Annotated in this window: 38 protein-coding genes and 1 other RNA gene; 19 read left to right on the forward strand and 20 right to left on the reverse strand. The window is 32.0% G+C overall.

Going from position 1 to position 42,380, the window contains the following annotated elements; translation table 11 throughout:
* Positions 1-16 precede the first annotated feature (16 nt).
* Entirely contained in the window at positions 17-220 is a 204-nt protein-coding gene (locus tag Q0921_RS24250; protein ID WP_299261664.1) for a hypothetical protein, read from the reverse strand.
* Positions 221-516: 296 nt separating this feature from the next.
* Here Q0921_RS24250 and Q0921_RS24255 point away from each other — a divergent pair, with 296 nt between their 5' ends.
* Complete coding sequence (locus Q0921_RS24255; protein WP_299261666.1) at positions 517-1,089, forward strand: DUF1572 family protein; 573 nt, start codon at positions 517-519, stop codon at positions 1,087-1,089.
* An 84-nt stretch (positions 1,090-1,173) separates the two neighbouring features.
* Here Q0921_RS24255 and Q0921_RS24260 read toward each other — a convergent pair whose 3' ends face one another.
* On the reverse strand, positions 1,174-2,133 hold the full coding sequence (locus tag Q0921_RS24260; RefSeq protein WP_299261668.1) for a VPGUxxT family thioredoxin-like (seleno)protein, type 2: 960 nt from the start codon (positions 2,131-2,133) through the stop codon (positions 1,174-1,176).
* Between the two features lie 374 nt (positions 2,134-2,507).
* Between Q0921_RS24260 and dnaN the strand changes: the two genes are divergently transcribed.
* The 3 genes from dnaN (at position 2,508) to Q0921_RS24275 (ending at position 5,281) form a co-directional block, all read left to right on the forward strand.
* The gene (gene dnaN, locus Q0921_RS24265) at positions 2,508-3,626 is read left to right on the forward strand and encodes a DNA polymerase III subunit beta (RefSeq protein ID WP_299222945.1); all 1,119 of its coding nucleotides are present in this window, start codon (positions 2,508-2,510) and stop codon (positions 3,624-3,626) included.
* Positions 3,627-3,842: 216 nt separating this feature from the next.
* Positions 3,843-4,412: a Crp/Fnr family transcriptional regulator gene (locus tag Q0921_RS24270; RefSeq protein ID WP_299261670.1), complete on the forward strand. Its 570-nt coding sequence runs from the start codon at positions 3,843-3,845 to the stop codon at positions 4,410-4,412.
* Between the two features lie 92 nt (positions 4,413-4,504).
* Positions 4,505-5,281, forward strand: a complete 777-nt coding sequence (locus Q0921_RS24275) for a type 1 glutamine amidotransferase domain-containing protein (RefSeq protein WP_299261672.1) — start codon at positions 4,505-4,507, stop codon at positions 5,279-5,281.
* A gap of 798 nt (positions 5,282-6,079) precedes the next feature.
* On the opposite strand, the gene Q0921_RS24280 is transcribed toward Q0921_RS24275, so the two are convergent.
* Complete coding sequence (locus tag Q0921_RS24280) at positions 6,080-7,546, reverse strand: hypothetical protein (RefSeq protein WP_299261674.1); 1,467 nt, start codon at positions 7,544-7,546, stop codon at positions 6,080-6,082.
* Positions 7,547-8,535: 989 nt separating this feature from the next.
* A complete protein-coding gene (locus Q0921_RS24285; protein WP_299261676.1) occupies positions 8,536-10,746 on the reverse strand; it encodes an endonuclease in 2,211 nt (736 codons plus the stop codon).
* Between the two features lie 360 nt (positions 10,747-11,106).
* Here Q0921_RS24285 and Q0921_RS24290 point away from each other — a divergent pair, with 360 nt between their 5' ends.
* The 4 genes from Q0921_RS24290 to Q0921_RS24305 all read left to right on the forward strand — a co-directional run bounded on the left by Q0921_RS24290 (position 11,107) and on the right by Q0921_RS24305 (position 12,250).
* Entirely contained in the window at positions 11,107-11,301 is a 195-nt protein-coding gene (locus tag Q0921_RS24290) for a hypothetical protein (RefSeq protein WP_299261678.1), read from the forward strand.
* Positions 11,302-11,394: 93 nt separating this feature from the next.
* The gene (locus Q0921_RS24295) at positions 11,395-11,598 is read left to right on the forward strand and encodes a hypothetical protein (RefSeq protein WP_299261679.1); all 204 of its coding nucleotides are present in this window, start codon (positions 11,395-11,397) and stop codon (positions 11,596-11,598) included.
* A gap of 180 nt (positions 11,599-11,778) precedes the next feature.
* Positions 11,779-11,964 (forward strand): hypothetical protein, encoded by a 186-nt coding sequence (locus tag Q0921_RS24300; RefSeq protein ID WP_299261680.1) that lies wholly within the window; start codon positions 11,779-11,781, stop codon positions 11,962-11,964.
* A 97-nt stretch (positions 11,965-12,061) separates the two neighbouring features.
* A complete protein-coding gene (locus tag Q0921_RS24305) occupies positions 12,062-12,250 on the forward strand; it encodes a hypothetical protein (RefSeq protein ID WP_299261682.1) in 189 nt (62 codons plus the stop codon).
* A gap of 59 nt (positions 12,251-12,309) precedes the next feature.
* On the opposite strand, the gene Q0921_RS24310 is transcribed toward Q0921_RS24305, so the two are convergent.
* The 5 genes from Q0921_RS24310 to Q0921_RS24330 form a co-directional block, all read right to left on the reverse strand.
* Positions 12,310-13,494, reverse strand: a complete 1,185-nt coding sequence (locus tag Q0921_RS24310; protein ID WP_299261684.1) for an acetate/propionate family kinase — start codon at positions 13,492-13,494, stop codon at positions 12,310-12,312.
* 109 nt (positions 13,495-13,603) lie between these two features.
* Entirely contained in the window at positions 13,604-15,697 is a 2,094-nt protein-coding gene (gene pta / locus Q0921_RS24315; protein WP_299261686.1) for a phosphate acetyltransferase, read from the reverse strand.
* A gap of 178 nt (positions 15,698-15,875) precedes the next feature.
* A complete protein-coding gene (locus Q0921_RS24320; protein ID WP_299261688.1) occupies positions 15,876-16,976 on the reverse strand; it encodes a DUF2911 domain-containing protein in 1,101 nt (366 codons plus the stop codon).
* 233 nt (positions 16,977-17,209) lie between these two features.
* On the reverse strand, positions 17,210-18,412 hold the full coding sequence (locus Q0921_RS24325) for a peroxiredoxin (protein ID WP_299261690.1): 1,203 nt from the start codon (positions 18,410-18,412) through the stop codon (positions 17,210-17,212).
* A 124-nt stretch (positions 18,413-18,536) separates the two neighbouring features.
* Positions 18,537-18,857, reverse strand: a complete 321-nt coding sequence (locus Q0921_RS24330; protein ID WP_299261692.1) for a hypothetical protein — start codon at positions 18,855-18,857, stop codon at positions 18,537-18,539.
* Positions 18,858-19,055: 198 nt separating this feature from the next.
* Here Q0921_RS24330 and pheT point away from each other — a divergent pair, with 198 nt between their 5' ends.
* The 5 genes from pheT (at position 19,056) to Q0921_RS24355 (ending at position 24,720) form a co-directional block, all read left to right on the forward strand.
* Positions 19,056-21,482: a phenylalanine--tRNA ligase subunit beta gene (gene pheT, locus Q0921_RS24335; protein ID WP_299261694.1), complete on the forward strand. Its 2,427-nt coding sequence runs from the start codon at positions 19,056-19,058 to the stop codon at positions 21,480-21,482.
* Positions 21,483-21,670: 188 nt separating this feature from the next.
* Positions 21,671-23,428, forward strand: coding sequence for a serine hydrolase (locus Q0921_RS24340; RefSeq protein WP_299261696.1), 1,758 nt, complete (start codon positions 21,671-21,673; stop codon positions 23,426-23,428).
* 122 nt (positions 23,429-23,550) lie between these two features.
* Complete coding sequence (locus Q0921_RS24345; protein ID WP_299261698.1) at positions 23,551-24,270, forward strand: hypothetical protein; 720 nt, start codon at positions 23,551-23,553, stop codon at positions 24,268-24,270.
* Between the two features lie 9 nt (positions 24,271-24,279).
* Complete coding sequence (locus Q0921_RS24350; RefSeq protein ID WP_299261700.1) at positions 24,280-24,507, forward strand: DUF2007 domain-containing protein; 228 nt, start codon at positions 24,280-24,282, stop codon at positions 24,505-24,507.
* A 6-nt stretch (positions 24,508-24,513) separates the two neighbouring features.
* Positions 24,514-24,720: a hypothetical protein gene (locus Q0921_RS24355; RefSeq protein WP_299261702.1), complete on the forward strand. Its 207-nt coding sequence runs from the start codon at positions 24,514-24,516 to the stop codon at positions 24,718-24,720.
* On the opposite strand, the gene Q0921_RS24360 is transcribed toward Q0921_RS24355, so the two are convergent.
* The gene (locus tag Q0921_RS24360) at positions 24,717-26,276 is read right to left on the reverse strand and encodes a GMC oxidoreductase (protein ID WP_299261704.1); all 1,560 of its coding nucleotides are present in this window, start codon (positions 26,274-26,276) and stop codon (positions 24,717-24,719) included. The two genes, Q0921_RS24355 and Q0921_RS24360, sit on opposite strands and share 4 nt — an antisense overlap.
* A gap of 244 nt (positions 26,277-26,520) precedes the next feature.
* On the opposite strand from Q0921_RS24360, the gene Q0921_RS24365 reads away from it, so the two are divergent.
* Positions 26,521-27,123, forward strand: coding sequence for a TetR/AcrR family transcriptional regulator (locus Q0921_RS24365; protein ID WP_299261706.1), 603 nt, complete (start codon positions 26,521-26,523; stop codon positions 27,121-27,123).
* A gap of 65 nt (positions 27,124-27,188) precedes the next feature.
* Here the strand turns inward: Q0921_RS24365 and Q0921_RS24370 are convergent, their stop codons facing one another.
* Positions 27,189-28,817, reverse strand: coding sequence for an ABC-F family ATP-binding cassette domain-containing protein (locus Q0921_RS24370; protein ID WP_299261707.1), 1,629 nt, complete (start codon positions 28,815-28,817; stop codon positions 27,189-27,191).
* Between the two features lie 240 nt (positions 28,818-29,057).
* Between Q0921_RS24370 and Q0921_RS24375 the strand changes: the two genes are divergently transcribed.
* On the forward strand, positions 29,058-30,527 hold the full coding sequence (locus Q0921_RS24375) for a hypothetical protein (RefSeq protein WP_299261709.1): 1,470 nt from the start codon (positions 29,058-29,060) through the stop codon (positions 30,525-30,527).
* A 34-nt stretch (positions 30,528-30,561) separates the two neighbouring features.
* Here Q0921_RS24375 and fsa read toward each other — a convergent pair whose 3' ends face one another.
* The 3 genes from fsa to ffs form a co-directional block, all read right to left on the reverse strand.
* Complete coding sequence (gene fsa, locus Q0921_RS24380) at positions 30,562-31,215, reverse strand: fructose-6-phosphate aldolase (RefSeq protein WP_299261711.1); 654 nt, start codon at positions 31,213-31,215, stop codon at positions 30,562-30,564.
* A gap of 77 nt (positions 31,216-31,292) precedes the next feature.
* On the reverse strand, positions 31,293-32,114 hold the full coding sequence (locus tag Q0921_RS24385; protein ID WP_299261713.1) for an SDR family oxidoreductase: 822 nt from the start codon (positions 32,112-32,114) through the stop codon (positions 31,293-31,295).
* Between the two features lie 103 nt (positions 32,115-32,217).
* Positions 32,218-32,316, reverse strand: an RNA gene (gene ffs / locus Q0921_RS24390) — signal recognition particle sRNA small type.
* 87 nt (positions 32,317-32,403) lie between these two features.
* Here ffs and Q0921_RS24395 point away from each other — a divergent pair.
* The 3 genes from Q0921_RS24395 (at position 32,404) to Q0921_RS24405 (ending at position 36,218) form a co-directional block, all read left to right on the forward strand.
* Complete coding sequence (locus Q0921_RS24395; protein ID WP_299261715.1) at positions 32,404-33,453, forward strand: glutaminyl-peptide cyclotransferase; 1,050 nt, start codon at positions 32,404-32,406, stop codon at positions 33,451-33,453.
* Positions 33,454-33,569: 116 nt separating this feature from the next.
* Positions 33,570-35,339, forward strand: a complete 1,770-nt coding sequence (locus Q0921_RS24400) for a DEAD/DEAH box helicase (RefSeq protein WP_299261716.1) — start codon at positions 33,570-33,572, stop codon at positions 35,337-35,339.
* Between the two features lie 114 nt (positions 35,340-35,453).
* Positions 35,454-36,218 carry a carboxypeptidase-like regulatory domain-containing protein gene (locus tag Q0921_RS24405; RefSeq protein WP_299261717.1) on the forward strand — a complete coding sequence of 255 codons (765 nt, stop codon included), beginning with the start codon at positions 35,454-35,456 and terminating at the stop codon, positions 36,216-36,218.
* A 10-nt stretch (positions 36,219-36,228) separates the two neighbouring features.
* On the opposite strand, the gene Q0921_RS24410 is transcribed toward Q0921_RS24405, so the two are convergent.
* Positions 36,229-36,594, reverse strand: a complete 366-nt coding sequence (locus Q0921_RS24410) for a VOC family protein (RefSeq protein WP_299261718.1) — start codon at positions 36,592-36,594, stop codon at positions 36,229-36,231.
* Positions 36,595-36,718: 124 nt separating this feature from the next.
* On the opposite strand from Q0921_RS24410, the gene Q0921_RS24415 reads away from it, so the two are divergent.
* Positions 36,719-37,420 (forward strand): hypothetical protein, encoded by a 702-nt coding sequence (locus Q0921_RS24415; RefSeq protein WP_299261719.1) that lies wholly within the window; start codon positions 36,719-36,721, stop codon positions 37,418-37,420.
* Positions 37,421-37,517: 97 nt separating this feature from the next.
* On the opposite strand, the gene Q0921_RS24420 is transcribed toward Q0921_RS24415, so the two are convergent.
* From Q0921_RS24420 to Q0921_RS24440, 5 genes are all read right to left on the reverse strand, one after another.
* Positions 37,518-37,661, reverse strand: coding sequence for a hypothetical protein (locus tag Q0921_RS24420; protein WP_299261720.1), 144 nt, complete (start codon positions 37,659-37,661; stop codon positions 37,518-37,520).
* Positions 37,662-37,860: 199 nt separating this feature from the next.
* A complete protein-coding gene (locus Q0921_RS24425; RefSeq protein ID WP_299261722.1) occupies positions 37,861-38,520 on the reverse strand; it encodes an RNA methyltransferase in 660 nt (219 codons plus the stop codon).
* Between the two features lie 404 nt (positions 38,521-38,924).
* Positions 38,925-40,892 carry an OmpA family protein gene (locus Q0921_RS24430; protein ID WP_299261724.1) on the reverse strand — a complete coding sequence of 656 codons (1,968 nt, stop codon included), beginning with the start codon at positions 40,890-40,892 and terminating at the stop codon, positions 38,925-38,927.
* Positions 40,893-40,903: 11 nt separating this feature from the next.
* Positions 40,904-41,866 carry a type IX secretion system membrane protein PorP/SprF gene (locus Q0921_RS24435; RefSeq protein WP_299261726.1) on the reverse strand — a complete coding sequence of 321 codons (963 nt, stop codon included), beginning with the start codon at positions 41,864-41,866 and terminating at the stop codon, positions 40,904-40,906.
* Between the two features lie 70 nt (positions 41,867-41,936).
* On the reverse strand, positions 41,937-42,380 hold a 444-nt coding region (locus tag Q0921_RS24440), incomplete at its 5' end, for a gliding motility-associated C-terminal domain-containing protein (RefSeq protein ID WP_299261728.1).

A 42,380-nucleotide genomic window follows, 5' to 3' on the forward strand; every position in this document is an offset into this window, starting at 1 on the left:
AATTTATTTTCCTCAATTAAATACAGCACTTTTCATTTCGAATATTGCCAAAACAAACTGCTCCACTAGGAGAAGGAACTGCGCAAAATCTCCCTAAAACATCTGACAAATAAATATCATAGCACCCTCCCTCACAATCCGATAAGACTGGCATCCCACCTTTGATTTCTTTTTGAGAAGACTTTGATAATTTCTGAGCGCCTGGAATTGAATTAATCATTTTTTTTATAATAAAGGTTTTAAGAATTAAAATTCAATAAATTGATTGATACTTATTCGATAAGTATTAACAAAAATATTCCCTTTTAAAATTACAACCAAAATATTATTAAAATGTTATAATTCTGTTATTTAACTAAATAAAAAGATGGATTAATTTCATTTTTACCCTCTACAAATATGAAGTTTCATTCTCATCCTGAGACATCTTCTTTTGTAATTAAACAATATGTTTTCTCAACTAAAAGATCCAGAATCATTTCGAAATTGCTTATATTAAAGAACTAAACCGCAACAATGAATGCAACTACTTATTTAGAAGGAATAAAAAAGCAGTTTCTTTATTATAAATCTTTAGGAGAGAAAACAATTGATCAAGTCTCTAATGATGATCTCCTATTTTGGCAGTATAATGACGATAGTAATAGTATTGCGATAATCGTAAAACACCTTTGGGGTAATATGAAATCTCGTTGGAAAGATTTTCTTACATCAGACGGAGAAAAGGAATGGAGAGCACGCGATGCAGAATTCGAAAATGACATCAAAACCAAAGAAGAATTATTAGTCAAATGGAACGAAGGTTGGCAATGCCTATTTGAAGCTTTGGATAGCGTAAATGAAACTAATTTTAATCAACCAATTTACATCCGAAATATTGAACATAGTATTACTGAAGCAATCAATCGACAATTAGCACATTATTCCTATCATATTGGGCAAATTGTGTTTCTGGGAAAAATGATTTGTAATGAGCATTGGAAATCGTTATCCATTGCAAAAGGAAAATCCAGTTCCTATAATGAAAAACGTTTTGCACAACCAAAACACAAAGCACATTATACAGATAAATTGATAAAAGATGAATAAACATAGTGAGAGACGATTCTTATAAAAAAATATTATAAATGATTCGTTTATACTACTACAAGTATTGTGTTAGATTGCTTCTTGTTACTCATTTTTTTTAGTCCAAGCTTCGACAAAATTTGCATGTAACAATACTTCATTATTATTGTTTTTAATTTTCTTAAACCATTTTAACTGTTTAGGACTCAAGAAATGTGCTGTAGCTTTGCCCTCACCCAAAGCACTGTTAATTTTTGTTTGCTGAAGCTTTGTTAATGGTATGTATTTAAATTTTGTTTGCTGTAAATAATAATGTAAATCTTTTGGTGAAGATCGATACGGTTGTTCATTATCAACTAAAGTCATCCCATTAGATTTCGCATACGCATCTAATCCTTTTTTGGTCAACTCCTTAGCGTCATAGGTGACTTCTACTACTTCACTATGGTTTATAAAACCTGATTCTGTATTTAATACAGTTGGTAATTTACCCAACTGTTTTTCGCCAGACCAGAAACAGGACATTTTATAATAAGCTTTATCAGTTTTCTTTGCTGACAACTCTTGTTCTAATAAATTAATATATTCAGGAATTTTTCTTCCTTTTTCTGTTAGAGCTTGCTGCATACTCTTACATAAACGCAACGCAGAATAGTCATTTCCAATACGATTTATAACATCATTACCATTACTATTAACAATGCGTACCACAGGATTATTCCAACTAGGTTCTTTATATTTACTGAGTACTTGTGCATCTTTACCTCCTTTGTTATTGAATATAGCCAACGGTACAAATGAATTTTCTATAGCCTCAACCATAAGAGGATGACTTAAAACATTATGTCCATAATTTCTACAAGTACTGCACCCCGGGACTTCCTGAAATAAAATTAGCACATCTTTATTTTTTTTTCTGGCAAGTGCTACCGCATCATCATAATCCCGTAGCCATCGCACTTTTCCTAGTTCTTCATTTTGATTATAAGGATCAGTAGTTTTCTGAGCTAGAAGCAGGTTACCTGTAACCAGCATGAATATTATAAATTGAATTTTGAATGTCATAATTATCTTAGCAAAAATTTTACCACATCAGTCGATATTTCTAGCAAAAACTAACAAAAACTTCTCGCGAATAACATCTTATAATTTTATCCTCAATTGAAAAACATCATAAATTTATATACTTTTTTTTCTATTTTGAATACAAACACACTTCCGAAAGACCTCACATTAATAAATGATTTATTTTTAAGAATCTTCTTATTAGATTAAACCTAACAACTACATCTAATCAAACATAGTCAATAACTCCTAGCCGTTTGTTAATAACTAACGTTTTTAGCATAACGAAATCCTTGTAGATTACAATTATATTTGCGTAAGCTATTAAACGATAGCCACTGTAAAAACAGTACTAATCTAAAAAAATTAAACGGGTGAAATTTATAGTTTCCAGTTCGTATTTATTAAAACAACTTCAGGTATTGGGTGGAGTTATCAATAACAGTAATACTTTACCGATTTTAGATAACTTTTTATTCGAATTAGACAATAACTCCTTAACCGTTTCTGCCTCTGACTTAGAGACTACTATGTCGGCTAAATTAGAAGTAGAGTCTTCTGATGAAGGAATCATTGCTGTACCTGCAAAGTTATTATTAGAAACATTAAAAACGTTTCCTGAACAACCTCTTACGTTTGTAGCAGGAGATAATAATACTATAGAAATAAGTTCTAATCACGGTAAATATGCACTAGCATATGCAGATGGAGAAGAATTCCCTAAAGCGGTAGAACTAGAAGATCCAAGCTCAACAACACTATTAGGAGATATTTTAGCAACCGCGATTAGCAAAACTATTTTTGCTACAGGTAATGATGATCTTAGACCTGTAATGAGTGGTGTGTTTTTTCAGTTCTCTACAGAGAGCTTAACTTTTGTAGCTACTGATGCTCATAAATTAGTAAAGTATTCTCGTGAAGATGTGCAAGCTTCTCAAGCTGCAGAATTTATTATGCCAAAAAAGCCATTAAACCTTCTTAAAGGTATATTAGCTGGCAGCGATACAGAAGTATTGATTGAATACAATGAATCTAATGCTAAGTTCACCTTTGATGAAACACAATTGATTTGTAGATTGATTGATGGTAAATACCCTAATTACGAAGCAGTAATCCCTAAAGAGAATCCAAATAAATTAACTATTGCTCGTAATCAATTTCTTAACTCTGTTCGTAGGGTTTCTATTTTCTCTAATAAAACAACACACCAAATCCGATTAAAAATCGCTGGTGCAGAATTGAATATATCTGCAGAAGATATCGATTATTCTAATAAAGCAGAAGAACGTCTGACTTGCGATTATCAAGGTGATGATATGCAAATAGGGTTTAACTCTCGTTTCTTAAGTGAAATGCTAAACAATCTTAATGCAGATGATGTACAATTAGAAATGTCTCTACCAAATAGAGCAGGAATCCTTACACCTACGGATGGATTGGATGAAGGAGAAACCGTTACAATGCTGGTTATGCCGGTGATGTTAAATAACTAAACATATATATTACTTAATTGATAAGAATAATAGAATCCAATCGCATTACTGTGATTGGATTTTTTACTTATTAATAATCATTACGATAACGTACATTCTAAAAACGAATTTAGTAGGTAAAGGAATTTCTTTTATACTTTTACACAACAGAAAATCTATTCCTATCTAAGTAGCTCAAAGTTTTGCATAAAACTGTTGCTAAGTAATTACATTCATATGAACTTCGAAGAAATTTTTAAAGGTTTACTACTAAGCGAAGAAGATAAAAAAATAATTAGTGGCAAGCTGAAAAAAATAAAGGTTAAAAAAGGAGAAATTTTACTATACCCAAAAGACACAGCCTATTTTCAATACTATGTAGAACAAGGATGTTTACGTTCATTTTTTACAGATAAATCTGCAAAGGAGCATACTATACAATTTGCAATTACAGATTGGTGGATCGGTGATTACACCGCATTTTTCAAAAAGGAAAAAGCAATTCTTCAGATTGAATGTATTCAGGATGCATCTCTTTTTAGGCTTTCTAGAGATGATATGAATGAAATTTTTAATAAAATCCCCAGTATAGAACGCTATTTTAGAATCAAAACCGAATCTTACATTGGTTCTTTTCAGAAGAGAATTATAGGCGACCTATCTAAAACAGCAAAAGAGCAGTATATTGATTTTGTCAATACCTACTCAAATATAGAACAGCTGGTTAAAAACTACCATATTGCTTCTTACCTAGGAATTACATCAGAAAGTCTAAGTAGAGTACGAAAAGAGATTACCAGAAATTAATTTCTTTTCTTACCATAGATCATTTTTTTACGTTTTAAGTTGCCTTAATTTTGGTCCTATAAATAATATAAATATTAATTAGAGGATTATAAATGAAAAAAATCATAGGAATAGCAACAGCTATAATACTATTTGCTTCGTGTGGAAAAAACACAGAGACCAAAGAAACGACTAAAAAAACAGATCCCATGAAAAAAGTGTTATTCGTATTAACCAGTCATAGTGATTTAGGAAATACAGGAGAGAAAACAGGGTTTTGGATAGAAGAATTTGCATCACCTTATTATTTTTTAAAAGATAAAGGTATGGAGATAACTATTGCATCTCCGAAAGGAGGACAGCCGCCAATTGATCCAAAAAGTGAATTACCCGATTTCCAAACACCTGCAACTAAAAGATTTAATGCAGATCAAGAAACACAAACTATTCTTGCTAATACTGTCAAACTTGCTAACATCAATGCGAATGATTATGATGCAGTTTTTTACCCAGGAGGTCACGGTCCTTTATGGGATTTAGCCGAAGACAAAAACTCTATAGCATTAATTGAAGCTTTCTATAATCAAAACAAACCTGTAGCCGCTGTATGTCATGCTCCTGCCATTTTTAAGAATACTAAGGGAGCTAACGGAGCGCCTTTAGTAAAAGGTAAAAAAGTAACTGGATTTTCTAATACGGAAGAAGAAGCTGTTCAATTAACAGAAATAGTGCCTTTTCTTGTAGAAGACATGTTAACAGCTAATGGAGGTACGTATTCTAAAGAAGCTGATTGGAGTCCTTATGTTGTAGAAGATGGATTATTAATTACTGGTCAGAACCCTGCTTCATCAGAGCTTGTAGCTGAGAAATTGTTGCTACAACTGAAGTAATCCTATTCACAATTTTACTTTATAGTAAATTCAGAAGTATACTAGGTATTACACAAACTCATATCCATACACGACATCAAATACAAAAGCGCAAAACTAACTAGTTTGCGCTTTTGTAATATTTTTATACTCTTTTATCTAAGTTCAATCGATCCCAAATTAAAAGAATCTATAATAATGACAGAAGAAGAAAAACGAAGTTATTTTTGCCATACACACACCAACTTGTTTTCTCAAGGTAAATGTCATAATTGCTATAAAGGTATGTATCATACTTGTTTAAACAACAATTCTACTATTCGTCCAGATTGTATAAAAACACAGTTTTAACAGGAGATCACTATAAAAATCAAAAAAGAAATAAGCTATATTCTTTCTATAGATTTAGGAGTTACTCTATTATTCCACATATACCAATGCTATACAATTTCTGGGATATACACTAGTTTCATTTTTTTTAGAAAGTCTTTTATATGTCCCTCTTGCTACTTTGACCGCCATAAGTGCATATTATATGTATAGTGAAGTTACTATTATCAGAGATGTTAGTAAATCCCTTTTATTGGAGGAAAATTTACTCTTTTATTAATCATCATAAGTCTGGTTATAGGAATTCCACTATTATACTTACTTTATAAAATAGCAATATTTCTAAAGTATCGGTTATTTTCTTAAAAACGAATAGCTTTAAGTAGTTACTTATAAGCTTACAAATAAAAATGATCCTTCAAAATCAATACTATCGTTTAGCATTGAGAAAAAGGATCATCTTCCACTTATAGAACCTAATCAATTTTGTTAATTTCTGTAGTTCATTAAACATTGTACTTTGTTCTCTACATGAAACTTATTGCTCTGCCAAACAGGAATATTCACTTGTCCAGGTTTCACAACGGGTAATTTTTCCTTTACTTTTGAAATAGTATTTATCTTTTCTACAGCTTCAGCATATCTTTTATCTATAAATACTGAAGCACCTCTATAAACATCAATCATATTACGCTGCAGTTCGTCCTTTCTTTTTCGGATAATAGTAATATCCACATTACCATTATTAAGATCTATTAATAATGATTGCCACTCTTCTTTTATCAAAAATGTACGTAAAGCAGATTGCTTATGTTTTATTGAGATATCTCTTAAATTATATTTTTGAAAATATAAAGTAACCAGAAATATTACCGAGGACACCACAAATAAGACTAATCCAAGATCGAAATATTCTGTAAATCCAATAATTAAAACTCCCAAAACAATAAGTAATGCCATAAGAATCTGAAGTCCTTTAAAAGTCATTAACTTTTGGTTTAAAATTCGAATACATTCTTTTTGTTCCATGTGCAGAGATACTGTCTTTTCATGCAGTTTCTTTATTTGCGATTTTATTCTTACCGATTCCGGAAATTTATGACCAAAAACTTCTCTCCATTTTTGTCTTGAAACCCATTTTTTTCCAGATGCCTCAAGTTTTATAGCATTTTCAACCTTAAAATACGCAATAATGGCTTTACATTTTAAATTTTCAGTGTTATGCATTTTTTGTCCATTTTCTGCATCATTGCATATTACTTTTAGCGCCTGTTGACTCATTAGAAATTTAAAAAAGTCTAAACACATAACATCAAACTGCAAATATGATTCATAGTTCTTATTAGTAGATAATAAAAATTCATATGCCAATGTATCTATCAAAACATCTTTGATTTTTACTTTACAGTTTTGTTTCCAGGCTTTGGCCATTTTACATAATTTCCGGAGATTATAATTAACAGTTTTATCAACAACCTTCATAGCCTCTTGTAAAAATATGGGCTTATTAACATTCCAGCTACCATTTGCGTTCGCAAAAATATAACCTCCTCCATCCTTAATAAAACCAGGAAATACATTAAAACACATTCTATCAGAAAATCTAATGCTTATTGCTTGTTTTTCTTTATTAATACTAGTTTTAGGATATATAGTAGCTATTGACCTTCGCACATCTTCTAGGAATCTTGCTTGAAAATTTCCTCCACATTCTTCATACTCAATCAGCAAATTAGACGGCATTTCAAAGATCATATCGATCTCTTGGATGCCGTCATTTGCGGTTTCTCTTCCATAGCAACCTATATAAATACTACCATAATTAGTATCTATATTCCAAAAATCATTATTCAATTTTTTATTTATTGAATTGTAACGTAATGAAATAATTGATCTCTTTTTATCAGAAATCTTCAGTTCATCACAAAACATATTAAAATTAGCAGATATACTCATCCGTCCTAAATATTTTAAGATATCATTGGGCACACAACCCTATTGACTATTATATTAATAATTTATTTCCCCACATCAGGACTGAATGCTTGAAGTAGCTCAGTCTGGAAACGATTATCTATGCTGACAAACAATAGTTATCAGACGTATTCATATTAGTATCTAACTCAATATCCGTGTGGGGTAGTTATGAGTAGCTAATAATTCTTATCAAATAATCGTTGAGTGGTAAGTCTCCAAATTAATTCAAAACTATATCCGAATTAATCGGTTTTAAGAGCACATTTAATTAACAAAAGAAAACTTATAATGTGATAAAAAGTTAACTATTCAAAAGTATTTTTTTCATGTCATTTTTATTTTGGGATTATTAAAAAATTTAACAATGAGCGCTTTACAAATTTTCTTAACTCTAATGTACAAACAAAAATGAAAAACATATTGCGCTAAAACCATAATAATAATACGCCTAAAATTGCAAAAAGAACATGAAGTATTGAAAAACCTATAGACAAGACAAGGAATTACCCTACAAATGATTGTTAAAAAAATTTTATTTTAACATTTAAACCTTTAAAAAACTGTTTTTCATCGTAAAATACTAGTAATTAACTATTAATTTTGAAGGGAATTTGCACTTTTTAATGAATATTTTACAATGGAATTACTCAAAATCTACCTATAAACAATAAATCAAAAACAAAAAGACGGAAAATTCCCTCTTTTTTTGCATATAGAAAATAAAAACATCAGGTGCATATTTATGAAGCTTTATACCTTGAAATTATTATTGAATATATTTCACTGTACTTTTTTTCAAATCTCTTTAGGAATATTGTTTCTAGAATATTCTATTAGATTATATATAAGAAAGTATTAATTGGAAAATATTAATATATAAAATCATGTAGATACCTCATTCTAAAAAAATATCAAAAAAAATCCCCACTTATTAAAAAGTGGGGTTAGTTTATTAGAAATATTTTTAGTTATTTTTTTACAAACTTCTTACTAATGGTTCGGTTTCCATCATTAACAGATATAAAATACATTCCTGATGGCAATTCATTAAGTTTAATTGGTTCTTTTATAACTTTTCCTACTTTTATAACTTGACCTACTTGATTTATAATTTTATAATCTGCCTCACCTCTATTTTCCAATTTTATGCTCACTTCTCCTATAACTGGATTAGGATAAAAACTAAAATCAAATACAGTAGGTATATTCTCTTTTATAATCTCTCCAGAAAAATTTCTGGATGCAGAACCTACACAAAAACTTTTACTGTCTTGTGTTCCAAAAGAATCTCCAGAAGCTAATATAGCTCCATTAGAAGAATCTGTTAAAGCATAAGAACCATTACCATAACTACAACAGATACCATCACCATAAACATCCTTTACAATTAACGTATAACATCCGGTATCCAAAGTTCTTGATACATTAACAGTTGACCTATCTGCTTGAGCGCCATAAGTACCACCAGAATGTATCACTTGATTACTATCGTTTCTTATTTCCCAACTTGTTTCTTCTGGATAGTCGTCAAAAGTAATTCTTAAATTAACATCACTAGTTGTTGACCCACCGCCAGTATTTCCAGAAGCGGAAAAATTGATCGCATCAACGGCCATATCCCCTTGCCACGTAGTTCCTGTAATTCCATTAAAACGTAACTGTACTTTTTTACCTATATAGGAGGCTAAATCAACAGAGGCTGTCTGCCAAGAATTTCCCTGATTTCCTGATTTACTCCATACAGGTGTCCAACTAGTTCCATTAAGACTAGCCTCTAGGGCCAAACTTCCCATAGCCGAAGTACCGTACATATGATATTTAAACGAAAAAGTAGCTTGACTTTCATTCGTAATGTCGTAACAAGGCGAATACAATATTGCTCTTTTGTTAGAGTAATTAGGAGTGGAAGATTCCATAAAAATATAATAAGAACCAGTATTTGCCGAACTTGGACCAGTATTAGAAGATGGTGTACTACCGGAACTAGTAGCCCAGTTAAAATCATCTCCAGATGTAGCTTGTTTCCATGCGCCAAAAGTGTTTTCAAAACTTTCGGTATAAGGAAAAGAAGTGATGGTCGAACTACAGAGTGTATTTCCTCCTCCAGATGTGCTCTGAGTTGTAACGTTAATAGAATTACTGAATCCAGATATATTACCGGCGGCATCTTTTGCTTTTACAGAAAAACTATATGTTGTCGCTGCGGATAATCCTGTTACCAAATAATTTGTTACGGTAGTTGAATTCAAAAACGCCCCATTACTATACACATCATATCCTGTAACTCCAATATTATCTGTAGATGCGTTCCAAGATAACTGAGTAGATGTTGTATTTGTACTTGATGCGATTAAAGCTGAAGGAATACTTGGAGCTTGTGTATCACTTCCTGAAGTTCCAAAACGATCCTCTGCTTGTGGCCCTCCCCATATTTGAGTGGCAAATGCGGGATTATCGATAAAAGGATTTCGATTTCCTTGTAAATTCTCGATAATTGGATTTCGTTGTAATTCTAATTGAGAAACAGGATCTTCAGCGTTCCATTCTAGAAACAACTGAATCATATTAGTATCACCAGAGACAGACGAACCTATTCCAACATTAGAAGGTAAGCATCGATTACCATATCGTATATACATAAACATCATCATTCGGGCTACATCACCTTTAAATTCATCTCCCGGATACCAATGTCCTTGTGAAGTCGTTCCAGAGTTTCCAGAACCATCAGCAAACTTCCGGCTACCTCGACTAGAGTTTCTTTGTACATCAGAAGGTCTTAGATTGTGCGCATCTGCTCCTGCTCCTGTAGTTCCTAAATTAGGGTTAGCCAATGATTTTGGATACGTATGCTCTCTATTCCAGTCAGTAGAACCTCCTCCGTTATTATTTACTCCTCTGGTTCTATCCGTAATAGAATTTCCATCGGTATCACTAAATCCGTAGATAAGAACAACTCTAGAAGAGTTCGTCGGATCAAGGTCTGTTTGTTTTAAGGCGTCCCAAACTCCTGGAGTATAGGATAATGTATTCGTTTGGGTGTTTGTAACTTTAGTAGCTAATTCGCTTTTTAGAGATTGACCAGATAAAGAAAGATTAACATCATTATAATATGATGGTATCTGACCAAAACAAGTAAGAGTATAGCCCATTACTAGTAATAGCAATAATTTTTTCATTGTGTGTTGTGAGTTAGTTTAGTAAATTTTAACGCTTTCGAAGCTAAAACTATTTTGTTAAATTTACTAGAAGTCTTCGTTATCAAATCATTACCCAATATGTTGATAATGTAACAATTAGCTTATTTTAAGATATTAACCATTTGATCTTAAATGTTTTACATAAAAAAACCTTGTTAATAAGTTGTTTGCTACAAGATTATACTACCATACTATTATAGGAATAGAAAAGAAGCTGTAGGAACATAACATTCTTTTAGCAGGGTATACAACAAAACCTTATTTTTTTAGCGTTTTTAGCGTAATATAATTAGGGAATTTTCCATTATATTTAGGAGATTAACTTAAATATCTTACACAATGAAGAAAATCTTAGATTTACAAGGGATTCAAAAATTAAGTAAAGGAGAACAGAGATCTATTAAAGGAGCTTGGGGAAATGTATCTTGTTGTTCATCCGGACGAGGTTGTCAAATTAGTTTTCCCGGTGGTAGTTTCTGCGAACCTGGATACTGTGATCCTTACGGATGGGGAAATAGATGTATCTTATATTAACATCATAAATACGTAAAACGAAAAAGGCAATCTTAACAAACTTGCCTTTAGTTTTTAAAAAAAATATCTAGATTAACTTAAATACTTTACACCATGAAAAAAATCTTAGAATTAAAAGGAGTTCAAGAACTTAGTAAAGGAGAACAAAGATCCATAAAAGGAGCTAACACTTATATTTCTTGTTGTAACCCGAATCCAATTAACGGCAGTGGCAACAGATGCCGTATTAGTTATCCAGGTGGTAGTTTCTGCGAGCCAGGAAGATGCACTGGATGGAGTGGATGTATACTCTACTAAAACTATAAGAATTAAGATATAATAAAAAAGACTGTCTATATAGATGGTCTTTTTTATTATGGAACATCTCGATACTAAACATAAGTTGTTGAAATTTATAAATATCAAGTAAATGGATTTGCTTTTCAATTTGCTTTACTAGTATCTTGTAGAGATACATTAACTTTAAATATTTACACAATGAAAAAAATCTTAGAATTAAAAGGGGTTCAAGAATTAAGTAAAGGAGAACAAAGATCAATTAAAGGAGCTTGGGGACTTGTTGGTTGCTGTCCTAGTGGCAGAGGTTGTCTTATTAGTATACCTGGAGGAAGTTTTTGCGAACCTGGATATTGTAGACCATCTGGAGGATGCATCTTTTTTTAGTGTGGTAAAACTTAAAACCGTTAAAGACAATCCTAATTAGTTTGCTTTTTTTAATCCAGAGAAAAGAATATTTAATTTAACTTTAAATACTTACACAATGAAAAAAATCTTAAATCTTAAAGGAATTCAGAGATTAACAAAAGAAGATCAACAGCAAATTACTGGTGCATGGGGACGTCCTTTTGTATACTGTGGACCTCCAAGAAAATGTTGCCAAATGTTTAATGGAATGGAATTTTGTGATTTCGGATATTGCCAACCCAATGGGAGCTGTATCTGGGCATAATAAATCCTAAAACTATTTTAAATACAAAAAGGCTACCTAAAATTTTGGTAGTCTTTTTGTTACTCTAGCAATTTCATCGACTGCTGAGCAATCTCCAATTCTTCATTTGTAGGAATCACAAGTATCTTGACCTTAGAAGAAACTTGGTTAATTTCTCTAATTTCTTTAGATCTGACACTGTTTTTTTCTTCATCCAGTTCAATCCCTAAATACTCTAAATTAGAGCTAACCAATTTTCTCATCACATCAGAATTCTCTCCAATTCCAGCCGTAAATACAATGGCATCTAGACCATTCATCACAGCTATATATGACCCTATAAACTTTCTAATACGATACGCATTCATTTCTAAAGCTTTCTGGCAATTCACATCCCCATTTTCTGCATTAGATTCTATATCACGTAAATCACTGTAGCCAGTTAAGCCAAGCATACCACTTTCTTTTTGAAGTAATGAGTTGACTTCATCCAAGGAATATCCCAACGATTTTACCAAATAAAAGATGACAGCAGGATCAATATCACCCGATCGAGTACCCATAATCAATCCATTCATTGGGGCAAAACCTAAAGTATGGTCTATACTTTTACCATTTTCTATAGCGGTCATACTGCATCCATTACCTAAATGAATTGTTATAATCTTAGTGTTTTCTTTTCCCAAAAACTTAATTGCTTTTTCTGATACATATTTATGGCTGGTGCCATGAAAACCGTATACTCTAATATCATGTTCATCCAAAAAAATATTGGGAATAGCATATTTATAAGCTTCGAGAGGCATTGTTTGATGAAACGCGGTATCGAATACTGCAATCTGTTTTGCATCTTTAAAAATATCTTCTGAAACCAGAATTCCTTGTAAATTAGCAGGATTATGAAGTGGTGCTAACACAGAAAGCTTTTCTATTTTTTGCTTTACCTCATTATTGATTTCTACAGTTTTAGCAAAAGTACTTCCTCCGTGAACCACCCTATGCCCAACAACATGAATTTCTGAAGTTGAAGTAATCACTCCTATTTCTGAATCCAATACATAAGAGGCAATTAATTGTAATCCTATTTTATGATCCGGAATAGCAACCTCTTTTTCAATATCCTGAGTATCGGTTTTATAGTTTATTTTAGTATTCTCTAAACCAATACGCTCTAACAATCCTGAGCAAAGAACTTCAGCCGAAGGCATATTGAATAGTTGAAATTTAATTGATGAACTCCCTGAATTTAATACTAGTATTCGCATATATTTTATTTAAGAATATAGAAAAAAGATCATAGATTTATACAAACCAATTCATTTGAATTTTTATTCTCTTTTCTTTTACCTTCTTTCTTGATTCTGTTTTATCTTTTTAGAGACCTTGTGCTTGAATTGCAGTAATAATCACTGTATTGTAGACATCATCTACTGTACAACCTCTACTTAAATCATTTACCGGTTTATTTAGTCCTTGAAGCATTGGACCAATTGCTAGAGCTCCCGTTTCTCGTTGCACAGCTTTATACGTATTGTTCCCGGTATTAAGATCAGGAAATATCAAAACACTAGCTTGTCCCGCTACTTCAGAATCAGGAAGCTTACTCTGTCCAACCCTCATATCCACTGCAGCGTCATATTGTATTGGCCCTTCAATCTTAAGTTCTGGATGCTTTTCTTTTACTATTTTGGTAGCTTCTCTTACTGTTTCCACATCTTCTCCTTTTCCAGATGTCCCTGAGGAATATGATAACATTGCTACTTTTGGCTCAATACCAAATGCAGCAGCTGATTGTGCTGAAGAAATTGCAATTTCTGCTAGCTGTTCTGCATTTGGGTTCGGATTGATAGCGCAATCTCCAAACACAGAAACCCTATCATCTAAACACATAAAAAACACAGAAGATACTACTTTTACACCCGGTTTGGTCTTAATAAACTGTAGTGCTGGTCTAATCGTATGTTGGGTAGTATGAACCGCTCCAGAAACCATTCCATCCGCATGCCCCTTGTAAATCATCATCGTCCCAAAATAAGATACATCAGACATCATATCTTTGGCCATATCCATATTTACATTCTTATGTTTTCGCAATTCATAAAATGTTTTCACATAATCATCAAAATGCGGAGATTTCGTTGGAGATACAATACTTACTTTACTAAAATCAATAAGAATATCCAACTTAATAGCCTTACTTTTTATTTTCTTTTCTTCACCTATAAGTGTTATATCTACTACATTCGATGCTTGTAATCTAGATGTTGCTCTTAGAATTCTTTCATCAGATCCTTCGGGTAAAACAATATGTTTTTTATGTTTCAGTGCTCGTTTTAAGAGGTTATATTGAAACATACTTGGAGTCAAACTATCGGACTCAAATGTAATCAAAGGATCTACTAAACGATCTGCGTCTACATACTGTCCGAATGTACTAATCGAAGTATTTATTTTTTGTAGATTATCCGCGTATATTTTTGATCTAATAGCACCTATTTTATTAGTAATAGAAAAAGTTCCTTGTGTAACTGATACAATTGGTACTGAGAGCGATACACCTTCTATCAATTTAAGTATTGGTTCCTCTGGTATGATTCCTCCTGTAAGGATAATACCAGAAATTTTCGGATAGTTGTCTGATATATTAGCTTGTAAAACACCCAAAATAATATCAGCACGATCACCCGGAGTAATTACGAGACTATTATCCTTAAGATGTGTAAGGTAGTTACGTAATTGCATTGCCCCTACTCCAAAGCTTCCTGCTTGATTGTTCAAAAATTCTTTACCAAAAAGAACACTTCCATCTAATTCTCTTACAATCTCTCTAATGGTAGGATTAATTAAAGAACCTATTTTAGGTATAACAATTTGCATTACACCTTCTTCGAATTCCTCTTCTAGTTTTTTCTTTAATTCTTTTTCATAACCATTTACAACCTTATTAGCAACCACTGCGACTACCTCTGCATCTTTACTGGTAAAAGTATCGTATGCTAATTTTAGATTTCCGGCTATTTCTTCCTTTGTCTTATCTACACCGCTAGCTACAATAATAGATGGAATCCCTAAGTTTTTTGCAATGATTATATTAATATCAAATTCGATGATACTTCCTTCATCAGAAAAATCTGTTCCTTCTACCAGAATAAAATCAAACTTTTCTTCCAAATTTTTATATTTCTCAATGATACCATCTATAATTGCTCCGGGTCTACCTTGATTATATTTTTGAAGTACCTCACTCCTAGTAAAAGCGTAGGTGTTTTTGAAATTAATATCTAATTCAAAATGTGATATTACAGTATTAATATGATTATCTATTTCTCCTTCTTTAGGATCATCTATAATAGGTCTGAAGTACCCTACTCGAGCTACTTTCCCAAGTAACATTCTCATTAATCCTAAAACTACAATGGATTTACCACTATTAGGTTCAATAGTAGCAATATAAACAGCTTTACTCATGTATATAAATTTGGTGATGCAAAGATATGGTAATCGTATTAAAATATTACATCGTAATATAACAAGAAATAGTTATCCCATTATGCCTAAGAAAATGGTGCTAATTTTATTTTCAAATCAACAAAAAAGGGGTGAAAAATTTCTACCCCTTTTTAAAACTAATAAATATTTCAATTTCTTAATTGATGTCTTCTCCCTTTTTAAGTTTTTCAAGATCACCAGATAATCTCCCTTTGAATCTGTCCGGAGCATTACCCAGCGCTACATTAATAGATTTAATCGCATTTTTATAATCTCCCTTAGCGGAATATGCTCTTGCTAGACCGTAATTAGAGGGCCAGATACCTTTATTGTTTTTTACATTATTTTTTAGAACCTCTAACGCTTTATCTTTTTGCCCTTGCCCAATAAGACCATTCCCTAATTGAAACACCTCAGAAGCATTACCTAACGCAGCTGCTTTATCTACAATCGCCATCGCTTCTTGAGCTTTACCTTGTTTTCCTAGAATCTGAGATTTAAGAGAAAGATTACCAAAAGTTTCTTTACTAAAAAAATTACCGCTAATCGAGGCATTTATCCATTCTAAAGCTTGATCCGTATCTCCTGCATTAAAAGCATAATTTGCTGCATTATCCCAATTAGATTGCGTAAATCCAGCATTGCTTCTAAGGTCATCTTTGATTCCTTTCAGGACAATATCACTCACATTTACTTCTATTTTAAAAGGAATTTCTTTCTTTTCCCATCGCAATGCAGCAATTGTACTATTTGCTTCAAAAGAAGGAAACAAAAACAATAATGTTTCCGTATGTGCCGTCTCTTTCGTTTGGACATCTACGCGAAGAGCATCTTCCTTTTCTTCATAGAAATAGCTACCCCAAGAAGTTGAATTTTTAGAAAATATTACAGTTGCTCCTCCGTTTTCTTTTAGTGCGATATGAAGTCCATAAAGTCCTGCTTTAATATCCTTACCTTCTACTTTCACATCATGCGAAAACTCTATAGTAGAGTTTTGATTAGCACCAGCTCTCCAAGGTGCTGTAGTTGATGTTCCAAATCCAAGGTTATTATATCCATAAGGTACTAATTCACCCCATACTTTACGTTCCTTAACACTTGGTCTACCATAATCAATGATAATATCTGTTATCCCAACTCGCTGACTTACTTTAGCACGCTGGCTTGCCTCAGGCGTTTTAAGTTGTCCATTCATTTGGATCGTGAGTAACATCATCGCACTAGCAACAAACGTTGTGATTCGGTTAAATTGTTTCATCTGTTTTTCTTTTAACTTTTTAGAGGTCAGGTAGAATTCGTTAATAATGATTAAGTAATACATATACTTAATCATTAATGTTCATTTCATGACTGAATTGTTTGAAATTATTTATTACGCTTTTCTATGAAAGAAAAATCATACGCGTCAAACAATATTAAGATGATATTGTCAATCCTGATGTTACTGTAGTGTTAAAGTAAAAATGTAAGTCCTAATAAGTGTTAAATAAATTATTCTTTTAACAGCTGATTAACAAAGCTTTCGAATTCATTCTTGTAATCCACATATTTCTGACCTGTTGCAGGACCGTTAAAACCAGTATGGATTTTACGAACCTCTCCTTTTTTATCTATAAAAACTGTAGTTGGATAGGATAATACGTGATTAAGCATGGGTAATTTCTCTTGTGCCTTTTCTTTATCTGATGTTCCATATTGAGCCAAAAGAATAGGATATTCTACGTTTAACTTTGAGCGTAATCTCTCAATAGATTTAAACGCCTTTTCAGAAGTTTTAGCATATTCAAATGCCAACGCTACAAATTCAATATCTTTACTTTTATTTTTATTATAGTAATCTACATAGTATTTTGTTTCATCCATGCAGTTAGGACACCAAGTTCCCATAATCTGAACCATAGTTACCTTTCCTTTAAAGCGATCATCTTCAAGAGAAATTTGATTTCCTTGCGCATCCGGAAAACTAAATGCCAGTTTATCATACCCTTCTTTAATAAACGTAAGAGAATCCTCTGATGGTAATTCATACTGTTCGTTACGCTTTGCCGTAAAAGGTTCTTTCCAATGATTTCCTGAATAAAAGTGACCATTCATAGTACTGTCAGTAACCGTTCCTGTAAAAAGAAAAGCATGAGCTCCATCAAAAGTAGATAGTTCTAATTTATCATTATTGAGTACTCCTTCAAGATACCGATAATCACCAGTTGTCGTTCTAAAAGTACCGGTCACGATATTTCCTGTTTGTTTAAAGATCCCTTTAGCAATATAACGATCTTCTGGTGTATCTTGACTAAAAACAGATTCCCAATTACCTTCAATATTTGCAGTAGGCTTTGATACCACTTCAAATCTATCTTTTACTCCAAATACTCCTTTAAAGGGAACAATTCTTTCAAGGCTCTCTTTAATAAAACTTCCAGAAATTGTCATGGAGTCCTCAAATTTAGCAGCAATATACCCTTCGAAAACAGGAAATTTAATAAAAACGGAATCTCCTTCAATTTTAACCTCGTTAACATCTATGTTTTCTTCTGCATTAAAGATTTTCAAAGTTTGATCATCAAAAACTTCAAACAAAAAAGGTAATTTTTTATCATCTTGTAATTCTAATGAAGCTTTCCAAAGTCCGCTTTTAAGAAACATTTCGTTTGACTTAACTTCTTTTTTACAAGAGGTTAAGTTTATTAAAAACATAAAACAAAATAATTTGACTGTATTTTTAAGAAAATTAAATCCTATCATTGACTTTGATCATTAAAAATTTATTGTAAAGTTTTTAGGTAACTATTTAGGTGAAAACAAAACATAGGATATTTATCTATAAACCACTTGGATCCTTTTTATCATATACTTTGATATTTTCTTTTCTCCCTTTTTTAGATATAGCTTTCTGTTTCAACTCTTTATTCTTTTTCAAGCGTTTATCATGAAGTATTTGTAAGTCTTGCTGTTCTTTAGCACTTAACTTCGCTGACTTACTGATTCTCTTAGAGTTTAAACTCTTTTTCTCTTCTTTTCCAGTTTTTGAGAATGTATTCTGTTCTTTATCTATTTTTGGGCTTTGTTCGTCAACATGTTGAGCTACAAGAGAAAAACAGTTTACAAAAAATAAAATGATAAGTAGGTTTTTTAAATTCATAATAGTATTATTTTAATAAAACTAATAGTCAAAAATAAGAAATCTAAATCTAATATGGATTTGTCGTTATTACTAAAGTGTTACTACAAATAAACAATGATAGATAATATTTGTTTTTCTTCTAGATAACCTAAAGTTCTTGTTTGTCAACTTTACCCAAAGTAGTATCTTTACTGACTAATTTCAGAATCATCATTAATGAAAATTTCATATAACTGGCTTAAGCAATTTATTAAGCTTGATTGGGGGGTAGAAAAAGTCGGAGAATTACTTACTGATTTAGGGCTTGAAGTAGAGGGAATAGAAACCTATCAGAGTGTAAAAGGAGGATTAAAAGGTGTAGTTGTTGGACAAGTAATTAGCTGCGTTCAGCATTCCAATGCGGATAAATTAAAAGTTACAAAAGTTGATTTAGGTAATGGCGAACCCGTGCAAATAGTTTGTGGTGCTCCTAATGTAGCTGAGGGACAAAAAGTTCCTGTTGCAACTATTGGAACAAAATTGTATGATGAAAATGGTGAGGAATGGAAAATCAAAAAAGGTAAAATCCGTGGAGAAGAAAGTCATGGAATGATCTGTGCCGAAGATGAATTAGGACTTGGTAAAAGTCATGATGGGATTATGGTTCTTGATAACGACATTGCCGTTGGTACTTCTGCTGCAGATATTTTTGATATCGAAAATGATTACGTATTTGAAATAGGATTAACCCCTAATAGAGCAGACGCTATGAGTCATTGGGGTACTGCTCGCGATCTAAAAGCTGGTTTACAGCAAAAGGATCTTAATATGGAACTGATCACACCTTCTGTTAGTAATTTTAAAGTAGAAAACAGATTACATAAGTTCGATATTGATGTTAAGAATCCAGAATTAGCACCAAGATATTGTGGTGTTACAATTTCTGGATTGAAAGTAAAAGAATCTCCTTCTTGGTTACAGCATCGGTTAAAAGCCATAGGTATTGCTCCAAAAAACAATGTAGTAGATGCCACCAATTATGTCTTACATGAACTTGGACAACCTCTGCATGCATTTGATGCTCATTATATCGAAGGAAATAAAATTGAAGTAAAAACTCTAAAAGCTGGTACTAAATTCACCACATTAGACGAAGTAGAACGTGAATTACACGAAGAAGACTTAATGATTTGTGATGCTAAAAAGCCACTGTGTATTGCAGGAGTTTTTGGAGGAATTAATTCTGGAGTTACGGAAAATACTACTTCAGTTTTCTTAGAAAGTGCTTATTTTAATCCGGTAAGTGTTCGTAAAACAGCAAAACGTCACGGACTAAATACAGATGCATCATTTAGATTTGAGAGAGGTATTGACCCTACTGTTACTGAGTATGCCTTAAAAAGAGCAGCTTTGCTTATACAAGAATTAGCTGGCGGAGATATTACTAGTGACATTATAGATCTATATCCTAAAAAAACAGAAGATTTTCAGGTGTTTTTATCTTTTGATAACACCGCAAAACTAATCGGAGAAGAACTCCCTCAGGAAACAATCAAAAGTATTTTGAGTTCTTTAGAAATTAAGGTAAATAACATAACAGAAAGTGGTCTTGGATTAACTATTCCTGCGTATCGCAATGATGTTCAAAGAGAAGCGGATGTAATTGAAGAAATTCTTCGTGTGTATGGATATAACAATATTAAATTTACTCAAAAGTTAAACGCATCCATTTCTAACATCGATAAATTCTCTGACCATAACATACAAAACACAATTTCTAATCAGTTAGTTGGACAGGGGTTTAATGAAATATTAGGCAACTCCTTAACAACTCCTGATTATATTTCATTATCAGAGCAATTAAAAGAAGAAAACAATGTAGAAATGCTTAATCCATTGAGTAATGATTTGGCAGTTATGAGACAATCTTTATTGTTTTCTGGTTTAGAAGCTGTTTCATATAACACTAACAGAAAACGTTCTGATCTTACCTTTTTCGAATTTGGAAAAACATATCATAATTATGATAGTGGAAGAATAGAAAACAAACACTTAAGTCTACTTATTACTGGAAATAAAACTAAGGAGAGTTGGAAAGTTGCTCAAGAAAATGGTGATTTCTTTTTTTTGAAGGGTATTGTAGAAACAATATTAAATCGTTTAGGAATCAAAACATCTAAAACGTCTCCGATAAAAAACGATCTTTTTGCTGAAGGCGTTTCTTATAGTTTAGGCAAATCAAAGTTGGTAGAATTCGGAATCATAAGAAAATCTGTTTTAAAACATTTTTCTATTTCTCAAGAAGTATTATATGCGGATTTTGATTGGGATACTATTCTTGAATTTGCAAGACGAACTAAAATTAAATTCACAGACATTCCTAAGTTTCCAGAAGTAAGAAGAGACTTTGCCTTGTTATTAGATAATACCGTAACTTTTGAAGAGATTCATACCATTGCCAAACAAACAGAAAAGCAATTACTAAAAAACATCAACTTATTTGATGTGTATGAAGGAAAAAACCTGCCTAAAGGAAAGAAATCGTATGCGGTAAGTTTTATATTACAAGATGAACATAAAACCCTAACAGATAAACAAATTGACAAAATCATGAATAAACTTCAGCATAATTTTGAAAATAAATTAGGAGCTGAATTGAGATAAAAAAGTGATCTATATATAGATATTTTAAAAATGCCTTTGAAATTTTCAAAGGCATTTTTTATATAAAAAACATATCTTCAACCTCAAAACCCCTATAAAAACAATAAATGACAGATAGGTGACACCTAAATGACGTAACAAAGACCGAGCTCTATCCATAGCTTTGTCCTGTATAAAAAAACAAAAACATGGAACATCAATCAATTTCAAAAAATCTATTGTATCAACGTAAACTAAAAGGATACACACAAGAAGAGTTATCGGATAGAACAAAAGTAGGAATACGAACAATCCAGCGCATAGAGAAAGGAGAAGTAAATCCGCATTTACAAACGGTAAAGCTATTAGCCACGGCATTAGATATCGAAGTAGATGATCTTCTTCCTTTAGAAAACCCTAAAGAAGAAACGATACAACAAAAATGGTTATTACTATTCCATGCAACTCCTATACTTGGGTTTGTAATTCCGTTATGTAATATTTTATTACCTATATTTCTTTGGATACACAAAAGAGAGGATAATAAAATCTATAACAGCCATGGGAGGTCCATAATAAATTTTCAAATCACGATGACTATTTTATTTATTCTTTCATTTATAGCATTAGTCACATTACCTGGTCTTGGTTTTTTTCTTTTTATAACAGTTATTCCATATAGTATCATTGTGATGATTATAAACATTATTTCTGTGTTAAACTCTAAAAAATGTTACTACCCCTTATCTATTCCTTTTCTGAGAAAAAGTAAGGGCACAAAATATATAGGGATTCTTCTTACAATAATTTCACTTAGCTCTATTAGTTGCTCTACTAACACATCAGAACACATAGTTAGATTAGATAATTCCACTATTACTAAAGATTCTTTAACATCCAAAATAGAACAATTGGTTACCGACGCAAATGTACAGGGGATCGCGGTAACTGTTTTCAACAAAAATCAAGCTATTTATAAGAAAGAATTTGGATATAAAAATTATAAACAAAAAAGTCCATTAACAGACTCCACCAACTTTTATGGTGCATCTTTTAGTAAAGCAGTTTTTTCCGTTCTGGTCATGAAACTGGTAGAAGAAGGAGTTATTGATCTAGACACTCCATTAGAATCTTACCTACCTAAAAAAATACACGAATACGAACCTAAAACAAGGTGGCATGATGATTTTTCCGCTTTAAAAACAGATTCACTATATCACAAAATAACCGCTCGCATGTGCTTAGCACATACTACAGGATTCCATAACTATAGATGGTACGAATCTGATCGAAAGTTAAAAGTTCATTTTGAACCTGGTACTCGCTATAGCTATTCGGGAGAAGGTTTTATCTATTTGCAAGTAGTATTAGAAAAATTGCTTAGTAAAGGACTTGAAGAAATAGCACAGGATAAACTGTTTAAACCATTAAAAATGAATCACTCTAGTTATCAGTGGAATGAAACGTTTGAAAATGACTTTGCATATGGTCATACTGCTGAAGGGAGTCTTTTTAAAAAGGACAAGGATAATGAACCTAGAGGTGGCGGTACATTAGAAACAACTTCTGGAGATTACACAAAATTTATTGAAGCTGTATTACAAAATAAAATCATTTCTAAAGATTCGTGGAACGAAATCTTCAAGCCGCAAATAAGAATCAGAACGTTAGCACAATTTGGTCCATTATCTCATAAAGAAGGAGTCTTTCACGATAATATCCAGCTTAGTTATGGGTTAGGATGGGGTGTATTGACATCTCTTTATGGAATCGGAGCTTTTAAAGAAGGACACGGTGATGGTTTTCAACACTACTCGATTGTATTTCCAGAAGCGGAAAAAGGAATAATAATAATGACCAATAGTGATAATGGTGAGAGTATTTTCAAAGAATTATTAGAGGTTGCATTAGGAGATAAATTCACACCTTGGAAGTGGCAAAACTATATTCCTTATAACCACAAATAAAAGTGTTTATTAAATAATTAGAAATGTTATCCCTTTTTTATTATTCAACATTTGTTAAAAATAGAAAAACCTTGCAATCAAAATCGTAAATACTTAATTTAGTGTAGCTAAAGAAAAGAACAATGATGATTCCTAAGACTAATATCAAAAAAAAACTTACTCAACTACGTGATAAAGAATTTGACCCGGCACGTTGGGAATTACAAGTTCAAGCTATTTTTAAAGAGGAAAACAAAAAGAATGATCGTATTGTTAATATGCTAGAAAACGGTGCTCCAGTGATAGAAAATAATTTCATTTTTGATTACCTAAAAAGTCCTAACATTTATCATATTGACCAAATCAAAAAGATCTGTATAGACTATAGATTACGTTTTTTAGATTCTAAATACTTCAAAGGTAAACTTCCTCAGGAAGCAATATCAAAGATAATGGATTTAGAAAAAATTCACGAAACAGAATTAAAAGGTTTTAAGATTATTGCTCCATCTAAACTATTTAAGCTGGCTAATGCAGATGACCCTTTGCTTTTTGCTCCAATGGGAAATGACTATTATTATCTAATCCATAAATGGGGAGATGATCTCCATCCATTTCGTAAATTAATGATGTGGTTTTTTAAGAGTTTTGAAAACTTATTAATTCTCACCTTTTTAGTGAGTCTTTTAATTACCTTTATGGTCCCGCAAGGATTGTTTAGTAAAGAAAGTAATACCTCAGAATTTATAATGATATTTCTCTTTATGTTTAAATCTGTTGCAGCAGTTGTGTTGTTCTATGGGTTTGCTCTAGGTAAAAACTTTAATACAGCTATCTGGGATAGTAAATATTTTAACGCTTAACAACAATATATGTTTCCCGAAAGTGAATACGAAAGAGTATATACAGGTAGCCTAATTAATATCCAATTTTTACAAAATTTGCTTCAGGATAGCGGCATCAATTCTATAACCAGAGACGACATGAAATCAGGTATGGTGGCTGGTTTTGGTGGTGGAATCCCAGACCATATTCAACTTTTTGTAAAAAAGACAGATGCAGAAGAAGCAATTCCAATTATAGAAAAAAGCTTATCTTGATTGAGTATGAAAGAAGAAGATCAATTACCTAGGAAGAAGTGGGATTTTATGATCGGTATTGCACTGGTCTTATTTGGAAGTTTTAGGCTATACCAAAGAACTCGCACTGAATCGGAGTGGGACTACAGAGTTATTCTTACTATTTTATTCATTGCCTATGGTGGTTTTTTGATTTACAGGCATTTTCAGAATCAAGATTCTCACAAAAACTAAAGCCCTTTAGTTGGTATATTATTCATAGCTCTTTCTGTTATAGCGGTTATAGATAATGATGGATTCACTCCTGGATTGGCGGATATCATGGATCCATCGCAGATATACATATTTTCGTATCCAAATACCGCATTGTTCTTATCAATAACTCCTTCTTCTATATTGGCTGCCATCACAGCACCTCCCAAAATATGAGCAGTAGAAGGAATTCCTGCTAGTGGTTCTAATCCAAACACAGTTTCCTTACCTCCTGTCAATTCTGCATATTTCTTTGCTAAACTAATAGATTTAGGTATAAAAGCACTTGGTTTTTTACCGACTGTAACCTTAGTATTCATAAATCCTAAAGAGTTAATTTTAAATTTTAGTGTACTGTCTAAGGTTTGCATAAATAAAAGGATAGCGGTACTTTTTCCCCAATCTTTTGTTGTATATAATTTAAGGTATGATAACGGGTGTTTAATAAAACTAGTGAACATTTTTGTAATCCGCACTATTGTATTTTTACCATAGGTTAATGGTAAATGTGACAACCTCCAAAATCCTGAACCTTTAGCGTATCGTACAATTTCTAAATGACTATTCTTATCCGTATTCAAAATAGAACCTATTGCAACACCCTTAGACATATCTTTTTTACCATCCAGATTTGTCACGCTAATTAGACTTTCATTATTAGTTCGAATATCTGATCCTAAACGATTGGATAAACTTGGAAGCGATTTTTGTTTTAACTTAAGTAATAGCTTTACTGTACCTAAAACACCTCCGGAAAAAACAATTCCTTTTGTTTTTACAGATTTTTTTGACTTAAAAAAACGAGTAGATGACTTAAACCTAACTTCGTATCCATCGAGAGAAGGAACAACATCAAAAACTTCGTTTTCTGCCAGCACATCAGCACCAAGTTGTTGAGCTAAGTATAAATAGTTCTTATCTAATGTGTTTTTTGCTCCAAATCTACATCCTGTCATACAACCCCCACAATAATTACAACCAGTTCGATCAGGTCCTTTTCCTTCAAAATAAGGGTCGGGGACTGTTTTATTAGGTGTTCCAAAAAAAACAGCAACATCTGTAGTAGAAAAGTCATCTTTTATGTTCATTCTGTCTGCTAATTCTTTTAGTGCTTCATCTCCATCGAAAAGCAAAGGATTTTTTTGAGCTCCCAACATTTTCAATGCAGTCTGATAAAATGGTACTAATTCTGACTGCCAATCTGCCAGGTTTTTCCAACTTCCAGAAGTGAAGAATTCTTTTTTTGGAACAGGAAGTGTATTCGCATATACTAGTGAACCTCCTCCTACTCCCGTTCCAGAAATAACAACTACATGTTTAAAGAAAGACATCTTCATAATACCAAACCACCTAAAAAAAGGAACCCAAAGCCATTTCTTGAGATTCCAGTTTGATTTCGGAAAATCTTTGGACTTATACCATTTCCCTTTTTCAATGACTAAAACTTTGTATCCTTTTTCTGAAAGACGTAATGCACTTACAGATCCACCAAAACCACTACCAATAATTACATAATCATATTCTTCTTTAATTATCATATTCTACAATTATATCAAATTTTACTGGATACATATGGTTTACTAAACTTCGCCGATTTATTTCATCCTCTAAATAAATCACTAGTATTATATATTAAGAACTAAGGCTGATTAGACTACTTTTCTAAATATTTTTTTTAAACTGCCTTATTTTTCAAAACTCAATTGGTTATGTTTGAAAAAACATGTGGATTTTTTCGAACTATTAAATCAAATATAGTTCGGTTTTAGTAAATTACCAAGTATGGGAAGAAAATCAATTAGCCGAGAGAGAAAAGATAAAAACAAAAAGGTTGAACAATGGACACAAGCACTTCTATTTAAACTAGGAACAGCTGAACTCGGAGATCTTACTATAGACGATCTAGCTAGATTAATGAACAAAAGTAAATCTACTATTTATCAATACTTTATAACCAAAGAAGAAATTTTTGAATATATCACCCAGGTCAGAATTGATTATCTTAAAGTGTATAAAAATGAAATCTCTGGAAAACTATCTGGATTAAATTATCAATACGAAACGTTAGCTAAAATTCTTAGTGAAGGTGTAAAAGATGTTTCACCTTTCTTTCTAAAACAACTACAAATTCATTATCCAGGTGCGTGGAGCATAGTTCAAGAATTTTTACACGGCTTATTAAAAGATCTAAAGGATTTTTACATTTTTGGGATTGAAAACAATATGTTTAAAGCTGTTTCTCCAGAACTATTAATCAAATTAGATGAGTATTTTATTATGCAACTCATTACGGATCATACTTTTTTTAATAACAATCAACAGACATTAGAATCTGCAATTACTGAATATATGTATATTAAGTTTGAGGGATTAGTTGAGAAATAAAGATGTAAAAAAAATCCTGCAAGTTGCAGGATTTTGCGAATTTCTTCTAAATTTTCTGTTACGTTTTACACATTCACCGCATACATTTTCTCACGTAACTCTTTAATTTTATTATCACTCATATACTCATCAAAAGTAGTATACCTATCTATCACTCCATTTGGTGTTAACTCAATCACTCGATTTGCAACAGTTTGCGCAAACTCGTGATCATGTGTTGTAAAAAGAATAGTTCCTTTAAAGTTTTTTAAAGAATTATTAAATGCAGTAATTGATTCTAGGTCTAAGTGGTTTGTAGGTTCATCTAGCATCAATACATTCGCTCTTGTCATCATCATTTTGGATAACATACAACGTACTTTTTCACCTCCTGATAATACGTTAGATTTCTTTAGTGCCTCTTCCCCACTAAATATCATTTTACCAAGGAAACCTCTCACAAATACTTCTTCTCTTTCTTCTTCTGTAGTTGCCCATTGACGTAACCAATCAACTAAGGTTAAATCATTTCTGAAATACTCACTATTATCTGCAGGTAAATACGATTGCGTAGTTGTAATACCCCAAGCAAATTTACCGGCATCAGCTTTTTGATTCTCATTTAGAATTTGATAAAAAGCAGTAGTAGCTCGAGAATCTTTCGAGAAAACAACTACTTTATCTCCTTTTGCCAAGTTAATATCAATATTTTTGAATAATTGTTCTTGTTCCTGACTCACTGCTGCTAATCCTTCTACATTAAGAATCTGATCTCCGGCTTCTCTATCTCTTTCAAAAATGATAGCAGGGTAACGACGACTAGAAGGTTTTATATCTTCGATATTAAGTTTCTCAATCATCTTTTTACGAGAAGTCGCCTGTTTTGACTTAGCTACGTTAGCACTAAAACGAGCTATAAATTCTTGTAATTCTTTCTTCTTTTCTTCTGATTTCTTATTTTGCTGCGCACGTTGTTTTGCTGCTAACTGGGAAGACTCGTACCAAAACGTATAGTTACCACTGTAATGATTAATTTTAGAGAAATCAATATCTGATATATGAGTACAAACAGAATCTAAAAAGTGACGGTCGTGAGAAACAACAATAACTGTATTATCAAAATTAGCTAAAAAGTTTTCTAACCAAGAAATCGTTTCGTAATCCAAATCATTGGTAGGCTCATCCATAATAAGCACATCTGGTTTCCCAAATAAACACTGAGCTATCAATACACGAACACGTTGTTTCGTATCCAAATCCGACATACTTGTATAATGCAAATCCTCTTTTATCCCTAAATTAGAAAGCATAGTCGCTGCATTACTATCGGCATTCCACCCATTCATTTCTTCAAACTGTACCTGAAGTTCTCCTATCTTTTCTGCATTCTCATCCGTATAATCTGCATATAGCGCATCAATCTCTTTTTTTATATTGTATAGTATTTTATTTCCCATTACAACAGTCTCTAAGACAGTAAACTCATCATAAGCATAATGATCTTGAGACAGGACAGACATTCGCTTACCTGTTTCTAGAACCACATGTCCCGAAGTTGGGTCCAAATCTCCTGCTAAAATTTTTAAGAAAGTAGATTTCCCTGCACCGTTCGCGCCGATAATACCGTAGCAATTACCTTGTACGAAACTCGTATTTACATCGTCAAATAAAACACGCTTACCGAATTGAACTGAAAGATTAGAAACTGATAACATAGCTATAAATTGTATTTTCGGCAAAAGTAGAAAAATGGATCCAGAACTTGAAAGAATATGGTAGTATTTTAAATTGAATCCACCAAACTAAAAATAGTATCGAAAAGCTGAACAAGTATAAAAAAGTTTCAACCTTCGTTCTACATTCACTAATAATAACACAATTAACGAATCCTTAACAAGCGATAGCAGTGTTTACATTTATTTTTGAATGTTTGTCATTAAAATAATAGCGCCCAAATGTATTTCGTAAGGATAAAATATCTTATCTGTATTTCTATTGCTTGTTTTTGTTTGTCTAATTGTGACCCTACAACAGAAGTCACGAGTGACCATATATATTTTGGTGGAGAAATCATAAACCCCAACGCAGATTATATTGTTCTTTTTAAAGATAAAAAACATCTGGATACTATATATCTTGATAAGAATAATCGATTCTCACACAAAATAGAGAATCTGAAAGAAGGTTTATATTCCTTTAGGCACAACCCGGAATATCAGTTAATACTTTTAGAAAAAGGAGATAGTGTTTTAGTACGTTTAAATACTTTAGAATTCGATGAATCATTGGTTTTCACAGGCAAAGGCGCTAGAAAAAACAATTTTTTGATTGATATGTTTTTGCAAAATGAACTAGAAAGAGAAAACTTGCTAAAAAGAAGAATTGAACAAACCCCGAAACAGTTTAAAAAACAACAGGATTCTTTATTTGAGTTAAGAGAAGAAAGATTCAAATCTCTTACTAGTAAATATGAATTAAGTGATCTTTCTAAAAAGATATGTAGATCAAGCTTTGAATATGATTTCTTTTCTAGGTATGAAATGTTTTTATATAAGCAACAATACTCTAGAATAAAGAATGTTAATGTTACCGCAGAATATCCTAAGGATTTTTTTGATTACAGAGATAAAGGCGATTTTAATGATGATGATTTAATGAGATTGTATTCTTACAATAGATTTTTAAATCACTATTTTACGAATTCATCGTATACAAAGTACATGAATCAAAAATCTTTCTCTAAGAGTAAAGTAGCATACACGATGTACAAATTAGATCTTGTGGATAGTATGATACAACATTCTTACATTAAGAATAACCTGTTACGAGGGATCACAACAAATTTTATTTTAGATAACAAAAATGATTATACTTCTCAGAAAGTTCTTAATCATTATTTATCTATTAGTAGTGACGAAAAGTTTCAGAGTGAACTGGTGAAATTAGCAAAATCTACAGCCAGACTTAAACCCAATAATATTATTCCAGATCAAGATCTTATTTCTTCGAATGGAGAAATGACTAGGTTATCTGCTCTTTTCGAAAAGCCTGTCACGGCTTTATATTTTTGGTCTATAGAAAGAAAAGATCACTATATTAAAGCTCACAAGAAAGCAGATTATTTAAGTAAATTATATCCTAACATTGATTTCATAGGAATAAATACGGATGATGAGCAAACCGATAACTGGTTAAAAACCATAAAAAGACATCACTATAACTTAGATCGTGAGTATGAATTTAAATTCCCTAAATGCTCTTCTGACGAATTAGTAATCCATTATACAAATAAAGTTATTCTAGTTGACCGTGATGGCAAAATAATCAATCCGAATGCGAATCTATTCTCTTCTTTTTTCGAAAAACAATTAATGAGCTACAGCAGATTGGCTACTTTAGAAAAGCAAAAAACTGTTCTAGATTAAAGAACAGTTTTTAATTTTTTATGTTTGGAGATATTTAGTTCCCTTTTTTATAATCAGCTAAGAATTTTGCTAAGCCAATATCTGTCAATGGATGTTTTAGCAATCCTTCTATAGAAGAAAGCGGTCCTGTCATAACATCTGCTCCTATTTTTGCACAATCGATAACGTGCATTGTATGCCTTACAGAAGCTGCTAAAATTTGTGTATCAAAACCATAGTTATCATACACTAATCTAATCTCTGCTATCAAATTTAATCCATCTGTAGAAATATCATCCAATCTACCAATAAAAGGAGAAACGTAAGTTGCCCCTGCTTTTGCAGCTAATAATGCTTGTCCAACAGAAAAAACCAATGTGCAATTAGTTTTTATACCTTTATCACTAAAATATTTTATTGCTTTTATACCTTCTTTGATCATTGGAACTTTTACTATGATCTGATCGTGAAGTTTAGCCAGCTCTTCTCCTTCTTTAATAATCCCTTCGAAATCGGTAGAAATTACTTCGGCGCTTACATCTCCTGTTACTATATCGCATATTTTTTTATAATGTTCTATAATATTTTCTTTCCCTGTGATACCTTCTTTAGCCATTAATGATGGATTCGTAGTAACTCCATCAAGTACACCAAGATCTTGTGCTTCTTTAATCTGATCAAGGTTAGCAGTATCAATAAAAAACTTCATATTGTTGTGTTTAAAATTAGTATTTATTTTTTAAGATTCTTATTCTAAAATTATAGCTCATAATTACGCGGCCAAAATTACAATTTATAATGATTCATTAATAACTTCTCATATACTTTATCTGGTAAAATTCTTTTTAAAGTAATTGAGAATTTTTGCATAAACGCTCCTACTTTATAATGAACTTTAGGTTCTGCACTGCGTATTACTTCATACACAGCTTTGGCCATCTTATCAGGATCCATACCTTCATCCACATGCTCATCCATCAATTGTAAAGATTTACCATACGATTTCTCATAAGGAGAACCTTCTATAACAGGAGCGTGATATCTACCAGCTGCAATATTGGTCGCAAAATCTCCTGGTGCTATATTGGTCATATTAATATTAAACGACTTTAACTCCATTCTCCAAGCTTCAGTAGTCATTTCTAAAGCGGCTTTAGAGGCACTATAAACCCCTCTATAGGGCAATCCCATATATGATGCTATCGAAGTAATGTTAATAACCAAACCACTCCCTTGTTTTCTCATTAATGGCAAAACAGCTTTGGTCACGTTAATAGGTCCAAAATAATTAGTGGTAAAGTTTCTAAGAATCTCTTCTTCAGGAATTTCTTCTAATGGGCCTGTAATTCCCGCTCCGGCATTATTAATCAACACGTCTAATCTTCCGTGTTTTTGTTCAATAGTCTTCACAGTAGATGCTATACTGTTTTTATCAGCTACATCTAATTGCAACAAGGTAAATACATCAAAATCTGAAAAACGTGAAGGGTTTCTGCTAGTTCCATATACGACATACCCTTTATTAGTAAGAAAGATCCCTATAGATTTGCCTATGCCAGAAGAGCCTCCGGTTATCAAGACAATTTTAGAATTTTGATCTGTGTTCATATTCGCAAATATACATTCGGAATTTAGAATTATGAATTTAGAATTACGAAATAAACTTAAAAAACTTAAAAAACTTAAAACTAAGGAAAGTATCGGGTACAAAAAAAGGCAAGCTACCTACATCACACCGCTACAACCGTTTACCTTTGCTGCGTTCCCGCCCTGGAGGATTCAACAGGAGCTAGTTGTGTAGGACTTGCCGCTGCAAAGATACAATCTTTAGTATATAAAACAATGATTTTTTAAACCCAATTAAAATAAATATCTTGCTCTAAATTTGATCAACATCATGAATAAACGTAACCTCTTCGTCATCATAACATTATGCGTTCTCATTTTTTCTTGTGGCAGTAATGTCGATGCGAAAAAAAAATATTTTTCAATAAAAACAGATAACAATGAGATCAAATTTAAACTAGGCGAAACTATAAAAGCTAGTATAGTTAATAACAAAAAGATTAAAATTGATTCTGTAGTATTCTTTTTAGATGACATTAGAACAAATGCTACCAGTAGTTTTACATATGAAGAGAAAATTGATAATGAAAGATTGGGTAAACATCTTCTAAAAGCTATTGTATATTATGAAGGAAAAGAAGAAGATATTTATAAGAAACTCAAATTCTTTAATAACACTCCTCCTAAGTTATATAAATATAAAGTTATTGCAGAATACCCCCACGATCAAAGTGCTTTTACACAAGGCCTGGAATTTGTAGGAGACACATTATATGAAAGTACCGGTAAAAATGGTTTATCATCATTAAGAAAAGTAGCTCATAAAACGGGAGAAGTAATCGCGAAAAAAGATATTGATAAAAAATATTTTGCTGAAGGGATTACAATCGTTAAAGACAAAATAATTCAATTAACCTGGCAATCTAAAGAAGGATTTATCTATAACCAAAATACATTAGAAAAGACTGGAAACTTTGCTTATAATAAAAGTAAAGAAGGTTGGGGATTATGTAATGACGGTAAACAAATTTATAAGAGCGATGGGACAGAAAAAATCTGGATATTAGACCCTGAGACTTTAGCAGAAAAATCTTATATAGAAGTTACTACTCATAAGAAGATAAAATCAAAATTTAATGAGTTAGAATGGATAGACGGTAAAATTTATGCAAACACTTGGCAAAAAGATGGAATTGCAGTTATTAATCCTAAAAATGGAGCATTAGAAGCGGTTATAGATTTATCTGGTCTAAGAGAAAAAGTAACCCAACATTCGGACCTAGATGTTTTAAACGGTATTGCATACAAAAAAGACACAAAACAATTATTTGTTACTGGTAAAAATTGGGACAAACTTTTTGAAATTGAGATTATTAGGTAATTTTATTATTGTTTTTCTAACTAATATTATTAATTGTTTTGTAACATCAGAATAACTACTTCGTTATTATTATAGACAGATAATAAACCGTACCTTTGCGGCTTATTTTGAATTATATGAACAAATTTGAAGCATTAGGCCTCAGCGAAGCCATTATTAAGGCTGTGAATGAAATGGGGTTCGAAACCCCTAGTGAAGTACAGGAAAAGGCGATCCCTATTTTGCTTAATGAAGACACGGATATTGTAGCATTAGCTCAAACCGGAACCGGAAAGACCGCTGCATTTGGTTTTCCGTTAATTGAAAAAGTAGACAACGAAAGTAGAATTACACAAGGATTAATATTATCTCCTACTCGTGAGCTGTGTTTACAAATTACAAACGAATTAAAAAATTACTCCAAATTTAGTAAAGGATTGCGTACTGTAGCGATCTATGGAGGTGCCAGTATTCACGATCAGGCAAAAGAAATTAAGCGTGGCGCACAAATTATAGTTGCTACACCCGGACGTATGCAGGATATGATTAACCGTAAGATGGTAGACATCTCTAATATTGGTTATTGTGTTCTAGATGAAGCTGATGAAATGCTTAATATGGGATTCTATGAGGATATTACTGCTATTTTATCCCACACGCCAGAAGACAAAAGCACGTGGTTATTCTCTGCTACTATGCCAAGAGAAGTTTCTACTATTGCTAAACGTTTCATGCATAATCCAGTAGAAATAACAGTAGGTCATAAAAATACTGGTTCTAAGAACGTATCTCATGAATATTACGTAGTTAATTCTCGAGATCGTTATGCAGCCTTAAAAAGATTAGCAGATGCCAATCCTGATATTTTTTCCGTAATATTTTGTCGTACTAAAAGAGATACACAAAAAGTTGCTGAAAGCCTTATAGAAGATGGATACAATGCTGCAGCTTTACATGGTGATCTTAGTCAGAATCAGAGAGATCTGGTTATGAAAAGTTTTAGAAATCGTCAGATCCAAATGTTAGTAGCTACAGATGTAGCTGCACGTGGTATCGATGTAGATGATATTACACACGTAATTAACTATCAATTACCTGACGAAATTGAAACTTACACGCACAGAAGTGGAAGAACAGGACGTGCTGGAAAAAATGGTGTTTCGATGGTTATTGTTTCTAAAAGTGAACTTAGAAAAATCAAAACCGTTGAGCGAATTATTAAACAGAAATTCGAAGAAAAAGAAATACCAAGTGGTGAAGAAATATGTCAGGTTCAATTATTTCATTTAGCTAATGACATAGCAAAAGCTGAAATCGATCATGAAATCGATAGTTATTTACCTTCTATTAACGAGGTGTTAAAAGATTTTTCTAAAGAAGAGCTAATCAAAAAATTCTTCTCTGTAGAATTCTCTCGCTTTCATAATTATTATAAGAAAGCTAAAGATCTTAATACTGTAGGTGAAAGCAGAGGAGATTCTAGATCAAGTGAAGGAAGTACACGCTATTTTATCAATGTTGGTGAAAAAGATGGATTTGATTGGATGAGATTGAAAGACTTCCTTAAAGAAACACTTGATTTAGGCAGAGATGCGGTGAGTCGTGTAGATGTAAAGGAAAGTTTCTCATTCTTTAATACGGATTCAGAACATCAGGATGCTATCCTAGCTATTTTTGAAGATTTCAAATTAGAAGGAAGAAAAGTAAACATAGAAATCTCTAAAGATTCTGGTCGCAGCAGAGGTGGCGGTAGACGTCGCAGAGATAATAACGGAGGTGGTTTTAAAGGAAAACGCAGAAGCGAAGGTTTTACACCTAGAGGAAAAGGTCGTCGTGATAATGACAGTGGTGGTGATCGCGGAGGTAGCGGAAGAAGAGACCGAAGAAAACGAAGTGATCGTAGATAATTTTTTCTGAATTAACTAAACTATATGATTTTTGGTCCGATTTTTATGTTATGTTCGTATAAATTGATCGTCTTATATAATAGTTAATATAAGATTACTACTAAAAATAAACTTTTGAAAAGAATATTAATCTACATAATACTTGTTATAGGCATTGGTACTTATGCTCAGGATACTGAATCAGAAACAGTATCCGGAAAAGTACTTAATGCCTCTACTGATATCAAATTACAAAATGTTCACGTGGTAAACCTTAGTCAGGTAATAGGTACCATAACCAACAATGAAGGTGATTTTGAAATTAAAGCTAAAGTAAACGATACTTTATATTTTACGTATATAGGATATAAACCTCTTAGAGTTAGAGTTACCAATGACTGGAAAAAATTTGGTGATGTAAAAATCAAGATGACAGAACTTGGTATTGCACTGGAGGAAGTTGTTGTCGCTGATATACAACTAACAGGATACTTAGAAATCGATGCCAAAAAAATTCCAGTATATAACAATTATAGATATAGTATTTCTGGATTAAATTCGGGATATGAAGGAGGTAGTAGACAGCCTGGAGCCGTTAATAAGGTACTGGGAGCCATTTTTAATCCTGCAGATTTCCTCTATAATATGTTCAGTAAACGATCTAATGAATTACGGAAACTGAGGAAGATGAAGAAAGATGATGAAATCAGAAATCTTTTAGAAACGAAATTTGATAGAGCTACGCTAATGGCGCTGCTACAAGTAGAGCGCTTGGATATTGATGAAATACTACGAAATTGTAATTACTCCGCAGATTTTATAAAATTTGCTAATGATCTTCAAATTCTTGATGCCATCAGCGAATGCTATGAAGAATACAAAGTATTAGATAGAAAATAAATATTTATTCCTATTTCTGGGAGTGTAATGCAATTCTATTACCTTCAGAATCGATAAAATATCCCATATAACCATTCTCTGGTGATATTTGTTTTTTATTAGATACTACTTTTCCGCCGGCAGCTTCTACTCTACCAATCTCGTTAGCTAGATTCTCACAGGAAAAATAAATCAAAACACCATTTTCGCTCGGCTTATAATGCTCTCCTGCATGAATCAATGATCCTGTAGCAATACCTGATTGATTTTTGTTTGGAAACCATCCCATTTGCAATCCATCCATTTTGTGAATATCAATTTCAATATCAAAAACCTTTTCATAAAAAGCTTTAGCACGATCCATATTTATAACTGGAATTTCAAACCATGTAACCATATTTATTCATTTAAATTATACCATTTATAGTTACAATATAATAAACATTCAGAAAAATTTAGTTTTTATGTTAACCTTAAAAATCACTACACACTAATGAATGTAACTTAATTAACATTCAAAAATGAAAACATTAAAACTATTCAGCTTATTTTTTATTTCTTTAACCTTATTTAACTGTTCAAACGAAGATGATGGATTATTTATTGAAGATGCATCTATATCGCAAAAAAGCAGTCGCTACTCTAATATTGATTGGACCGGAACATGGAACTCAACATATGGTCCTTTGAGACTTGTAGAACGTGGAGAACTTATTTATGGAGATTATTCTAACATCGGAGTCATTTATGGGTATCGTCATTACATAAATGGTAAGGAATACTTTGAAGGTACTTTTGAAAATTATCGTGCAAACAGAAAAGGTATTATTCGTTTTGAAATGAACAACTCTAGTTACAACAACGCTTTTACTGGAAAATGGATTTGGAGTAATGCTACTACGTGGTATAACTGGAATGGTTCTAAAACATCAAAAAGAGAACCTGTATTGCAAGGTTTTTACAATGTAAAAGGCCAAATTTTAGATAATAATACCTTTCAGAAAATTCAGAATCCTATATCCATCGAGATATTTCAGAATGGGATAAGGCATTTTTCTACATTATCTGAAAATGGTCTGTATGCTTTACAGTTACCGAAAGGATTCTGGGAGTTAAGAGTAACAGATTCTAACTATAAAAACTTTTCCAGAATTATAGAAGTAAAAGAAAATTATGATTACAACAACTATTTTACTCAAAATATATTTCTAAACAATAACTGAGTATCATAAGCTTATAATTAGCCACTAGAAATTGGAGTATATTTAAGAAAGTATTCCTTCTTTTTTAAATATACTTTAAGAAATGTAAAATTCAAAATTAAGAAGTACTCGTTCTTTTATGAAAAATATCATGAACTACTTCTGATGAATAATTGATTACCGTTTTATTGGATTTAAATCCTGTTTTTACCTGCTTTAGAAGCATTTTTACTTTGTTGGTAGGTGACTGTTTTTTGCTCATGACAAAGGTGTTTTTAGGGAGTTAAAACGTTTAGTCTTTATCAAATATAGGGAATTAATTTTTAAGATTTTTGATTTAAGCACATTAACCTTTTACGTGTAAACCTTTATTTATAAGTATATTACAACTAAAAAGAAACGTTATTAATTAGAATTTGTGGCTCATTGTTCGTAATTCGTAATTGGCTATTTAGTATTTGTCATTTATTCGTTTCTTTATATCTCGCTATAATTTTTTCATGACTTTTAATCACTTTTTTAGCCCAATCTAATCTTTTTTCTAATTTTTCTTCTTCGGATAACTGCCAGTCAATATCTGAATTTCTAAGTAATGACGTAATATGTTGTAAAATAATAGCTGCAGAAACAGAAATATTCAGACTTTCTGTAAACCCAACCATGGGAATATGCAATTTTGTATCCGCTGCATCTAGTACAGTATCACTTAACCCTTCCTGTTCTTGGCCAAAGAAAAACACTGAAGGTTTACTGATGTCAAAATCCTTTAATTCCACCGAATTATCATGTGGTGTTGTTGCAACAATTTGATATCCTTTACTTTTTAGAGAAGCAATACATTCTTTGGTAGTCGTATATCGATTAATATCCACCCATTTCTGAGCTCCCATAGCAATTTCGCGATCAATACGCTTCGCATTAATTTCTTCTATCACATGGACATTCTGAATACCAAAAACATCACAACTTCTTATAACTGCACTGGTATTATGCAATTGATACACATCTTCTACCGCTACAGTGAAGTAATTGGTTCGCTGTTCAATTACCTTTTTATACAAACTCTGTCGTCTAGGAGTGAGAAAAGATTCTAAATAAGTTAATAGTTTACCATCTATCATAGACTGCTAAAATAGGAAACATTAGTAATTTAGAAATAAAAAAATGTTGATTCTATCGCAATATGAAGTACAATCAATCTTTTCTCTTAAAAACACGTTTAGCAAGTAAAGGTAAGAAGCATCTTAAACAACTTGTAAATAAGGAAGACCTCTCTTTCGTTACCCATACGTTTAGAGAGGTCTATACTAAAATAAGATCAGAAATTATTGTAAGAATTTGTTGCTTAACGTTTTTATTCCCATCGTCATATAAAAATAAAAAACACTTTCATTTTTGAAATTAAATCAGCTCCTATTAACAAATCATATTGTTCTTTTTCATTATTTTTTAAATAAAACTTATAAAATCATTTCAGTATTTGTATCTAACTGTGGTTCTTAATAATTAAGAAGTATATAAATTATCATTCTAACAAAATAAATTCGCTTCTTCTGTTTTCTTGATGTCGTTCTTCACTACAATCAGAATTATTATCACATTTATTTACCAAAGAAGATTCTCCATATCCCCTACCACTAAGTCTAGATTTATCTATCCCTCCTTTTTTGACTATATATTTAATAGTGCTTTTTGCTCTTCGTTCGCTCAAAGCTAAATTATAATTGTCTGGAGCACGGCTATCTGTATGAGAACGAACATCAATTCTTATTTTAGGATATTCTTTCATCGCAGCTATTATCTTTTGTAGTTCTATTTCGGCGTCTGGTCTTATGAAAGACTTATCCAGATCAAAATAGATAATTTGAAGATCTAATACTTTTGCCAAATCCTCTCCAGGAAGTATTTCTTTATTATTAAGACCTCCTTTAGATAATTGTAACGGTACTGTATGGGTATATTCTAAGGCTGTATTAGTCAACAATATATCTTCTGATGGTTTATAACCATCCTTAAGTGCCCTAATAATATAGGACTTCTCACATTCTACATCAAATGAATAAATACCTTTATCATCACTTACCGTTTTATCAATTTCATTACCATCTTCATCTAATAAAACCACATCTGAATTAGCTAATATCTCACCTGTAGGGTCTTCTGTTACCACTCCAGACACATATTGCTTACACGTGGTTATTAATTCATCTATTTGTTTAAAACTATAAATATCATCGTTTCCTTTGCCTCCTTGTCTATTACTGGAGAAAAAACCTATTTTGGTTTCTTCATTTAAAACAAAACTAAAGTCATCTTCTGAGCTATTTACTGGTTTTCCTATATTATATGGAATAGAAAAAGCATCTTCTTCTGGAACTGTAACAAATAGATCCAACCCTCCTAAACCAACATGTCCATCACTGGCAAAATAAAGTCTTCCTGAATCACTTATGTATGGAAAAGTTTCTCTTCCTTCTGTATTTATTTTATCCCCAAGATTAATAGGCTGACCAAAAGTACCATCAGGGAATACATCCACTTTATATAAATCCGATAACCCTCTACTACCTGGCATATCACTAGCAAAATATAGTTGTTTACCATCTGCAGTTAAGGCAGGGTGAGCAACAGAATACTCCTCACTATTAAATGGTAATTCTTCAACATCAACCCACTTATTTCCTTTTAATCTTGCTCGATATAACTTTAATAAAATGGTTCCATTCTCATCCGATTTAAGTTTCTTTTTTGTAAAATTATTTCGTGTAAAATAAACTATTTGTCCATCTGCGCTAAAAGAGGTAGAAGATTCATGAAACTTAGTATTTATTTTACCTTTTAACTTTTTTACTTGTCCTAAAACATTTTCCTGAGTTGCAATATCAGATTTATAAAGATCTAAAAAAGGCATTTCATTCCATTCATGAATAACCTTTGACATAGAACTATGATTTCCTCTAGAGGATGCAAACACGAGGTTCCCAAGATTATCAAAACTAGGCGCATGGTCAGAAAAAGCAGAATTAATGCTTGTTTTTTTAAGTGTAAACTTTCCAGATTGCATTTCAATAAATCTAAGATAGTCTCGTGTACTTACAAAATATACTGCACGCTGATCTGTATTGGTTATGCTATAAAACATTTCCATCATCTTATCCGCTTCATCGTAACGTTTAATACTTTTTAAACTTTGTGAGTATCTGAACAGATATTCTGTATCCAAATCATCAGGATACTCATTTACCAATTTTTCATACCATATAACGGACTTTTCTAATTGTCCATTAAAGTAATATGAGTCTCCAAGTTTTTTGAATAAATCCGCAGAAGCATATCCCTTTTCAGCCACATCTAAATAAATTTTACGAGCATCTACGAAAGCATATCTCTTAAAGCTCTCATCCGCTCTTATGAGTCGTTTTTCTTGTGCTATCGAAACACACGAAAACATAAAAACTAAAAATGTAGAAATAATATATTTTATAAAGTTCATAGTCATTTTTTCTAAAAGAATCTAGGTGTTAACATTCTATTATATTTTCTGAATAACTCAAAACGTAACATAACTTCATAACTTCCATCATTAAATTGTGTTCTTCCTAATTCGGTAGATTCCTTATCATACGCAAATCCTATCATTAAAGAATCTGACACTTGGAATCCCGCCATTGCACTGAATGCTGCACTCCATCTGTATCCTACTCCAAGAGTAAGCTTATCATACAACAAGAAATTAGCTGACAAATCTACTTGCAATGGAGCACCAAAAACTAATTTACTTAGTATAGCTGGTTTAAACTTTACGGTATCACTAAGATCAAAAACATGTCCTGCTATTAAATAGTAATTAACCCGTTCTGCAGCTATAAATGATGAATTACCATTATCATCTATTTCAGCTCCTTCATCAAAATGATCTGTTTCTAATAAATTTGGGGCACTCAACCCTACATAAAATTTATCTGTATGATAATAAAACCCAACACCTACGTTAGGACTAAATTTATTATCAATATTACCATTACCAAAAAGAGGATCTCCGGTATTAAATTGTGATAATCGATCAAAATCAATATTTAACAAATGACCACCTGCTTTTAATCCAAAACTTAATTTTCCAGTATCCGAAGTAGGAATCGTATAAGAAAAATCAATATCAAAATAGGTTTCATCAGTTGGACCAATCTCATCATTTATAATGGATAACCCTAACCCAACTCTATTATTTTCTCCGATTGGAGTATTAAGAGTTAATGTTTGAGTACGGGGAGCTCCATCCAATCCTACCCATTGACTACGATGTAAACCCATTATACTCATAACTCCTCGACTACCTGCATATGCGGGATTTACACTAATTGTGTTATACATATACTGTGTATACTGAGCGTCTTGCTGAGCCCAACTACTTTGTTGGAAGACGAAGCCTAAAATAACCGTAACAATTAGTATATATTTTTTTCTCATTAACTTCTATTTAAAAAATTTAAGTATAATCTTACAGATATTCACTGTAAATATCTGTTATATATTTCCTTTACATATTGATATATAGATAACCAACCTTATTCATTGTTTGCCCTGTATCTGTAACATATTCTAACACATAATAATATGTACCTACAGGTAATTTATTATTCTGTGAAATAGTAACTCTTCCATTACTTATTCCCTTAAACAGTTCTACACCGGGTTGTTCATAACCATCTTCTTCAAATACCTGAACCCCCCATCTGTTATAGATTCTCAATGTATTATTTGGGAAGTTTCTTAACCCTACAATTCTGAAATCATCATTAATTCCATCTCCATTTGGAGTAATTCCAGTATATATTGTAATTGGATCATCCGAAAGGATTTCAATTATTGTTTCATCTTCTGCATCGCCATCATTATCGAGATCAACATCAGTAGTATTTATTGGATCGTCAGATAGATCTATCACATCATCTCCATTTGGATCTTGACCTGTAACGGTAGC

The sequence above is a fragment of the uncultured Aquimarina sp. genome (assembly GCF_947496855.1).
Lineage (GTDB): Bacteria > Bacteroidota > Bacteroidia > Flavobacteriales > Flavobacteriaceae > Aquimarina.

Coding starts and splice junctions, on each gene's coding strand:
- Q0921_RS24365 (WP_299261706.1), top strand. CDS start 26,521: ATGGGAAGAAAATCAATTAGCCGAGAGAGAAAAGATAAAAACAAAAAG.
- Q0921_RS24280 (WP_299261674.1), bottom strand. CDS start 7,546: ATGAGTATATCTGCTAATTTTAATATGTTTTGTGATGAACTGAAGATT.
- Q0921_RS24360 (WP_299261704.1), bottom strand. CDS start 26,276: ATGATAATTAAAGAAGAATATGATTATGTAATTATTGGTAGTGGTTTT.
- Q0921_RS24325 (WP_299261690.1), bottom strand. CDS start 18,412: ATGTTTTTAATAAACTTAACCTCTTGTAAAAAAGAAGTTAAGTCAAAC.
- Q0921_RS24300 (WP_299261680.1), top strand. CDS start 11,779: ATGAAAAAAATCTTAGAATTAAAAGGGGTTCAAGAATTAAGTAAAGGA.
- Q0921_RS24275 (WP_299261672.1), top strand. CDS start 4,505: ATGAAAAAAATCATAGGAATAGCAACAGCTATAATACTATTTGCTTCG.
- Q0921_RS24420 (WP_299261720.1), bottom strand. CDS start 37,661: ATGAGCAAAAAACAGTCACCTACCAACAAAGTAAAAATGCTTCTAAAG.
- pta (WP_299261686.1), bottom strand. CDS start 15,697: ATGAGTAAAGCTGTTTATATTGCTACTATTGAACCTAATAGTGGTAAA.
- Q0921_RS24340 (WP_299261696.1), top strand. CDS start 21,671: ATGGAACATCAATCAATTTCAAAAAATCTATTGTATCAACGTAAACTA.
- Q0921_RS24385 (WP_299261713.1), bottom strand. CDS start 32,114: ATGAACACAGATCAAAATTCTAAAATTGTCTTGATAACCGGAGGCTCT.
- pheT (WP_299261694.1), top strand. CDS start 19,056: ATGAAAATTTCATATAACTGGCTTAAGCAATTTATTAAGCTTGATTGG.
- Q0921_RS24410 (WP_299261718.1), bottom strand. CDS start 36,594: ATGGTTACATGGTTTGAAATTCCAGTTATAAATATGGATCGTGCTAAA.
- Q0921_RS24255 (WP_299261666.1), top strand. CDS start 517: ATGAATGCAACTACTTATTTAGAAGGAATAAAAAAGCAGTTTCTTTAT.
- Q0921_RS24285 (WP_299261676.1), bottom strand. CDS start 10,746: ATGAAAAAATTATTGCTATTACTAGTAATGGGCTATACTCTTACTTGT.
- Q0921_RS24270 (WP_299261670.1), top strand. CDS start 3,843: ATGAACTTCGAAGAAATTTTTAAAGGTTTACTACTAAGCGAAGAAGAT.
- Q0921_RS24350 (WP_299261700.1), top strand. CDS start 24,280: ATGTTTCCCGAAAGTGAATACGAAAGAGTATATACAGGTAGCCTAATT.
- Q0921_RS24345 (WP_299261698.1), top strand. CDS start 23,551: ATGATGATTCCTAAGACTAATATCAAAAAAAAACTTACTCAACTACGT.
- Q0921_RS24355 (WP_299261702.1), top strand. CDS start 24,514: ATGAAAGAAGAAGATCAATTACCTAGGAAGAAGTGGGATTTTATGATC.
- Q0921_RS24415 (WP_299261719.1), top strand. CDS start 36,719: ATGAAAACATTAAAACTATTCAGCTTATTTTTTATTTCTTTAACCTTA.
- Q0921_RS24295 (WP_299261679.1), top strand. CDS start 11,395: ATGAAAAAAATCTTAGAATTAAAAGGAGTTCAAGAACTTAGTAAAGGA.
- Q0921_RS24330 (WP_299261692.1), bottom strand. CDS start 18,857: ATGAATTTAAAAAACCTACTTATCATTTTATTTTTTGTAAACTGTTTT.
- Q0921_RS24305 (WP_299261682.1), top strand. CDS start 12,062: ATGAAAAAAATCTTAAATCTTAAAGGAATTCAGAGATTAACAAAAGAA.
- Q0921_RS24320 (WP_299261688.1), bottom strand. CDS start 16,976: ATGAAACAATTTAACCGAATCACAACGTTTGTTGCTAGTGCGATGATG.
- Q0921_RS24425 (WP_299261722.1), bottom strand. CDS start 38,520: ATGATAGATGGTAAACTATTAACTTATTTAGAATCTTTTCTCACTCCT.
- Q0921_RS24250 (WP_299261664.1), bottom strand. CDS start 220: ATGATTAATTCAATTCCAGGCGCTCAGAAATTATCAAAGTCTTCTCAA.
- Q0921_RS24435 (WP_299261726.1), bottom strand. CDS start 41,866: ATGAGAAAAAAATATATACTAATTGTTACGGTTATTTTAGGCTTCGTC.
- Q0921_RS24430 (WP_299261724.1), bottom strand. CDS start 40,892: ATGAACTTTATAAAATATATTATTTCTACATTTTTAGTTTTTATGTTT.
- Q0921_RS24375 (WP_299261709.1), top strand. CDS start 29,058: ATGTATTTCGTAAGGATAAAATATCTTATCTGTATTTCTATTGCTTGT.
- Q0921_RS24260 (WP_299261668.1), bottom strand. CDS start 2,133: ATGACATTCAAAATTCAATTTATAATATTCATGCTGGTTACAGGTAAC.
- Q0921_RS24395 (WP_299261715.1), top strand. CDS start 32,404: ATGAATAAACGTAACCTCTTCGTCATCATAACATTATGCGTTCTCATT.
- Q0921_RS24310 (WP_299261684.1), bottom strand. CDS start 13,494: ATGCGAATACTAGTATTAAATTCAGGGAGTTCATCAATTAAATTTCAA.
- Q0921_RS24370 (WP_299261707.1), bottom strand. CDS start 28,817: ATGTTATCAGTTTCTAATCTTTCAGTTCAATTCGGTAAGCGTGTTTTA.
- Q0921_RS24290 (WP_299261678.1), top strand. CDS start 11,107: ATGAAGAAAATCTTAGATTTACAAGGGATTCAAAAATTAAGTAAAGGA.
- Q0921_RS24400 (WP_299261716.1), top strand. CDS start 33,570: ATGAACAAATTTGAAGCATTAGGCCTCAGCGAAGCCATTATTAAGGCT.
- fsa (WP_299261711.1), bottom strand. CDS start 31,215: ATGAAGTTTTTTATTGATACTGCTAACCTTGATCAGATTAAAGAAGCA.